Source organism: Xylanibacter sp., assembly GCF_057607445.1.
The window spans coordinates 1-57,671 of the sequence record NZ_DBLZAX010000003.1; the positions used below are offsets into that span (position 1 = coordinate 1).

General features: G+C 49.9%; 37 protein-coding genes and 2 pseudogenes. 24 read left to right on the forward strand and 15 right to left on the reverse strand.

The features are described 5' to 3' along the window. From ACZMIG_RS03505 to ACZMIG_RS03530, 6 genes and pseudogenes are all read right to left on the reverse strand, one after another. Positions 1 to 443, reverse strand: a pseudogene (locus tag ACZMIG_RS03505) (hypothetical protein); the annotation flags it as partial. Positions 444 to 727: 284 nt separating this feature from the next. Continuing rightward, positions 728 to 2,614 (reverse strand): helix-turn-helix domain-containing protein, encoded by a 1,887-nt coding sequence (locus tag ACZMIG_RS03510; protein WP_487889053.1) that lies wholly within the window; start codon positions 2,612 to 2,614, stop codon positions 728 to 730. Between the two features lie 465 nt (positions 2,615 to 3,079). Next, the gene (locus ACZMIG_RS03515) at positions 3,080 to 3,505 is read right to left on the reverse strand and encodes an Hsp20/alpha crystallin family protein (protein ID WP_021855781.1); all 426 of its coding nucleotides are present in this window, start codon (positions 3,503 to 3,505) and stop codon (positions 3,080 to 3,082) included. A gap of 714 nt (positions 3,506 to 4,219) precedes the next feature. Beyond that, positions 4,220 to 4,972: a succinate dehydrogenase/fumarate reductase iron-sulfur subunit gene (locus ACZMIG_RS03520; protein WP_021855782.1), complete on the reverse strand. Its 753-nt coding sequence runs from the start codon at positions 4,970 to 4,972 to the stop codon at positions 4,220 to 4,222. Positions 4,973 to 4,976: 4 nt separating this feature from the next. Then, positions 4,977 to 6,959, reverse strand: a complete 1,983-nt coding sequence (locus ACZMIG_RS03525; protein WP_021855783.1) for a fumarate reductase/succinate dehydrogenase flavoprotein subunit — start codon at positions 6,957 to 6,959, stop codon at positions 4,977 to 4,979. A 52-nt stretch (positions 6,960 to 7,011) separates the two neighbouring features. Further along, positions 7,012 to 7,689: a fumarate reductase gene (locus ACZMIG_RS03530; protein ID WP_053397838.1), complete on the reverse strand. Its 678-nt coding sequence runs from the start codon at positions 7,687 to 7,689 to the stop codon at positions 7,012 to 7,014. Positions 7,690 to 7,928: 239 nt separating this feature from the next. Between ACZMIG_RS03530 and mnmG the strand changes: the two genes are divergently transcribed. From mnmG to ACZMIG_RS03570, 8 genes are all read left to right on the forward strand, one after another. Next, positions 7,929 to 9,800, forward strand: a complete 1,872-nt coding sequence (gene mnmG / locus ACZMIG_RS03535; protein ID WP_487889054.1) for a tRNA uridine-5-carboxymethylaminomethyl(34) synthesis enzyme MnmG — start codon at positions 7,929 to 7,931, stop codon at positions 9,798 to 9,800. Positions 9,801 to 10,520: 720 nt separating this feature from the next. Next, on the forward strand, positions 10,521 to 11,051 hold the full coding sequence (locus tag ACZMIG_RS03540; RefSeq protein WP_487889055.1) for an adenine phosphoribosyltransferase: 531 nt from the start codon (positions 10,521 to 10,523) through the stop codon (positions 11,049 to 11,051). 415 nt (positions 11,052 to 11,466) lie between these two features. Beyond that, positions 11,467 to 13,293 carry an excinuclease ABC subunit UvrC gene (gene uvrC / locus ACZMIG_RS03545; protein ID WP_125105637.1) on the forward strand — a complete coding sequence of 609 codons (1,827 nt, stop codon included), beginning with the start codon at positions 11,467 to 11,469 and terminating at the stop codon, positions 13,291 to 13,293. Positions 13,294 to 13,436: 143 nt separating this feature from the next. Next, positions 13,437 to 14,219: a hypothetical protein gene (locus ACZMIG_RS03550; RefSeq protein WP_302330329.1), complete on the forward strand. Its 783-nt coding sequence runs from the start codon at positions 13,437 to 13,439 to the stop codon at positions 14,217 to 14,219. A 28-nt stretch (positions 14,220 to 14,247) separates the two neighbouring features. Further along, positions 14,248 to 14,700, forward strand: a complete 453-nt coding sequence (gene dtd / locus ACZMIG_RS03555) for a D-aminoacyl-tRNA deacylase (RefSeq protein WP_021855790.1) — start codon at positions 14,248 to 14,250, stop codon at positions 14,698 to 14,700. A gap of 166 nt (positions 14,701 to 14,866) precedes the next feature. Next, positions 14,867 to 15,199, forward strand: coding sequence for a nucleotide pyrophosphohydrolase (locus tag ACZMIG_RS03560; protein WP_125105643.1), 333 nt, complete (start codon positions 14,867 to 14,869; stop codon positions 15,197 to 15,199). A 13-nt stretch (positions 15,200 to 15,212) separates the two neighbouring features. Then, the gene (gene deoC / locus ACZMIG_RS03565; RefSeq protein WP_053397842.1) at positions 15,213 to 16,166 is read left to right on the forward strand and encodes a deoxyribose-phosphate aldolase; all 954 of its coding nucleotides are present in this window, start codon (positions 15,213 to 15,215) and stop codon (positions 16,164 to 16,166) included. Positions 16,167 to 16,665: 499 nt separating this feature from the next. Next, a complete protein-coding gene (locus ACZMIG_RS03570; RefSeq protein ID WP_418874227.1) occupies positions 16,666 to 16,896 on the forward strand; it encodes a four helix bundle suffix domain-containing protein in 231 nt (76 codons plus the stop codon). Between the two features lie 177 nt (positions 16,897 to 17,073). Here ACZMIG_RS03570 and ACZMIG_RS03575 read toward each other — a convergent pair whose 3' ends face one another. Next, on the reverse strand, positions 17,074 to 18,051 hold the full coding sequence (locus ACZMIG_RS03575; RefSeq protein WP_021855794.1) for a polyprenyl synthetase family protein: 978 nt from the start codon (positions 18,049 to 18,051) through the stop codon (positions 17,074 to 17,076). 87 nt (positions 18,052 to 18,138) lie between these two features. Between ACZMIG_RS03575 and polA the strand changes: the two genes are divergently transcribed. The 3 genes and pseudogenes from polA to ACZMIG_RS03590 all read left to right on the forward strand — a co-directional run bounded on the left by polA (position 18,139) and on the right by ACZMIG_RS03590 (position 22,246). Beyond that, positions 18,139 to 20,904 (forward strand): DNA polymerase I, encoded by a 2,766-nt coding sequence (gene polA, locus ACZMIG_RS03580; RefSeq protein ID WP_418874228.1) that lies wholly within the window; start codon positions 18,139 to 18,141, stop codon positions 20,902 to 20,904. 364 nt (positions 20,905 to 21,268) lie between these two features. Further along, a pseudogene (locus ACZMIG_RS03585) lies at positions 21,269 to 21,769 on the forward strand (plasmid pRiA4b ORF-3 family protein); the annotation flags it as partial. A 96-nt stretch (positions 21,770 to 21,865) separates the two neighbouring features. Then, positions 21,866 to 22,246 carry a PAS domain-containing protein gene (locus ACZMIG_RS03590; RefSeq protein ID WP_053397859.1) on the forward strand — a complete coding sequence of 127 codons (381 nt, stop codon included), beginning with the start codon at positions 21,866 to 21,868 and terminating at the stop codon, positions 22,244 to 22,246. Positions 22,247 to 22,554: 308 nt separating this feature from the next. Here the strand turns inward: ACZMIG_RS03590 and ACZMIG_RS03595 are convergent, their stop codons facing one another. Beyond that, positions 22,555 to 24,303 carry a polysaccharide lyase gene (locus tag ACZMIG_RS03595; RefSeq protein ID WP_125105641.1) on the reverse strand — a complete coding sequence of 583 codons (1,749 nt, stop codon included), beginning with the start codon at positions 24,301 to 24,303 and terminating at the stop codon, positions 22,555 to 22,557. A 1,479-nt stretch (positions 24,304 to 25,782) separates the two neighbouring features. Between ACZMIG_RS03595 and ACZMIG_RS03600 the strand changes: the two genes are divergently transcribed. From ACZMIG_RS03600 to ACZMIG_RS03615, 4 genes are all read left to right on the forward strand, one after another. Then, entirely contained in the window at positions 25,783 to 27,312 is a 1,530-nt protein-coding gene (locus ACZMIG_RS03600) for a hypothetical protein (RefSeq protein ID WP_487889056.1), read from the forward strand. A gap of 201 nt (positions 27,313 to 27,513) precedes the next feature. After that, complete coding sequence (locus tag ACZMIG_RS03605; protein ID WP_487889057.1) at positions 27,514 to 29,448, forward strand: Omp28-related outer membrane protein; 1,935 nt, start codon at positions 27,514 to 27,516, stop codon at positions 29,446 to 29,448. A gap of 597 nt (positions 29,449 to 30,045) precedes the next feature. Continuing rightward, complete coding sequence (locus ACZMIG_RS03610) at positions 30,046 to 31,572, forward strand: hypothetical protein (RefSeq protein WP_302023673.1); 1,527 nt, start codon at positions 30,046 to 30,048, stop codon at positions 31,570 to 31,572. Positions 31,573 to 31,846: 274 nt separating this feature from the next. After that, positions 31,847 to 34,195, forward strand: a complete 2,349-nt coding sequence (locus ACZMIG_RS03615; protein ID WP_487889058.1) for a T9SS type A sorting domain-containing protein — start codon at positions 31,847 to 31,849, stop codon at positions 34,193 to 34,195. A 405-nt stretch (positions 34,196 to 34,600) separates the two neighbouring features. Here ACZMIG_RS03615 and ACZMIG_RS03620 read toward each other — a convergent pair whose 3' ends face one another. After that, positions 34,601 to 36,364 carry a tetratricopeptide repeat protein gene (locus ACZMIG_RS03620; protein WP_487889059.1) on the reverse strand — a complete coding sequence of 588 codons (1,764 nt, stop codon included), beginning with the start codon at positions 36,362 to 36,364 and terminating at the stop codon, positions 34,601 to 34,603. A 578-nt stretch (positions 36,365 to 36,942) separates the two neighbouring features. Between ACZMIG_RS03620 and ychF the strand changes: the two genes are divergently transcribed. The 3 genes from ychF (at position 36,943) to lgt (ACZMIG_RS03635) (ending at position 40,046) form a co-directional block, all read left to right on the forward strand. Further along, positions 36,943 to 38,043: a redox-regulated ATPase YchF gene (ychF, locus tag ACZMIG_RS03625; RefSeq protein ID WP_021962971.1), complete on the forward strand. Its 1,101-nt coding sequence runs from the start codon at positions 36,943 to 36,945 to the stop codon at positions 38,041 to 38,043. Between the two features lie 227 nt (positions 38,044 to 38,270). Next, positions 38,271 to 39,149, forward strand: coding sequence for a prolipoprotein diacylglyceryl transferase (gene lgt, locus ACZMIG_RS03630; RefSeq protein WP_487889060.1), 879 nt, complete (start codon positions 38,271 to 38,273; stop codon positions 39,147 to 39,149). A 48-nt stretch (positions 39,150 to 39,197) separates the two neighbouring features. After that, positions 39,198 to 40,046 carry a prolipoprotein diacylglyceryl transferase gene (gene lgt / locus ACZMIG_RS03635; protein WP_487889061.1) on the forward strand — a complete coding sequence of 283 codons (849 nt, stop codon included), beginning with the start codon at positions 39,198 to 39,200 and terminating at the stop codon, positions 40,044 to 40,046. A 329-nt stretch (positions 40,047 to 40,375) separates the two neighbouring features. Here the strand turns inward: lgt (ACZMIG_RS03635) and ACZMIG_RS03640 are convergent, their stop codons facing one another. The 5 genes from ACZMIG_RS03640 to ACZMIG_RS03660 all read right to left on the reverse strand — a co-directional run bounded on the left by ACZMIG_RS03640 (position 40,376) and on the right by ACZMIG_RS03660 (position 48,849). Then, the gene (locus tag ACZMIG_RS03640) at positions 40,376 to 40,861 is read right to left on the reverse strand and encodes a GNAT family N-acetyltransferase (protein WP_021855807.1); all 486 of its coding nucleotides are present in this window, start codon (positions 40,859 to 40,861) and stop codon (positions 40,376 to 40,378) included. A 186-nt stretch (positions 40,862 to 41,047) separates the two neighbouring features. Continuing rightward, positions 41,048 to 42,910 carry a leucine-rich repeat domain-containing protein gene (locus ACZMIG_RS03645; protein ID WP_487889062.1) on the reverse strand — a complete coding sequence of 621 codons (1,863 nt, stop codon included), beginning with the start codon at positions 42,908 to 42,910 and terminating at the stop codon, positions 41,048 to 41,050. Positions 42,911 to 43,348: 438 nt separating this feature from the next. Beyond that, entirely contained in the window at positions 43,349 to 44,686 is a 1,338-nt protein-coding gene (locus ACZMIG_RS03650) for a DUF6198 family protein (RefSeq protein ID WP_487889063.1), read from the reverse strand. 503 nt (positions 44,687 to 45,189) lie between these two features. After that, positions 45,190 to 47,817, reverse strand: a complete 2,628-nt coding sequence (gene mutS, locus ACZMIG_RS03655) for a DNA mismatch repair protein MutS (RefSeq protein ID WP_053398917.1) — start codon at positions 47,815 to 47,817, stop codon at positions 45,190 to 45,192. Positions 47,818 to 48,033: 216 nt separating this feature from the next. Then, positions 48,034 to 48,849, reverse strand: coding sequence for a hypothetical protein (locus tag ACZMIG_RS03660; RefSeq protein WP_147630860.1), 816 nt, complete (start codon positions 48,847 to 48,849; stop codon positions 48,034 to 48,036). Positions 48,850 to 49,257: 408 nt separating this feature from the next. On the opposite strand from ACZMIG_RS03660, the gene ACZMIG_RS03665 reads away from it, so the two are divergent. Continuing rightward, a complete protein-coding gene (locus ACZMIG_RS03665) occupies positions 49,258 to 49,683 on the forward strand; it encodes a hypothetical protein (protein ID WP_053398915.1) in 426 nt (141 codons plus the stop codon). A 61-nt stretch (positions 49,684 to 49,744) separates the two neighbouring features. Next, positions 49,745 to 50,194, forward strand: coding sequence for a D-Ala-D-Ala carboxypeptidase family metallohydrolase (locus ACZMIG_RS03670; RefSeq protein ID WP_125105044.1), 450 nt, complete (start codon positions 49,745 to 49,747; stop codon positions 50,192 to 50,194). Positions 50,195 to 50,665: 471 nt separating this feature from the next. Here ACZMIG_RS03670 and ACZMIG_RS03675 read toward each other — a convergent pair whose 3' ends face one another. Then, a complete protein-coding gene (locus tag ACZMIG_RS03675; protein ID WP_487889064.1) occupies positions 50,666 to 51,448 on the reverse strand; it encodes a phosphatase PAP2 family protein in 783 nt (260 codons plus the stop codon). 573 nt (positions 51,449 to 52,021) lie between these two features. Between ACZMIG_RS03675 and ACZMIG_RS03680 the strand changes: the two genes are divergently transcribed. From ACZMIG_RS03680 to leuS, 4 genes are all read left to right on the forward strand, one after another. After that, positions 52,022 to 52,468, forward strand: coding sequence for an HU family DNA-binding protein (locus ACZMIG_RS03680; RefSeq protein WP_487889065.1), 447 nt, complete (start codon positions 52,022 to 52,024; stop codon positions 52,466 to 52,468). Positions 52,469 to 52,741: 273 nt separating this feature from the next. Further along, entirely contained in the window at positions 52,742 to 52,843 is a 102-nt protein-coding gene (locus tag ACZMIG_RS03685; protein WP_021855817.1) for a smalltalk protein, read from the forward strand. A gap of 262 nt (positions 52,844 to 53,105) precedes the next feature. After that, on the forward strand, positions 53,106 to 54,224 hold the full coding sequence (locus ACZMIG_RS03690; protein ID WP_418874240.1) for a hypothetical protein: 1,119 nt from the start codon (positions 53,106 to 53,108) through the stop codon (positions 54,222 to 54,224). A gap of 466 nt (positions 54,225 to 54,690) precedes the next feature. Further along, on the forward strand, positions 54,691 to 57,546 hold the full coding sequence (gene leuS / locus ACZMIG_RS03695) for a leucine--tRNA ligase (protein ID WP_487889066.1): 2,856 nt from the start codon (positions 54,691 to 54,693) through the stop codon (positions 57,544 to 57,546). The last annotated feature ends 125 nt before the right edge of the window (positions 57,547 to 57,671 follow it).

Sequence of the window (57,671 nt, forward strand, 5' to 3'; positions counted from 1 at the left end):
CTGAAGGCGCCTTCGGCAGAACTTGAAATGGTGGAAATGTCAAAGTCGCCATATTCTAATAAAGTGCGTTTTCCGTTTTCCCATATAGCGGCAGAAATCGGGTTCTCCTCAGAAGCCAGCTTAATGTCTGTGTTGATGGCGTCTCCGCAAATAATACCATTGTTGCTTACGGCTTTAAATCTGCCACACTTTGTGAAGTCGCTCGGGTCAGCCTCTGTGATCCATGAAAGCGTTCCGTCTTTTGTGTTATAAATGAAGCTTTCCATGTCCATTCCGTTTATGGAATGCTCAGTGGCTAATGACGTTCCGACAAAGTACTGGCCGTTGGGTGATATTCCACATCCGCTGATGTTTTCGCCAAGGATCTTGAATCCTTTCTCTGCGTTGGCATTATTCGGTAATGCCGTAAAAGCAGCCATTAGAAAAATGAAGATCTTTTTCATAAGCAAAAAGGTTTAAAGTTTTTAAAACAATTATTTCACACAAATATTCATCGTCCGATTTACGTCTGCCAGAAAACAGAACAAATATCTTCAAGAAAGCATTATGTCCGGCAGACTTTTCTCACTTGCAAATGTATGCATTGCTTTAAACAAATGCAAACCGAAGATATCCAACTTTCTGAAAATCGGTGATAATAAATAATAAAAAGTCTGATTATATTTACAATCAGACTTCAATTTTCAGGAAATAATCTTAAATGGCATAAAAACCTTACACGCAAGTATCAAACAGACTCTTTCAGTTTGTCTCTATACATGGAAGGTGTTATTCCAACAATCTTGCGAAAAAGTTCAACAAATGTTGTGTACGACTTAAACCCTACACTCTCCGCTATGGCGTTCAACGTATAAGAACCATAGCCTGCTGTGTCGGACATACGCAGACAAGCAAGATGGATGCGGTAATCGTTAACATAATTCTTGAAACTTTTATGGAACGTGTCGTGTATTACAAGCGAAACATACTTGTTGTTAGAGCCCACTAAAACGGCAAGGCGAGCAAGAGAAAAATCGGGACGGCAAAATTCCGTTGTGTTCTCCATTATATCAATCACTGAATCGAGCAGCTTTCTGCGCATGTCATCATTGATGCCACCCGACTTGGCTTTATGTGCCATATCGTCAGACTGCTCTGAGACACCGGCATCCTTGACTACATCATCGGCATCATAGGCTGCCAGCCTACCCCGAAGCTGTTCGGCCTCGGCCTCCGACTCTTTAAGACGGCTTACCGCATCGTTCAGGCGCTGCCTCATTATCTCCTGATTATTGACAAAGTTGCGGTTGACGACAAACAGATTGTTGTAGCTCTTGTCTATACGCTTTTTCTGTCTATATACAACAAGCAAGAGCAGCCCTACGACAAGCGTTACCACAGACACGGCGGCTATGGTGTATCTTTGCGCCGAGATTGTGAGCACACGCTCCTTCTCGCGCTCGTTGAGCGAGGCTATGTATTTGTCATACTTGTCCATCTCATAAAGCGTCTGCTCGTTTTTGACTCTATCGAAATCATGTATATTGTAAACCGAGTCTCTGTCTTTCTGATAACGGGCACGGTATCTGCTTGCCGACTTGTAGTCGCCTTGGGCATCAAAATAGTCGGCATGGTCCAAAAGAACATCAAGATAGAAATAATGAATGCCGTGCTTCACAGCAGTGTTTTCACACAGCTTGAGATATTTAAGCGTAGAGTCGCGCTCGCCAAGCTCCATATAGCTTTTATATAGCTTTTTATAAGCTGAACAAATAAATCTCGGCTCCATGCCGACATCAAAGCTATATGACAACAAACTCTTGAAATTACTGACGGCCTGGGCGAAATTCTTCTCTGCTATAAGTATCAAGCCATAATTAAAGCGCCCCATAAAATTGTCAGCCTTGCTGTTCTTGTCCTTCAACTTTTCAGACAAATTAAAACATTTACGGGCCTCGCGTGTCTTTCCTAACTGTACATTCAATATGGTAAGGTTCGTTAATATTTTATACTCATTTTGATGGTCACGGTATTTACTACAGCACTTGTATCCCGTCTCATAATACGTATAAGCCTTCTCCAACTCATTGAACGCACAGTAAACATTTGCTATATTATTATAAAACCGTCCTATTCCTTTCTGGTCTTCACAAGTCTTTATTATCCGCAAGCCGCTGAAATAGGCCTTAAGGGCATCTGCAAATCCTCCTTTCATGTAATAAATGTTGCCTTTCTTCAGGAACGCCATGGCGCAATGATATTTGTCTTCGTCGGACAGCTTGTCGTCCATACGGTTACATACAACCATGTAATACACCAGCGCCGTGTCCTGATGACCTGCCTCAAGATAGCGGTCGGCCTGCCTCATCACACTCTTTATCGACGACTTTGACGTCTTTTTGACCAATGTCATATAGTCTTTGGCCAGCACGCGGGCACCGGCGCATGAGGGCAGGAGCATCAGCAGCACAAGCAGAAGCGTGCGCAACGCCATGAAGCAAGAATTTAAAACTGTACGAAGGGCACCGGCCTTATCGTGTGCAGGTTCTGCCGTAGAGAGCTGCGAACCAAGGCACCGAGATATCTGTGATGCCGGATTATAGGATGAATTTATAATGCTTATGATGATTTTCATTATCCGTAATGATTTCTACGTTTATATTCAAGGCCTGTAGAGAAAGCCAAAATATCAGCAAAGATAGTGAAAGGTGAGAGCAATACAAAATGAAAAAATACTTTTTTTTATTTTTATTGCCGAACCGACGACTATCTTATTCAAAAAAATATGGATAAACTTAGCCTGTACGAGTTTACAGCATGGTGCTCACCAATACTCTTCCATGCACGGCAGACACGCAATATTTAATGCTCACAAGACTGCCGTCCGTCACCTTGGCGCCACTACAACAGGGAAATAAGCCGTGGGCGGCAACGCAGGATGCGGATGCAGATGGGTGCTTAGACTGTGAACTATTGAATACCATGACTAAGGCAAACAAGCTAAATAAGGCACAAAAAAAGGGCGCGGCTCTTACGGACCGCGCCCTTGGGCTATGATATATTCATCTTAAAGTTGCCGCAAGCGGCGCTAAACGGGATGTTATTTCACCTCTATCTGACGTGCTGCAGGACATTCGGGCTTAGCCATCTTAGGCAGCGTTACGGTGAGCACGCCGTCGTTTACTCTGGCTGCGATAGCCTCCTTCTCAACGTCGTCGGGCAGCAGCAGCGTCTGTTCAAACTTGCTGTAGGCAAACTCGCGGCGCAGATAGTGGCTCTTCTTGTCCTCCTCTTTCTTCTCGGTGTGAGCCTCCATGTGTATGTGCAGGTTGCCGTCCTTGTCGATGTTCACGTTGAAGTCGTCCTTGGTCATTCCCGGGGCAGCCACTTCCACGGTGTAATCTTTCTCGGTTTCCTTGACGTTGATGGCCGGTGCCGTAGCCTTAGTTCTTGTCATGAAGTCTGTGTCAAAGAAGTCGTTGAAAACTTCGGGCATCCAATTGTTTCTGCTAATTACTGGTAACATAATAAATCCTCCTTATAATTTTTTTAATCCTTTCATTTTTCTGCCGCCCTGCCCGCCGGTATCCCGGTCGCGCCTTGCGGCTGCCTGAGGCTCCTGAGCCAAAGGCTTTCGCTTACATAAGTGCAACATGCGTGCCACTTACAGATTTAGACAAATTGGCATTATTCATTGACAATATGTCAGAAAAGATTAATTTTTTTAAACTTTCGAGCCGAAAACACTAGCATTTTGTCAGAATATGATAGCCTGCCCCACCCTTCGCAGCACCAAAACATGCACTATCGTTATGCCGTAGCCCTAAATTACGGCACAGACTTGGCATCATGCAGGCAAAAGCCGCGCAAGCTCCCAATTTCTAAGAGGATGCCTTTTGCATCATAAAAGAATATCTTTTACACGCCAAAAGGGCAACTTTCGCAGGCTGAAACACGGCATTTTGCAACCGAACGCCCATAAAACGAATAACCATCTGATTATCAATATATTACACAACATGCAAATATTATAACGGAGACAACCGCATGAATTTTACTAAAAATGCCGGCATGGCAGGCTGGATGGCGTTAAACGCAAGCATGGAGAACCCACGGGAATGAAACAGACAAAAGCCGCTAATGGCACAAACGAAAGGCAGGGGCACAAAAAAAGGCAGGGCGCACAACGGCGCCCCGCCCATGGAGACTATGAAAAAATAAATTTATAGCGTTCTTTCCATTAGTCGTTCAACTTAGCCTTGATGAACTCGCGGTTCAGACGGGCTATGTTGGCGATGGTCTCGTTCTTCGGGCACTCAGCCTCGCAGGCGCGGGTGTTGGTGCAGTTACCGAATCCGAGCTCTTCCATCTTCATTATCATTGCCTTGGCACGCTTGGCAGCCTCGGGACGACCCTGGGGCAGAAGAGCCAGCTGGCTTACCTTAGAGCTTACGAAAAGCATGGCAGAACCGTTCTTGCAGGCAGCAACACAAGCGCCGCAGCCGATACAAGTAGCGCAGTCCATAGCCTCGTCGGCAGCCTCTTTAGGTATAAGAATGGCGTTAGCGTCCTGGGGCTGTCCGGTGCGTACGGTGATATATCCGCCTGCCTGTATGATCTTGTCGAATGCTCCGCGGTCAACCATGCAGTCCTTGATAACAGGGAATGCAGCCGAACGCCACGGCTCAACGGTGATGACGTCGCCGTCCTTGAACTTACGCATATACAGCTGGCATGTTGTAGCTCCGGTGTTAGGGCCGTGAGGATGTCCGTTGATGTAGAGCGAGCACATGCCGCAGATGCCCTCGCGGCAGTCGTGGTCGAACACGAACGGCTCCTTGCCTTCCTCAATGAGCTGCTCGTTCAGAATGTCGAGCATCTCGAGGAAAGATGTATCATCGGGGATGTCCTTCATCTCGCGTGTGTCAAAATGGCCCTCGGCTTTCGGTCCGTTCTGACGCCAGAATTTCAGTGTGAATGAAATGTTTGCCATATTTTTAGTTCTTATAATTTCTGGTTTGTACTTTTATTGCTTCATAGTGCAGAGGCTCCTTGATAAGCTCGGGCGCCTTCTCGTCGCTGCCCTGGTACTCCCAGCAGCCTACATAGAAGAAGTTTTCGTCGTCGCGCTTAGCCTCGCCTTCCTCAGTCTGGTACTCCTCACGGAAGTGACCGCCGCATGACTCGTTACGAGAGAGAGCGTCGTAAGCCACGAGCTCGCCCATTGTGATGAAGTCGCGCAGGTGTATAGCCTTGTCAAGCTCGGTGTTAAGACCCTCTTTTGAGCCCGGGATAAACAGGTTGGTCTCAAACTCCTTGCGTATTTTCTTGATCTTCTCGAGACCTGTCTTCAGGCCCTCGGCTGTACGGCCCATGCCCACATACTCCCACATTACGTGGCCAAGTTCCTTGTGGATAGAGTCGACAGAGCGCTTGCCCTTGATGTTCATCAGGCGGTCGATTTCAGCCTGAACGGCCTTTTCAGCCTCCTCAAACTCGGGCAGGTCGGTAGAGATGCGAGGCCAGATAGACTGGTCGGCCAGATAGTTCTGTATGGTGTAAGGCAGAACGAAGTAGCCGTCGGCCAGACCCTGCATAAGAGCTGACGCACCCAGACGGTTGGCACCGTGGTCAGAGAAGTTGCACTCGCCGATGGCGAACAGACCTGTGATGCTTGTCATGAGCTCATAGTCAACCCAGATACCGCCCATTGTATAGTGGATGGCAGGATAGATCATCATCGGGTTGTAATACTTCACGCCGTTAATCTCGTTAGCAAGCTCGCCCGGATTGACGTCTGTGATTTCCTCATACATGTCGAAGAGGTTGCCGTAGCGCTGGCGTACAACGTCGATGCCGAGGCGCTCGATGCTCTCAGAGAAGTCGAGGAACACGGCCAGACCTGTGTTGTTAACACCGAAGCCCTTGTCGCAGCGCTCCTTGGCAGCACGCGAAGCAACGTCGCGGGGAACGAGGTTACCGAATGCCGGATAGCGGCGCTCCAGATAGTAGTCGCGGTCTTCCTCAGGAATGTCGCTTCCCTTCTTTGTTCCGGCCTGCAGAGCCTTGGCGTCCTCAAGCTTCTTGGGCACCCAGATACGTCCGTCGTTACGCAGAGACTCAGACATAAGCGTAAGCTTCGACTGGTTGTCTCCGTGTACAGGGATACATGTCGGGTGGATCTGAACGTAAGAAGGATTGGCGAAGTAAGCGCCCTTGCGGTAGCAAGACATGGCAGCTGTACAGTTACAGCCCATGGCGTTGGTTGAAAGGAAGTATGTGTTACCGTATCCGCCGGTAGCTATAACCACTGCGTTGGCAGAGAAGCGCTCCAGCTTTCCGGTTACGAGATTCTTGGCAATGATACCACGTGCACGGCCGTCAACGAGCACAACGTCTTCCATTTCGTAGCGTGTGTAGAGCTTAACGCGGCCTGCGTGTATCTGGCAGCTGAGTGCAGAGTAGGCACCGAGCAGCAGCTGCTGGCCTGTCTGACCCTTAGCGTAGAATGTACGTGACACCTGAGCACCGCCGAACGAACGGTTGGCAAGCATGCCGCCGTATTCGCGTGCGAAAGGAACACCCTGTGCAACACACTGGTCGATGATGTTGTTAGACACCTCAGCCAGACGGTAAACGTTAGCCTCGCGTGCACGGTAGTCACCACCCTTCACTGTGTCGTAGAACAGACGGTAAACAGAGTCGCCGTCGTTCTGATAGTTCTTGGCAGCGTTGATACCGCCCTGAGCAGCGATAGAGTGAGCGCGGCGCGGAGAGTCCTGTATGCAGAAGTTCAACACGTTGAAGCCCATCTCGCCCAGGCTGGCTGCTGCACTGGCACCTGCCAGACCCGTACCTACGACGATAACGTCGAGCTTCAGCTTGTTCTTAGGGTTAACCAGGCGCTGATGTGCCTTATAGTTGGTCCATTTTTCAGCTATCGGACCTTCAGGTATTCTGGAATCTATTTGTTTTGCCATAATATTCTTTCTAAATAATTATGAATTTTGAGTTACGCATTTTGAACTACAATTACAACAGGCTCGGTGCGCATCCGAAAGCGAAAGCAAGCACTACAACGAGGAAGCCCAGCATGAGGAGAGTTGTGTAAACCAGGCCGATGACCTTCCAGCGCTGGAACCAAACCTTGCCGCTCCATCCGAAAGTCTGCATTGCGCTCCAGAATCCGTGTGAGAGGTGGAACCAGATAGCAGCAAGCCAGATGATGTAAAGCACAACGTAAACCGGGCAAGAGAATGTGTCTACGATGTAGGCAAATCCGTCAGCCGGATGATGAGGAACGCTGATGCCTGTCAGTTCGGCAAACATCATGTTGTACCAGAAGTTGAACAAGTGAAGCAGAAGACCGAGCAGAACGATGATGCCGAGCACCAGCATGTTCTGAGAAGCCCACTCCACCTTAGAGGGACGTGTTGTCACAGCGTAGCGCTCGTTTCCGCGTGCACGGCGGTTCTGCATTGTCAGCAGGAACGCATATACGATGTGAATCACCGCAAGAGCCGCAAGAGCCAGAGTTGCAACAAGTGCATACCAGTTGGCTCCGAGGAACTCACAAACCATGTTGTAAGCATCTCCTGAGAAAAGAGCTACTACGTTCATTGACATGTGGAACGTCAAGAACAGGATAAGCGCAATACCTGTTACGGACATCACGACTTTCCTTCCAATAGATGAATTACATAACCACATAAATGATTGAAATTTAAGTATTTAACTGTATTAATTAATAATGTTTCTCTACATTTAAGTGTACTGCATAACCCAAGGTCAGCCCCGCCGCAATACCTTCTTTTAGGTATTTTAGCGTTTATTATGAGGATGCAAATATACTCTATTTTAGCGATAAATCAAACTATTTCATCAAAAATTCAATTTAATTTCTTACTTTTGCGCCAAATTGATATTGCTCTAAAAATTATAAGGATAATATGCTTCTTAAATATGACGTCATCGTGATAGGCGGCGGACACGCCGGCTGCGAGGCTGCCACGGCCTCGGCCAACATGGGCGCAAGCACCTGCCTTGTGACGATGGACATGAACAAAATTGCGCAGATGAGCTGCAACCCGGCCATCGGCGGAATAGCAAAGGGACAGATTGTCAGGGAAATCGACGCGCTGGGCGGACAGACGGCAATAGTGACCGACGCCACAGCCATACAGTTCAGGATGCTCAACCGCTCAAAAGGCCCGGCCGTGTGGAGCCCGAGGGCACAATGCGACAGAGGCAAGTTTATATGGAAATGGCGCGAGGTGCTCGACACGACGCCCAACCTCGACATCTGGCAGGACGAGGCCTGCGAGCTCATAATAGAGAACGGCGAGGCCGCGGGAGTGAAGACCGTGTGGGGAGTTGAGCTGAGAGCCAAGAGCGTGGTGATAACGGCGGGAACCTTCCTGAACGGACTGCTGCACATAGGACGCAAGCAGCTGCCCGGCGGACGCATAGCCGAGCCGGCCGTGAAAGACCTGACCGAAAGCATAACACGCCACGGAATAAGAAGCGCAAGGATGAAGACCGGCACGCCGGTGCGCATAGACATGAGGTCGGTGCACTTTGAGGACATGGAGATACAGGAGGGCGAAAACGACTTCCACCAGTTCAGCTTCATGGCTCCCCACCGACAGCTCAGGCAGCTGCCGTGCTGGACATGCTACACAAACAAGGAGGTGCACGACACGCTGAGAAGCGGACTGGCCGACTCGCCGCTCTACAACGGACAGATACAGAGCATAGGGCCGCGCTACTGCCCCTCGATAGAAACAAAGCTGGTAACCTTCCCCGACAAGGAGCAACACCCGCTCTTCCTTGAGCCTGAAGGCGAAACCACCAACGAGATGTATCTCAACGGATTCTCGTCGAGCATGCCGATGGAGGTGCAGATTGCAGCACTGAGAAAAATTCCGGCGCTGCGCGACGCCAAGGTCTACCGTCCGGGCTACGCCATCGAGTATGACTTCTTCGACCCTACCCAGCTCGACCACTCGCTCGAGTCTAAGATAATAAAAGGTCTGTTCCTTGCCGGACAGGTGAACGGAACCACAGGATACGAGGAGGCAGGCGGCCAGGGAACCATTGCCGGAATAAATGCGGCGATAAGATGCGGCGGCGGCGAACCGTTCATCCTTCACCGCGACGAGGCATACATCGGTGTGCTCATTGACGACCTCGTGACGAAAGGCGTCGACGAACCTTACCGAATGTTCACAAGCCGCGCCGAATACAGAATACTGCTCCGACAGGACGACGCCGACGCCCGACTGACCGAGAAGGCCTACAACCTCGGATTGGCAAAGCGCGACAGATACGACTGGTGGATGCAGAAGAAGGAAGCGATGGAAAGCATCATAAACTTCTGCGCCACCACTCACGTCAAGCCGAAGGACATCAACGCGGCGCTCGAGTCGCTCGGCACCACCCCGCTGCGCGAAGGATGCAAGCTGATCGACCTCGTGGCCCGTCCGCAGATTAACCTGCAGAATCTTTCCGAACTTGTACCCGAACTGAAGCAGCTCATAGCCTCGCTGCCCAACCGCAACGATGAAACGGCAGAGGCTGCTGAGATAAAAATGAAATACAAGGGTTACATCGAACGCGAGCGAATTGTGGCCGACAAAATGCACCGCCTGGAGAACATCAAAATAAAGGGCCATTTCAACTATCTCGAGATGGAACAGCTCTCGACCGAGGCCCGTCAAAAGCTTGCAAAAATCAACCCCGACACGCTGGCTCAGGCAAGCCGAATTCCGGGTGTCTCGCCGAGCGACATCAACATCATGCTGGTGCTGATGAAAAGGTAAAACAGCCGTATGTTTCACGTGAAACAAAATGAGCATTTTTTGTTAAGCGAAAACGTTGGAACCGACTGAAAGATAGTAAGATACAAAATCGGGACACAAATTTACTTTAAGGCAAAATTTGATGTTCCTCACGATAAAAAGGAGCAATATTTCAGAACGTCTGACTCCTCTTATTATGCCCTTAGGGTGCCCCTGCCGAGGCACGGCTCTGCCCTGCCCCGACGGCTGCCGTGAGGCGATGCCCGAGGCGCCGAAAAGCCACTTTCTAAAAGGTGGCCTTTCAGCGTGCAAAAGGTATCCTTTCGGGCTGCAAAAGACCACCTTTTGCGAGCCAAAAGACGACCTTTTGGAAAGCCACGAAAAACAGCCCTTTGCAACGGCAGCAGTCTGCCGTCGAAGAATGCGGCCACGATTTCGGCAGAAATATCTGACGACAAAAAAGCAGAAACAGCACAAGCCGCGGCAGCATCTGCCCGCAGCGACAAAACACAACACAGCGGGCGAAAAAGGCGGAAGCACGGACGAAAAAGCCCCACGGCAAGAATATGCGCCGAAAAGGCCGCAAAACGCCGCAAGCGGAAAAACCATGCGGCAGCGCAGCCGGAAAACAAGACATCCGCAACGCCATGCCGCACACATAATATATATATAGCGCACAATGCGCCGAAAACAGCGAACAAGAGATAATATTAGTATAAAGTACGTAACTAAAAAGAAAAGATGAACAACAAAACACTATTGGAGAATCTGAGATGTATTCCTGATTTTCCGCAGAAAGGAGTAAATTTCAGAGACGTAACAACACTGTTTAAGAATCCGAAATGTCTCCAGATAATGGAAGACGAGCTTTACGAGATGTACAAAGACAAGGGCGTAACCAAGATTGTGGGCATAGAGAGCCGCGGCTTCGTCATGGCCTCTGCACTGGCCATAAAGCTCAACGCCGGCGTTGTTTTGTGCCGTAAGCCCGGCAAGCTGCCCGGCGAAACCGTACAGGAGAGCTACTCGAAGGAGTATGGCACCGACACTATCGAGATTCATAAGGACGCCATCACCGAGGACGACATCGTGCTGCTGCACGACGACCTGCTGGCTACAGGCGGCACCATGAAGGCTGCGTACGACCTTGTGAAGAAGTTTAACCCGAAGAAAGTATACGTAAACTTCCTCATCGAACTTATACACGAAGACCTCAACGGCCGCAGCAACTTCGAAGAAGACACAGACATAACAAGCCTGCTGCAGGTATAAATTTTTAGGAGTTAAAGAAGTTAGAGTAGTTATCGCCCACTGCGCGGGCTAAGGAGTTAAAGCCATTAGCCCGCGCTTTATTACAAAACTTCTTATGTTGCAAGAGCAAAATAACGGGCATTATTTATATCTTTAAAAGAGTATTCAGAGATATAAGACTGATACCTTATAGAAGCTACCATTACGTATGCCGACACATTATATCATTCCGAAACGCTACAGACATAATGCTATAATGTTCATCAAGCCAAAGCTCACTACATACAGAATAAGGACACATAGGCAAGGCGTATTCAACCGGCAAGGCAAATGGCTTTAACTACTCTAACTACCATAACTCCTTTAACTCCTCTATTTAAAGTTTCACGTGAAACAAAATTTTTCAAAACCATTTTAAATAAGGCACTTACGCGGCATGACTAAAGAAGAAAACGAGAAGAGGCTGGCACGGCTGAAGGCCATTGTGAGCAACCTGCCCGACAAGCCGGGCAGCTATCAATACTATGACGAAAGCGGCACCATAATATATGTTGGCAAGGCCAAGAACCTGAAGAACCGCGTGTCGTCCTACTTTCATAAGGAAGTGGACAGATACAAGACCAAGGTGCTTGTAAGCAAGATTCACGACATAACATATACCGTGGTGAACAGCGAAGAAGACGCGCTGCTGCTCGAGAACAGTCTGATAAAGAAATATCAGCCCAAATACAACATTTTGCTCAAAGACGGCAAGACTTACCCCTCTATCTGCGTAACTAAAGAATATCTGCCGCGCATATTCAAGACGCGTACAATAAACAAGAAATGGGGCTCTTATTACGGTCCTTACAGCCATCTGCCTTCTATGTATGCCGTGCTCGACCTGATAAAAAAGCTGTATAAGCCGCGCACCTGCCGCTTTCCGATAACGCGCGAAGGCATCGAACAGGGAAAATATAAGCCCTGCCTGGAGTATCACATCAAGAACTGCGGCGCGCCGTGCATAGGCAAGCAGAGCTACGAGGAGTATCAGGAGAGCATCGCCCAGGCGCGCGAAATACTGAAAGGAAACACGCGCGAGCTGTCGAAAATGCTCTTCGCGCAGATGCAGAAACTGGCCGAAGAACTGCGTTTTGAGGAGGCAGAAGCCATAAAACAGAAGTATCTGCTGCTCGAAAACTTCTGTTCAAAGAGCGAAGTGGTGAGCCACACGATCAATAATGTAGACGTTTTCTCGGTAACAGACGACGAAAAAACGGCCTATGTGAACTATATCCACGTGATGAACGGCAGCATAAACCAGGCCTTCACGTTCGAGATGAAGAAGAAGCTGAACGAGAGCGAAGACGAGATTCTGCAGCTCGGAATACTGCAAATACGCGAGAAAGTGGGCAGTACGTCGCGCGAAATAATAGTGCCCTTTATCCCCGACATGACGCTCGAAGGCGTTACGTTCACCGTGCCGCAGCGAGGCGACAAGAAGACGCTGCTCGACCTGTCGGTGATGAACGGAAAACAGTATCGTTTCGACCGCCTCAAACAGGCCGAAAAGCTCAATCCGGAGCAGAAATCAGTGCGCCTTATGAAGGAAATTCAGAACGCCCTGAAGCTGCCCAAGATGCCTTATCAGATAGAGATGTTCGACAACTCTAACATCAGCGGAACCGACGCCGTGGCGGCCTGCGTGGTGTTCAAGAAGATGAAACCGAGCAAGAAAGACTACCGGAAATACATAATAAAGACGGTTACAGGCCCCGACGACTATGCCTCGATGCAGGAGGTTGTAAGGCGCCGCTACACCCGTCTGCGCGACGAAGGACAGCCCCTGCCCGACCTCATAATAACCGACGGCGGACAAGGACAGATGAGCGTCGTGAGAGAGGTTGTAGAGGGCGAACTTCACCTCGACATTCCTATAGCCGGACTGGCCAAAGACGACCGCCACCGCACCAACGAACTGCTCTACGGATGGCCGCCCGTAGTGGTCGGAATGAAGACCGACAGCGAGCTTTTCCACCTGCTTACGCACATGCAGGACGAGGTGCACCGCTTTGCCATAACCTTCCACCGCGACAAGCGCAGCAAGCATGCGCTGCACTCGGAACTGGACGACATTAAGGGCATCGGACCCAAGACAAAAGACCTGCTGCTGAAGGAACTGAAGACCGTGAAGCGCATAAAGGAGGCAAGCATTGAAGAAATAGCAGCGATTATAGGGCCTTCTAAGGCAAAAATAATTGCTGAACACTTTGAAAACACATAAAAATAAGGACCGAATATCATACAAAGAACAACATAATGCGTATAAAAGCCTATACACATTGACATTCTTTAACTATATAATACGATGATATTCGCACTCAAAAAAGTATATTTGTGATTTAGAATGCAACAAAACAAAGCCTTATGATAAAGAACAAAATAATAACAATCTGCGCTGTCCTACTGTCACTAATCCAACCATTGCCGTCCGCGTCAAACGGCATAACAGCCAACAACATTTCATCATCAAAAAGCACGACAATACAAAGCCCTGAAAAAGGTGCAAACAGTAAAGAACACAATACAGCCTACGATGACGAAAGCGATGTCCTGGACATCAAAAAGACATCAATAATGTACAAAAAATTTCTCAATGCATCAACAGACAGCACCGGCAGCTATGACAGCCAACTAATCATATTACCGCAGTACAGCTACGACGAAAAAACAATGCACACAGTGTTGACACTGAACCTCTCAAGCAACGACGGAAGCGAATCAAACAACGACGTACTGCAAAAGATGAAGAGCTTATCACAAAAGCATGAATCCAAATACGACATGATAGGCTATGCTACTATAATGTTCGATGATGAAGAAGAGTTTACATGCCTTATGATGTACGCTTACAAGGAAGATGCAAAAATTCCTTACCACGCCATCTACCTCATCTTAAGTCAAACACAAGAAAGCAACCGAATCGACGAGATAAACGATGGCACATGGAATATCTGGAGTAAGCTGAAATATGTCAACTCACGTCTTACAAAAAAGAATATCAGCTTTATAACTTTAAGCGACATAAACAAGAACTATATCGGATATATCGGTCTTGACTCATCGACAAAAGAATGCATGTACAGCATCCTTCACAAATTAGGCGACAATCTCGGTTCACACGAAATATACAAATATAACTGGGAATAACCTGGAACAAAAAAAAGAAAGAAGAGATATGAAGATAGTAATACAGCGCGTAAGCCGCGCGTCGGTAACGATTGACGGACAGGTAAAGTCGGCCATCGGCAAGGGCTACATGATACTGCTCGGAGTGGCAGAAGGAGACACGTCGGAAGACGTCGACTGGCTGGTAAAGAAGGTGGCATCGCTGCGCGTCTTCGACGACGAGCAGGGCGTGATGAACATACCTATAACAGCCATCAACGGCGAGATACTCGTCATCAGCCAGTTCACCCTGCTGGCATCCTACAAGAAAGGCAACCGCCCATCATGGATTCATGCCGCCAAGCATGAAGTTTCTATTCCGCTATACAACGAGTTCTGCGACAAGCTGAGCCGCGAAATAGGCCGCCAGGTAGGCACGGGAGAGTTTGGAGCCGACATGAAGGTTGAGCTGGTGAACGATGGTCCCGTAACCATCTGCATGGACACCAGACATAAGGAATAGCAGCCACGCCCCATGCATCAGGCAGACCAAGACGGCAGCAGAAAGCACAACAAACCGCATTTAAGGCCCTCTGAGGCTATAAAACAGCACCGACGGCATAGTTATAGGCAAAAGGAGAGAAAACGCCTTACAGGCAAAATAAACGCATAAATATATGGACAACGACATAACAATACGCGAGGCACAGCAGCTCGTAGACCAATGGATAAGGCAGTACGGCGTGCGCTACTTCAGCGAACTGACCAACATGGCATGCCTCACCGAGGAGGTGGGCGAGCTGGCGCGCATCATGGCACGCAAGTATGGCGACCAGAGCTTCAAGCAGGGCGAAGAACAAGACCCGGCAGACGAGATGGCCGACGTGCTGTGGGTGCTGATGTGCCTGGCAAACCAGACGGGAGTTGACCTCACGGAGGCACTCAGAAAGAACCTCGAAAAGAAGACCAGCCGCGACAAGACGAGGCATATAAACAATGAAAAATTAAAAAGTAAAAATTAAAAATTATATCATTATGGCAACAGAAAACGACAACAAGAAGCACGAATGCTCACACGAGCACAAGCACGAGACAGAGTTTCCGAAAATGAGCAAATACGACGAGGCTCTGAGCAAATATAACACCGAGATCGACGATGCAGAAGTGCGCGAGGCAGTAAAGAAGATTATAGCCGAGAAGGTGCACGAGAACGACACGCCGGAGATAAAGAAATTCCTCTTCGGAAGCATCGAACTGACATCGCTCAAGACCACCGACTCGGAGGAAAGCATACTGGCTTTCACGGAGAAGGTTAACGAGTTTGACGCCACCTACCCCGACCTGCCCCACGTGGCAACAATCTGCGTATATCCATGCTTTGCCAAGACGGTGAGCGAGTCGCTCGAAATCGACGGCGTTGAGATAGCCTGTGTGTCAGGCAGTTTCCCGTCTTCACAGGCCGTTATCGAGGTCAAGGTTGCCGAGACAGCGCTTGCCGTTAAGGACGGTGCAACGGAGATTGACATCGTTATGCCCGTGGGCAAGTTCCTCAGCGGCGACTATGAGGGCGTGGCCGACGACATCAACGAACTGAAACAGGCATGCGGCGAAGCACCGATGAAGGTTATCCTCGAGACAGGATGCCTCAAGACAGCCTCTAACATAAAGAAGGCTTCGATAATAGCAATGTATGCCGGTGCCGACTATATCAAGACTTCTACGGGCAAGCTTGAGCCTGCCGCTACGCCGGAGGCTGCTTACGTGATGTGCCAGGCCATCAAGGAATACTACGACGAGACAGGCATACAGATTGGTTTTAAGCCCGCAGGAGGCATCAATTCGGTGATGGACGCACTTATCTACTACACCATCGTTAAAGAGGTTCTGGGCGAAAAATGGCTCACCAACAAGTGGTTCCGCCTCGGCACAAGCCGTCTGGCCAACATGCTGCTAAGCGAACTGCTCGGCGAAGAGACAAAATTCTTCTAAAAGAAGGATTATGAGGGCCCGGAGATGATGGGACCTATAAGACTTATGGGGCTGATACGACATGAGCATAATAGGCTAACTGACAGCTGATTAGCCATGTTTTACAGCCTCATAAGTCATTTTTACCTTTAACAACAAGCCGCAAAACGCGGCATTTAACCTGCAACAAAAACACATGGAAAACAACTGTATTCAGCAGCACGGACACTAAAGATAACTTATTGTTTATCAGAAGGCTGAATGCATTTATGACATCACTTTTTATTTTGCGCATAAATATCTCGACAAGGCCGACCGAACAATTGACCAGATGATTCTGGCTGCACGCTCGGGCAAGTAGAATATTGCCGAAGGAAGCGCAGCAAGCAGCACCTGGAGAGAGACCGAACTGAAGCTTACAAACGTTGCGAAAGCCAGTCTGAAGGAACTTTTAATTGATTATAAGGACTATCTGAGAGTAAGAAATCTTGAACAATGGAGCGTCAACAGCACTAAGGCCATGCAGACAAGAATGGCATGCAAGAAGCATACTGACAGCACCTATTTCCGCAAGGCAATAACGGTAAGGCCGGACGAGACAATAGCCAACATAGCGATAACCCTTAATCATCAGACCGACTCGTCGCCGAGAAAGCTCATAGATCATCTTAAAACCGAATTCTTCACACACGGAGGAATAAAAGAAGAGATGTATGCCGCACGCAAAGAATGGCGCAGACAGAACCAATAATAAGCACATAAAAAAACGCAGAACCTGCCCTTTCAGCAAGCTCTGCGCCCTATCTGATATCTCTGATTTTCAACAAATTACAAGTCACATAAGTCCCATTACTCCCGTCAGAGGCATCATCACCCCAATGATAGGACATCATCCCCAAAAAATCTCTCTATCGCTCTCTACCCTACTTTACTTTGTCCTCTCAATGACAAAGCTCAGATAGGCCTCGAGACTGCGGCGAAGCGCGTCGTCAGTAACCTCAGTTTCGATAAACTCCATTGCCTCGCGGCGCATTTCCTCCATGCGTTTCTCGGCATATTCAATGCCCCCGTGCTCCTTGGTATAGTCCACCAAGATGGCTATTTCGTCCTGAGTTATCGTGCGCTCCTTCACCTTGTAAGCCAGCTTGCGTATGCTGTCTGGCGCCGAGTTGTTCACGGCATAAATGGCAGGCAGCGTCAGCTTGCCCTCAGCCATGTCGTTGCCCGTAGGCTTGCCTATTTCCGACGAGTCGTAATAGTCGAAGATGTCGTCTCTTATCTGGAAGATTATGCCCAGCGTCTGACCGAATTTCATGGCCTTGCCAATCTCGCTTTCTGGCATTCCGGCAGATATCGCACCCATTGCGCAGCATGCCTCAAAGAGCGCGGCGGTCTTCTGGCGTATCACATTATAGTAGATTTCTTCTGAAATCTGCTCGTTGGATATGCTCGTAAGCTGCAGTATCTCGCCGTTAGACAGCGTCCTACCCAGTTCAGCCAAATACTTGATTATCAGTTCGTTGTGCGTCTCAGCCACATGCAGCAGCGCCGTAGAAAGGATATAGTCGCCAATGAGCACTGCCACCTTGTTGTCATACAGGGCGTTGACCGATGCCTGGCCGCGCCTCTCGGTGCTCTCGTCAACCACGTCGTCGTGCACCAAGCTGGCCGTATGCAGCAACTCCAGGCCCACTGCGGCGTGCAGTGTGGCGCTGCTCACCGAACCATAGTTCTTGGCCATGAGCAGTATTAGCATGGGGCGCATGCGCTTTCCGGCGCGCTGGCGTATACGCCTGAAGATTTCTTCCTGCAGGTTGTCCGTATGTGTGAGCGACTTGTTGAACAGACTGATGAAGTCATCGAGTTCTGCTTTTATGGGCTCCTTAATAAGAGATAAATAATCCATCATGCTGCAATTTTAATACAAAAGTAATTATTTTATCGGATTAATGCTAAAAAATTAGTAATTTTACACGTAAAAAACTCATATTACATGGATAAGCTGTTCCTTTTTGACGCCTACGCGCTGATATACCGCTCGTATTACGCATTTATAAAGAACCCCCGTATCAACTCTAAAGGGCTCAACACGTCGGCCGTGATGGGCTTCTGCAACACGCTGCACGAAGTGCTCACGAAAGAAAAACCCACGTATCTGGGAGTGGCCTTCGACCCCCACGGCCCTACCTTCCGCACCGAGGCCTACGCCGAATATAAGGCGCAGAGAGAGGAGACGCCCGAGGACATACGCCGCGCTGTGCCCATCATTAAAAGCCTGCTCAAGGCCATGCGCATACCGGTGCTCGAAGCCGACGGATACGAGGCCGACGACGTGATAGGCACGCTGGCGCTCAAGGCCGGGGCTGAAGGCGTGATGACATATATGCTTACGCCCGACAAGGACTACGGACAGCTGGTAAGAGAGAACGTCATGATGTACCGCCCGCGCCACGGCGGAGGCTACGAAACGCTCGACGCCGAGAAGGTGTGCGCCAAGTATGGCATTGCAAACACAAGTCAGGTGATCGACCTCCTTGGACTGATGGGCGACTCGGCCGACAACATTCCGGGATGTCCGGGCGTCGGTGAGAAGACTGCCGTGAAACTTATCAACGAGTTTGGCAGCGTGGAGCAGCTGCTCGAGCAGACCGACAAGCTGAAGGGTGCACTGAAGAAAAAAGTTGAAGAGAATGCCGAGCAGATAAAATTCTCGAAATTCCTCGCGACGATAAAAACCGACGTGCCGGTTGAGCTCAACCTCGACGAACTGAAGGTGAGCGAGCCCGACGCCGACGAACTGCGCAAAATCTTCACCGAACTGGAGTTTAAGACGCTCGCAGACAAGTTTCTTAACAAAGCTGAAAATAATAAAAAAAGCGTTCAAATTCAACTCGATTTATTCGCAGAAAATCCGACCGACGGCCAAGTTTTTTCAAAAAACGCTAGTCTGAGAGCGTTAAACGAACTGCCTCACACATACAAACTCATTGATAATGAGGAAGAAATGAAGAAAATCTGTGATTTTTTCATGACAAAAAAAATTCTCAGTCTAGACACAGAAACCACTTCAACGAGCGCAATCGATGCCGAATTGGTCGGTTTGAGCTTCTCTGTGAAGGAATTTGAGGCCTTCTACGTGCCCGTTCCTGCCAATCGTGAAGAAGCGCAAAAGATAGTTAACATATTTAAACCGCTATACGAAAACCCCGAAATCGTCAAAGTAGGACAAAACATCAAGTACGACATGGAGGTGCTGGCAAGCTACGGCGTGTGCGTGGCAGGTCAACTGTTCGACACGATGATAGCCCACTACCTCATCCAACCCGAGCTTCGCCACAACATGGACTACATGGCAGAGACGTGTCTCGGATATCAGACCATACACATAGAGGAGCTTATCGGACCGAAGGGCAAAAAGCAGAAGTCGATGAGAGACCTGCCGCCCGAGCAGATTGTCGACTATGCTGCCGAGGACGCCGACGTCACGCTGCGACTGAAAAACTATCTTGAACCGAAACTCGAGGAGGTGGGCATAACCCAACTCTTCTACGAAATAGAGATGCCGCTGGTGCGAGTGCTCGCCGAGATGGAGCTAAACGGAGTGAGGATAGACACGGCGGCGCTGGCCGAAACGTCGGAGATTCTGACCAAGAGGCTCAGCGACATAGAGAAGCGCATATACGAGCTGGCGGGCGAAGAGTTTAACATAGCATCGCCCAAGCAGGTTGGCGAAATATTGTTCGGAAAGCTGAAGATTGTGGAGAAGCCAAAGAAGACAAAGACGGGACAATATGTTACATCGGAGGAGGTGCTGCAACAGCTCAGCGGAAAGCACGAGATTGTGGGTAAGATACTGGAACACAGAGGATTAAAGAAGCTGTTAGGCACATACGTCGACGCGCTGCCGAAGCTGATAAACCCGCGGACCGGACACATACACACATCGTTCAACCAGACCGCCACTGCCACCGGCCGACTCTCTTCGTCTGACCCTAACCTGCAGAACATACCCGTGCGCGGCGAGGACGGCAAGGAGATACGCAAGGCGTTCATACCCGAGGAGGGCTGCCTGTTCTTCTCGGCCGACTACAGTCAGATTGAGCTGCGCGTGATGGCTCATCTGAGCGGCGACGAGAACATGATAGAGGCCTTCCGTTCTGGCCACGACATACACGCCGCAACGGCCGCAAAGATATACAAAGAGGATATTGCCGACGTAACGCGCGACCAGCGCACCAAGGCCAAGCGCGCCAACTTCGGCATAATATACGGCATCACGGTGTTCGGTCTGGCAGAGCGTCTGGACATCAGCCGGCAGGAGGCATCGCAGCTGATAGACGGCTACTTCATCACCTTCCCGAAGGTGCACGAATACATGGAGAAGGCCAAGCAGACGGCGCGCGAACAGGGCTACGTAGAGACATTCTTCCGTCGCCGCCGCTATCTGCCCGACATCAATTCGCACAACGGCACGGTGCGCGGCTTTGCCGAGCGCAACGCCATCAACGCCCCTATACAAGGCTCTGCAGCCGACATAATTAAGGTGGCCATGGTGCGCATCTACAAGCGCTTCAAGGACGAAAATCTGCGCTCCAAGATGATTCTTCAGGTGCACGACGAACTCAACTTCAGCGTTGTGCCTGAGGAGAAAGAGACCGTTGAACGCATAGTTTTGGAAGAGATGCAGGGCGCATACAAGCTCAACGTACCATTAGTTGCCGACTGCGGCTGGGGCTCCAACTGGCTTGAAGCACACTAAATTTAAGTGAAAATGACATTACGAAATATTCAGGTATGCCAATAAACAAGACAAGTGCAACGGTCAATTCCGACTGTTGCACTTTTAAATTATATCAGAAAGACATCAAAACTTGCCCTAAGACCAAAACCTGACGACAACCTGAAACGCAATGGGCTGAACCGCTCAACATATTGTCAATCAGAATATTATACAGCAACATTATGCAGACATAAACAGACATGACAAAACTATATCAAAAGCACATAAGCGTGCAACAAGAAAAAAGCAGAGAAAATTAGCTAAAACTAAACACCTCAACACTTAATTATTCGCCAAAAAACACTATATTTGCCATACAATAATACCTAATTTCATCTAACCTATGGCATACCAATTTAAGATTAAACTGCTGAACGTGAAGAAACCGCCTGTATGGCGAAGAGTCATCATACCAGAGAACTGCACTTTTGAAGAATTTCACCACACAATACAGATAAGCTTCGGATGGAACAACGAACATCTGCACAAATTCAGCGATAAGCCCTACGGAGGCTGCTTTGAGATAAGCTCAAGATGCTACGATGACGACATGTTAAGCAACGTAGACAGCAATATGTACAGAAAAAGCCTTGATGAGCAGGAAACTAAGCTTTGCGACGTGTTCGGCACAGACCGCCAAAAACTGCTGTATGTCTACGACTTCGGCGACGACTGGGTGCATGAGATAGTGCTCGAGGACATTCTGACCGTGATTTATCCTCACCCTGTATGCACCGCCGGAAAGGGCTGCTGCCCGCCCGAAAACTGCGGCGGACCTATGGGCTATGAGATGCTGAAAGAAACGCTCGAGAAGAAGCCTAATAGCGCGGAAGCGCGCCGCATAAGGGCTGAACTGGGGCTGAAAAAGGGTGAGCGCATTGAAGACTACAAACTTGATCTTGACGTAATTAACATAGAACTTAAAAATCTGAAATTTATAATGGAAGAAGAAATTGACGACGAGAGCCTCGACCTCTTTGAGCCGTTCTACGACGACGAATGGGCCGAGCAGATGCACTGTGCCGTAACAGTGTGCGACACAGAGGGAAAAATACTGTATATGAACGAGAAATCGCGCGCCACGTTTGCCAGCCACGGCGACCTGATTGGGCACAACATGTTCGAATGTCACAGCCCGCAGTCGCAGGCCAAGATACGCGAACTGATGGCCACAGACGGCACTAACTCGTACACGATACAGAAGAACGGAGTGAAGAAAATGATATATCAGACAACGTGGAAACGCGACGGCAAAGTGGCCGGCCTGGTAGAGATTTCGATGGTGATACCGGAGGAGATGCCGCACTATGTAAGGAGTTAAAGGAGTTAGAGTAGTTAAAGTAGTTAAAGCCAAATGCCTTTCTTCGTAGGAGTTAAAGGAATTAAAGCCAAATGCACTAAAAGGAAAGCGCCGATTAAAAATATCAAATAAATTGAATAGAAAATAAGATATACAACAAAGATTTATCTTAGTTCTTATGATTATGCAAGAAGCATTGTCATAAACAAAAATTAGAGGAGCTAACGTAGCTAAAAGTCTTTAAATAAAGCCTTGACGACATCGTAAACAGCCGCAAGACATTTGACTTTAACTACTTTAACTCCTCTAACTTCTTTAACTACTTTTTATTAGAACAGCTTTGTCTTTCCGGCCAGAGTGTCGTGGTTGTTCTTCAGGTCAGTCCAGTCAACCTTAACCTTGGTGCTGATGCCGTTGATATACTTCTCGATGTTGGTATATCCGTCGCCTGTGCAGTCGCCGTTGGCGTCGCTCGGGTCGTTGGGGTTAAGACCGTTGGCAATCTCCCACTCGTCGGGCATACCGTCGCCGTCGGTGTCAACGCGGGGCTCACCCTTATATTCGGGATATCCGCCCATCTGAGCCGGGTCTGTAATGATGCCGTACTTGTAAGAGTCTTTGTCCAGACGGCGATACTTGAAGAAGCCGTCCTCGTTCTTCGACTTGTCGCTCAGTCCCCACATGTCGCCATAAGGATTCTCCTTCGGCAGTTTCTTCACATAGTAAGCCTTGCCTGTGCGAACCTCCTCGATGATGCGCTGGTCAACGATGTCGCGTATAGGCAGCGTTGCACCTACGTTCTCGAGCACGTAGTCGAATGTCTTTTCAGACGGAATGATGGTCATGTGAGCCATAGGGAACGGCTCGTTAGACTTCATCAGGGCCAGTACGTCCTCAGGCACGCCGCCCTCGCCCTTCAGGTCCTTGTCGGCAATCTGTATACCGCCGTCCCAGTTGTCTTTTGTAACAGCCTCGTTGCCTTCCATGATGTTGCCGATGGCATACACGCGGCCAAACTGCTGATACGGGAAGAGGTTCTTGCTGCGGCTCTCTGCCTTGACGATACGGTAGCCTATAGGCGAATCTTTCGGAGTGAGAGGTCCGGGCTTATAGTAGTTGTTGATGAAGTTGCTCATTGTAGAGAACTCGCCTCCGTCGGCAGTACGGTGAACCCAGTTGTAGACGATGTTGTTCACGAAGTTGAACACACCGCCCCATCCTATTGACGGGTTACGGCCCGTGTTATCGGCCCAGAGGTTACGCATGAATGTGGTGTTCTCGCCGCCGATGGTAGAGCCGAAGGCGTGGTTGTATGTGTCGAGCGCCTTAGCCGAGATAGTGTTCTGTATTGTAACGTTCACTGTAGGTTCCTTGCGCGAAGGCTTGCCGTCGCCCATGTCGAACATGTGACGGTAGAAAGAGATGTTCTCGTCAAGTCCCCACTCGCAAGAGCAGTGGTCTATCATGATGTTTCCTACGGGGTTGCCGCCGAAAGAGTCTTCACGGTTCCACACGTGTGTGTTGCCGCGGCGGAAGCGCATATGGCGCACGATAACGTCGTGAGTGTTCACCTGGAACGACTCGCCTGCAATGCACACACCGTCGCCGGGAGCTGTCTGTCCTGCTATGGTAACGTAAGGAGCGCGCAGAATGATAGGAGTCTTCAGGTTGATGATACCGCACACGTTGAACACGATGATGCGCGCACCGCCCTGCTCGCAAGCCCAGCGGAATGAGCCGGGACCGTCATCGTTGAGGTTGGTTACGACGAGCACCTTGCCGCCGCGTCCGCCGGCAGTGTACATACCGCCACCCTCAGCACCGGGGAATGCAGGTATCTTGGCCTGCTTCAGGTCGTAAGGACGCCATGCCCATGGCACATAGGGGCGACCTTCCATGGCCTCTTTCTTTACGATGGGGAACGCTACCTGCCAAGCAGAGTCTGAATGAGCCTCCCACTCGGCACGCTGAGCCTCAAACTTAGCCTTTGCTTCGGGCGTAATCTGAGGATACTGAGCCATAGCCTGCTGTGCGCACAGTCCTGTCACAGCGGCCATAATTGCCAATGATTTTTTCATATATAACGTGTTTAAACCTAATTAAATTTTCAAGTATTTCCGATATTAGACGGAGAATAAGTGTAAAAGTAACATACAATTAACATACTTTATTTTTTAAAGTTAAAGAATTTAAATCAAAAAGAGTAAAAACAAGATAACGTATATCGAGAAATTAAAGGAGTTAAAGCCAACAAATTGACCGGAAACAACAAGAGTATTGTTCTGTCGGATATGTTATCCGACAGCATAGAATATAAGAACCGAAGGTCAGCGCAGCTAATTTGTGATCCGAAAAGCATTCCGATTTTTTCCATAATCAGCCTACACCGAGATCCGAAATACATTCATATTTTTTTCTACAAATTAATCTACATCATGCTATCGTTGAATAGAAAAAGGAAGACAGCGGATTGAAAATCCTGATATTTATTTCCGGCGGAGCGCAGATCCGCCGGCACATTTGCATTGTAGATTTATATCGTTGGTTGCTATAGGTGTAGACATTGGATGGCTGAGAATTTAAATCAAAAAGAGTAAAAACAAGATGACATATATCGAGTAGCTAAAGGAGTTAAAGCCAACAAGGTGACCGGAAACAACAAGGCTATTGTTCTGTCGGATATGCTATCCGACAGCATAAAATATCAGGATCTGTGATCCGAAAAGCATTCCGATTTTTTTCCATAATCAGCCTGCACCGAGATCCGAAAAACATTCAGATTTGTTTTCTACACATCAATCTGCATCATGCTATCGTTGAATAATAAAAAGGAAGACAGCGGATTGAAAATCCTGATACTTATTTCCGGCGGAGCGCAGATCCGCCGGCACATTTGCATTGTAGATTTATATCGTTAGTTGAATGAGAACAACAAGACTAATGTTTTATCTTTGCTACTCAACACATTCCTTCTTAATTCAAACTATTAACCTGCTGTTTGCCGATAAAAAACGGGCCACTTTCGATGCAAAAGTGGGCCGTTTACGACTCGAAAACGATAGGTTAACAGTCTGAAAGCAGCAGACATGGTTTTGCTTACGGTTTATGTCGCACGACGGCATACCGAGACTGCACGTTAAGCAAAGCAGGGCGTTTTGCTTACAGATTTTTGACATTAATCCGTCCCGCAGCTTTTCCATGCCGGCATCAACCGGCAAAAAGCGCACGCGTAACAGCTGGCGCTGCCAATTAAAACATCAGCGCGACAATATGAATTTTATCACCCACATCATGCATGATTCAGGCTAAGAACATGATTTTAGACATAAAAACAGACATAAATCAAGGAAAATAAGGGGTTGTCAGGGATTTGTCCGGGTAAAAAAGTTTGGCGGCGATGCATGATTAAGATAAATTTGCGATGTGAACCACATCTGTTTCTTAACAAAACCGAAGTGAAAACACAATAAAGCGTGCCTTTACAAAACTTACCATAATCCGGATATGGGATAAGCATTATTAAACTAACTCAACATGAACCTTAAAAAACAACGATTATGAAAAAATTACTATTACTTGTAGTGACACTGCTGAGTGCGAGTTTCATGTCTGCCCAGACAATGAAGGAAATTCCTGTACAAAAGAGATTTCATACAATGAGCGAAAACGGTAAGTATATGATTACAAACGACCAAGCTTATGTAGGAATATACAATACTGAAACAGATGAATTTGACGAATATTATGATGGTATGAAAACCAACTACCAAATTGGAATGGGCAATATAGTCACAAACGATGGCTTCCTGGTAGGAGCAGTAGACGGAATGCCATCAATATTAGACATAGAAAACAAGAAATGGATACCGCTGGGACTGAAGGAAGGCGACCTGCAATATTCTATGGCAAACGGCATAACGCCTTCACGCAAATATATAGTAGGAATAGTTGGTTTGAAAGGAATACCTTACGGAAAACTTAAATACAAGCCTGTGTTATGGACCCTCAATGACGACGGCACCTATGGCGAATATGAAGAGCTGCCCTACCCCGAAAAAGACTTCTCAGGGGTTACGCCGATGTATATCCTCGCAAACTGCATATCTGAAGACGGCACCGTGATAGCCGGACAGCTGATGCGCCAGGACAACGAGTGCCTGCCTATCATATATCACAAATCTCAAGACGGAACATGGACCTACGAGGTGTACGACGAGGGCCTGTGCGAGCCCGGACTCGAGTTCCCCGAGTTTCCTGTAGAGCCCATTGCCCCCGACCTCTATGAGTTTATGACAGAAGAAGAGATTGCGGCATATAAAGAAGACTCAACGGCATACGCCGACTCGCTGCGCCAGTATAACAACCATGAAATAGACAAGAAGCCTGAATATAAGCCCGAAAAGAGCTATTATGCATCTGACGAGGAGAACAATCTGTTCAAAGAGGCGTGGGACAAATATCTTGAAGACAACAATGCCTTCTCCGACCAGCTTAAAGTGTTCAGGACTTTCTATTATGAACACGTTACGCCTAATTTCTATGCCCAAAACTCTGTAAATCTCTCAGCCAACGGAAAATATTATTCAACGACATGCAGCAAAAACTACAAATCGGGCGATGCCGCCCTGTTCACCGTTGACAACGGATTCGAGCTACACGACTTTGAAGACGGCAACTGGGCTTACACTGTAACCAACGACGGCGATCTCTTCGTGTCAGACAAGAACAGTCCGTTTGTCTATCCAGCAGGCAGCTCTGAATGCATCAGCCTGGCAGACTGGCTCAAATCTAAAGGCGAGAACGAAGCTGCCGAATGGCTGGGCACCGTTGACACACGAATAGCAATATGCAACAGCAACGGACGCGTTATATCAGGATTTTCAGGTATGGGAAGCTACCGCAGCTGGATTATCAAGCTCGACGAGACGCCTACAGGCATAACAGACATTGAGCAAAGCGGCAACAGCCACGTTAAGGCATACGACCTGCAGGGACGCATCGTGGCAGAAGGCGAATACAACGAGGTAAGAAACAATCTGAAAAGGGGTATATATATTATCAACGGCCGAAAGGTTGTAGTAAAATGAGAGTAGAAGAGCATGCACCGCGGCAAAATCATAGCTGCGGTGCATGTCTGTAAACATCTGATTATCAGGGGATAAACATTATTTAACACCATTGTCCACCTTTTTATCCCCTATTTTATGCACCATAAATCAATAAAGAATGCTATCTTTGGAAGTCTGAAACGGCAAATTATCAAAATCATTAACCATAATCATCACGTTATGAGAAAAACATTTTTTACACTGATTGCACTGCTGCTGTCGCTCACGACAGTCAACGCACAGATGCTCACACCAGACGGAAGCATCACAGTAACAAGACAACACACAGCCGTAATTAACAAGCACATGGCTCCGGCAATGGGTCCCAACCGCATAGCGATGGACGCAGACGAGAGAATAATGGGCTTCTACGACTCTGACGCAATAGGCGAAAACCCTCTGGGACTGAACACCAGCGGCCAGTTTAAGGCCGGTGTAGAGTTCACCAAGGCACAGATAGGCCACTTCGTAGGCGGACAGATAACCAAAGTGCGCTTCGCCCTCGGCGAACTCATCGGAGCATCTAAAGTAAGCGTCTACAAGGTTGCGCTCGAAAGCGGTGAACTGACACTCATGTCGGAAGAGGCCGTAGCCAACACACAGAAGGGATGGAACGACGTTACGCTCGCAACACCCGTAACCATAGAAGACGGCGTTGACTATCTCATCTGCTACGACTTCACATCAGTTCCTGGAAAATATCCTCTGGCAACCGACCTGGGCGCAAACCCCACCGGCGGCGTTGACGGCGGATGCCTCATGTACGGAAACCTGGGACAGAGCGGCACAGGATGGTACAACTTCGGCACACAGTACGGCAACTTCTGCATACAGGCCGTTGTTAAAGGCGGCAGCTTCCCCGACGAAGACATCACCATAAGCTCATTCACATCAGCTAAATTCGTACAGGCAGGACAGAACATAGCCTACAGCTACACAATAAAGAACAACGGAAACAACATCCCGTCTGCATACACCATCGACGTGATGCTTGACAACAACGTGATAGCTACAGCCGAAACACCCATTGCGCTGACCAACAGCCCGCAGACCGTGAACGGCAACGCCACCATACCTGCAGACGCTGCATCAGGCAAGCACACACTGGCCGTTAAGGTGACAAAGATAAACGGACAAGCTCCTACAGAGTACACCGAGGACGACATTGCCGGCATGGACGTCAGCGTATATGCCGAAAGCATGCTGAGACAGAAGAACCTCGTTGAGGAGTTCACTTCAACAAAATGCCCGAACTGTCCGCTGGCATGGCCTGTGCTCGAAGCTCTGACAGAACTGCGCAACGATATCGTAATAATGGCTCACCACGACAACATACCTACTTCTGGCGACCCGATGGTGTGCGACGAATCACTGGCATTATCAAATACATACAATCAAACCGGTGATCCATGTGCAATGTTCAACAGATATTATGAGACAAACACCGAGCTGAACAGCGCCCAGACAATCACACTCGGAATCGGATACTACCCACAATATGTAAATCAGGCTGCCGAGATGCTTAATCAGGTAATAGAAAACTCTAACACTATGCCTTCATTTGCAAGCATCAACATAAAGAGCGAATACAACGAAAGCACAAGAGAGCTTAACGTTGAGGTTTACGGCAACGGCGCAAATGGCTTTAACGAAATTATGGGTGAAGACGCAGTGTTGTCAGTGTTCCTTACTGAAGACGGCATACAGTCTGCACAGTCAGGAGGAGACAGAGACGCCATACACAACCACGTTACACGCAAGGCACTAAGCGACGCCTTCGGAGGCGCCATCAACTGGAACGGCAACACATACAGCAACAAGTATACTATCACTCTCGACAGCTCATGGAAGCCCGAGAACATGCACGTAGTGGCATTCATCAACAGACCTGTTGGCAATGAAACAAGCATAGACGACGTGTATGTAAACAACGCCGAGACATGTAAGCTTGGCGAAAGCATCACAGCCGGCATCGAAGCCCCGATAACAGACAAGGGCACTGGCGTAGAGGTTGAGCGCTACACAGTAGACGGCCGCAAGATAAGCAAGCCTGTGAAGGGCCTGAACATCGTAAAGATGTCTGACGGCAGAACAATAAAAGTTATCGTGAAGTAATTTTCTTCAAAAGCACATCAGGCAGCTGACGGGACAAAAGCCTCAGGCAGCTGCCGCCATAACAAAGCAAAGCCCCCTATGCGCACAACGCGGCGCATAGGGGCTTTGTCATATAATAGCGTCAGCAGAGCCGTCAGGCTGCATAAGGCAGGCATCAGATCATGAGTCTTGCCACAGCACGCAGACTGCCTTCAGCAGCTACAGGAGGCGCCCATAACACGCCATATATCAGGAAAAGAACGGCACGACACCGGCAAAGCCAAAATATCGCGCCTTAAACAAGGCAGAAAATACATTTCAGGACAAGAGAGCGGCAAAGATACTCAAAAATTATAAAAACACATATTTTTCTGCTAAAAAGCCACATTTAGGCATAAAAACAGCCTAAAATAAGGGAATTTCGAAGGTTGTCAGGGTTTTGTCAGGGTAGAAAAACTTGACTTTAAGATATGATTTTAATAATTTTGCGATGTAAATCATGATTGCGCAAGCAAAAAACATGAAGATACATAAAAGAAATTGCATAAAGTTCCCATAATCCGGATATGGGTACATATAGCAGAAAAAAATCCTACACAACCTTAAAAAAGAACGATTATGAAAAAGTTATTATTACTTGTAGTGACGTTGCTGAGCACAAGTTTAATGTCAGCACAGACGATGAAGGAACTCCCCGGACTGCGTTTCCACGCCATGAGCGAAAACGGAAAATGGATGTTAACCGTTGAACAGGGATGGATAGGAATACTTAACACTGAGACTGACGACTTTCAGCAATATGGCGGAGGCGACATAGGATATGACCTCGGCATGGGCAACATGGTTACTAACGACGGATTCCTTGTAGGCTGTATAGATGGCAAACCTGCGATACTGAATATAGAAAAACAGGAATGGCAGGAGCTCCCCGTAAGAAAAGGAGACACATTTTATTCAGCAGCAAACGCCATAACTAACTCGCGCAAATACATAGCAGGATATATAGGCACAGACAAAGGATTCGGAAATACAAAAATAAAGCCAGTAATATGGACAATGAACAGCGACGGAACTTATGGAGAATATGAAGACCTGCCTTATCCGGAAAAAGACTTCACTGGCGTTGCTCCTAATTATATACTCCCAAACTGTATATCAGAAGACGGTACGGTGATAGCAGCTCAGCTCATGAGACAAGACAACGAATGTCTGCCGATGGTATACAGAAAAGCAGAAGACGGCACATGGACTTATGAGGTTTATGACAAAGGACTATGCGAAGAAGGGTTGGAATTTCCTGAGTTCCCGACAGAAGAACCTGTAGAGCCAAGTTATTACGACTATATGACACCAGAACAAATAGATGCGTACAGGCAAGACTCTACCGAATATGAAGACTCTTGCTGGGCATACAACATTGGTGAGTCTACCGAATGGCCAGTATATTATCCCGACCCGAAAAATTATATGACAGAAGAAAATCTGAATCTCTATAATGAGACATGGGAAGAGTATGTGGCAATAAGTGACGAATACTCAAAACAACTAATGAACTTCAGAAACTTCTATTATGAGCATGTAACACCTAACTTCTACGCACAAAATGGTGTGTGGCTGTCTACTAATGGAAAATATTATGCTACAACGTGTGAAAAGAATTATGCTGTAGGCGATGCAGCATTATTCACCATAGACGAAACACTCAAACCGCACGACTATCAAGACGGACTCTACGGCTACTGCGTAACCGACGACGGTGACTTCTTTGTGTCAAACCTCAGCACAGCTTATGTATATCCTGCAAACAGCACAGAAAAGGTAACTCTTATCGACTGGCTCAAGTCTAAAGGCGAAACAGAAGCAGCCGAGTGGCTGTCGGACAGAGAAACAGGAACAGCTATCTGCAGCGGTGACGGACGCGTGATATCAGGATTCTATGGAGCACCCGGAAACTACACCAGCTGGATTATCAAGCTCGACGAGACGCCTACAGGCATAACAGACATTGAGCAGGACGGCAACAGCCACGTTAAGGCATACGACCTGCAGGGACGCATCGTGGCTGAAGGCGAATACAACGAGGTAAGAAATAATCTGAAAAGAGGTATATATATTATCAACGGCCGCAAAATTGTGGTAAAATAAAAGTAACGTTTTTCTAAAAGCCGGCACATCCTGTCATGTGCCGGCAAATAATAAAACGATCTTGACATATAAAAAAGAGCTGCAATAAAGACAAAAAGAAAGGAGACGAAAAAAGAAAGAAAAAATAAAAAACAAGCATATTAACCTCTATATTAAACCCAAACCGTGCATAATGCAAGATTGGGATTAAACATAAAAAATATTTAGAAGATAAATCTAAATACATCACTCGCCTTATCAGACCTAAGTATTAACCCCTTAATAATTACGAACTATGAAAAAGCAAGTACTTTTCGCTGCAGTTGCAACATTATTAGCTTCTGCCCCGTCTTCTGCTCAGATTAAAATGCAGAAAGACAATTTTATTCCGTTAAGCATCTCTAACGACGGAACTGTTTGCGGAACCTATGGACAGGCTACACCATATTTCTTATGGTCGTCGCAGGACGGAAACATGACAGATATAGGCGGATCGTCAAACGGTCCGGGGTCGGCAGGCAACGGAGTGATATCAGCCGACGGCAAATATATTTCGGGTGTTGCACATACGATACTAAAGCCAGATACCGAGCTGAAACGCAAGTCTTATATAGAGAAATACACATTCAATGATATCGTTAACGTAAACAAAGGATACATAGCAGTAGGCAAGACCGAAGACAATAAGGGTATTGTCATCAGAAACACAGGATTCAATACAAGATGGAATCCTACTAATATGGATTCACCTATAAATACTGTATGTTTCCTTAACAACTATGTTGGAATAATTGCAGGTGACAATGCTTTTTATCAAGTTACCACTAGCTCTGGCTCATGGTGGACTGATGAATATGAGCATCCGGGCAAGGACGACGATGTAGACAAGTTTGTGGATGTAGACTTCAGCGGCGAATTCTACGGTGCTGCAGCAGCAGTTCTGGCTGACGGCAGCGGCGCGCTTTACTATTCGGAGAACGGTGCAGAGACATGGAGCGCAGCTACAGGCTGGGAAGGCCATCCCGCAGCTATATGCCATGCATCAGACAAGAAGTTCTACATGGTTACAGAAGAAGGACGCATATACACATCTGAAGGCGCAGGCGAATGGACACAGTGCGGCGACCTTGGCAAGGCGCTAAAGGCTGTAAGCTTCGCTGACACGGAGAAAGGAATAGTAGTAGGCGACAACATCATAGCCGTAACCACAGACGGCGGAACCACATGGACAGAAATTGAAGCCTATGCAAGCGGCACATGGCTCTCTGCCGTATGGAACGGCGACGATGTTTACGTGGCAGGCAAGGGCGAGGCCATAATATATTCAGCCGACAACGGCAAGACATGGGAGCAGATAAACACTGACCTGGCCGACACAGAAGGAACAGTAAACAGCATTGTATACAACGGAGCCGAGTTCTACACATGCGGAACTTCAAGCACATTCTATTTCCGTCAGTTTGAGTCTGCCGAGACCGAGATATGCCAGATGGCACGCTATGACAGAAGCGCTGACGAATGGACTCCTCTGGGCTACTTCGCAACCATGGGTACAAGTGCCAGCGGAGGCTACTGTGTGTCGGGCGACGGCAAGACCGTAGGCGGCAACTCTTATGCAATGCGCAACGGCGACTCATTCAATTCGAAAAGCGTGGCCGTGGCTGCAATATGGACCGAAGAAGACGGAAAACTGACTGAACTGCCCGGACTGTATCAGGAAAGAAACACTATAGCTCGCGTTGACGCACTGAACGCCGACGGCACAGTAGCTGCGGGATATCAGGACATTGACGGCATGTGGGTGTCATCTGTATGGAAGAAGGAAAACGGTGTATGGGGCGACGGCGTCATTCTGTTCAAGGACAATGAAGTAGGCCTTGCTGACTACAAGAACGTAATGCAGGAGTGCTCATGCGTTTCTCCCAACGGCAAATGGGTTGGAGGACTCGGATTATACATACCTACAGGACCGCTTGCCTATGCAGCAGACGGCACAGCCGACGAACACTTGATGAACGAGCCTTATATATGGAACGAGGAAACAGGCGTGATACAGTTAGGCATGCTCGAGAACGCACCTGCCAAGGATGGTTATTATGGTCTTGTAAACGGAGTGTCTGACGACGGCTCACTGGCCTTCGGTACATTCCAGACCACAATGCCCGGCATAGAGATATGGGGTGTGCCGTTCATTTGGACTAAGGAAGACGGCATGCGCGACCTCAACGACTGGATAGCAGAGAAATACAACGCCGATTTAGACGGATACAGGGTTTACACAATATCTGACGTGTCTGACAACGGACAATATCTGGTATGCTCAATCCGCAAGGGCAGCGAGTCAGGCGCTTGTGTCATCGACCTTAATGCTGAAGGCACAGGCATCAGCCTCGGCGAGACAGCAGCCGACAACAGCGTGAGGATATATCCTAACCCGGTATCAGACATGATACACATCGACCTCAACTCGGCAGAAAACGTGAAGATTAGCCTCTACGGACTGACGGGCAACGTGGTCAAGACAGCTGCAGAGAGCGGCACAACAGCCACAATGAACGTAACCGACGTGCCCGAGGGCATGTATATCCTCGTGGTGGATAACGGAAAGAACAAGACAGTAAGAAAAATGCACATCACTCGCTGATTAGTGTGCCGTGCTTAATCTGAATCACGTATGGGCACGGCATTATTGAATGGGGTGCCGGCATGACATAACTGTTGTGAAACATTAAGGCCGGCGCCCCGTCTTTTTATGACACGGCTTCATAGCATAAAAAATATTATCTTAACAGCCGTCACCGCCACAAAGATGCACAGCCTGCAGGCAGCTATCCCGGCAAGGCATTTACCCCTGAATGTTTAACCCCATACGCCACACCGGGAATATATTTGCCGGACACTTCTGCCATACCTACAGTCACACATAAAGACACCGGCAGCCGGCAGCATGCGCATCGGAGTGACGCGTGGCGGCTGTTGATATGATGATGCCGGGGTTGGGTAAAGAATAAGGATAAATATATATCAGGCGGCCTATTGCCCATATATATCATGACGCGCTGTCCTGCCCGTCGTCAATTATCGACTGCAGATATCCGCGTATCGACACGTCGCTGCCGAGGCTGATCTTCTTACGGAGCCTGTTGCGGCTCTTCTCTACCGACTCAACCTCGCGGAACGTTATCTGCGATATCTCCTTCGAGGTCAGTCCCATGTATATGTAGGCACACAGGCGGCAGTCGTTCTGCGTAAGGTTAGGGTGAGCCTCCTTGAGCTTGGCGTCGAAGAGTGGCGACACCTCGTTGAAGTATGTCTTGAAACCCTCGTTGAGCCTATTGGCGGTCTGCTGGCGCAGCTTAAGCGAAATGGCGTTGACGCGCTTGCGCGTGTCTTCCTCGGCTATGTCCTTGCTCAGCTCGGCCAGCTCCTCGCAGATGTTCTTGTGCAGATTGTCTATCGACGAAAGGTCTATCGAGAATGTCGTCAGCTCGCGGCTCTTCTTTCCTATTTCGCTCTCCATTCTCTTTTTCTCCCATTCGTGCTCTTTCTGCTCAAGCATCCTCAGCTTCTTTTCCTGCTCGAGTATTATAGCGCTCTGCCTCTGCTCGTTCTTGCGTTTCTTTATGCTGACAACCACGAGCACCGACAGCAGCACGGCCACGAGTATGGTGGCCACAACTATTATCATACTGTTGCGCAGCTTGATGTTGGCAAAATCATACTTCATCTTCAGCTCCATATTGTCGTTGCGCAGCTGTGCTATGTCATACCATGTCATCATCTGAAAGAGCTGCCTCTTCTGGTTGTCAAAGTTGAGCGAGTCGTTGAGTTTCATGCTCTCCTGCAGGCATCTCGACGCCCTTTCGTAATAGTTGAGCTTCATGTAGAGAGTGGCTATCTCCTTGAGATACTTGCCCTTTATAGCGTCCGACTGTTTCGGTATCACCTTCTCCTCGATATACCCAATCTCGCTGAGAGCCTTATGCTTCTGCCCCATGGCTATGTAAAGCTGCACGAAGTTGAGCCTTATCATCAGCTCTGACACCGTAAACTTTTCGCTCGGCAGCGTCTTCTCGGCCATCACAAGAGCACTCTCTGCCTCTTTATATTTGCCCATCTCGGTGAGCAGTCCGCCCTTGTTGATATAAACGCGCGACAGCACATCCCTGTTGCCGGCGGCACACTGTATCGCACTGTCGAGGCAGGCAATGGCCTTGGGCATGTCCTTCTGTCCGCAGTAGACCAGCGCCATGTTGTTATACAGTATGCTGCTTGCCCCTGCCAGGCTCTTCAGACTTATCAGCATTCTCAGCGCCTTGGCATAGTCATGCGTGTCATAGTAGAGCTGTGCCTGATTGGTGTATATCTGCGACAGCACCTTCCTGAAGCCGTGCTTGCGGGCTATGGCCGCTGCCCTGTCGAACATCTTGCGGCCTTCCTCATGAAATCCGAGCATAGTGTAGCCTATTCCGGCCGAGTTGGCATACTTTGCCATTATCAGGAAGTCGGTCTTCGTAGCGGCTGTCTTCTTCAGTTCGTTGAACACCATCCTGGCAAAGAGCACCTCAGACAGGAAGTCGCCCTTCTCGGTGAACATCTTGCACATGGGATAATAGCTTGCTGCCAGCTGCGCAGGCTTCAGCGAGTCGGCATTGCTGCGGTTAATCTTGTTGATCTCGTTCATATAAAATTTGCTGGATGGAGTATTCTGCACATACTCTTTCAGATATGCCGTCCACCGCTCCTTCAGCGCATTCTTTTCTGCCCTGCCTGCCACCGCAGGACACACACACGACAACAGCAATGCTGCCACGGCGGCGCGTAGAGCCACGCAACGCACACCGCGGCATGCCGCAGAGCAACATTCAATGACACAGGCTAAAAGGAAAGGCAGACATAAGGCAGGTCTGCCGTATTGGGTATACATCAAGCGCATAACAGATAAAATTAATTTCAGCGGCAAAACATCACTCAGAAATACCGCCCATGTCAGCATCACGCTGCATGACGGCAGGCCATGGCGTAAGACTTGTATGCATAGAGAGCCGCAATACTCAAAACATAATATCAGACAAGGCCGGTCTCAAAGGTACGAATTATTAATCAAAACTGGCCACTTTATCCGCTATTTTTGTCTTTTTGCCGTAAATTAAGCCCTATCCTGCCGCCTTAACAAGGCCTTAACGACGTATGACATTGCGCTGTACGGCGTATGCTTTCTCAGCCTGTGCGGCGGGCCATGACTGAGATAATGCAGACAGAACGGCGACGACATTAAGCCGGAGACAGACAGCCACGCAACAAATCATAACATTAATTATGCCGCCACAATGACAGTTATATCACTTTTTTGTTATAACTTTGCGCCCGGAATATAAACGTTTATAAGACATGTCATTAAAATGTGGTATAGTAGGACTGCCTAATGTGGGCAAGTCTACGATTTTCAACTGCCTGTCGAGCGCGAAGGCACAGGCAGCCAACTTTCCTTTTTGCACCATCGAACCTAACGTCGGCGTGATAACCGTGCCCGACGAACGCCTGACAAAGCTCGCCGAGATTGTTCATCCGGGACGCATCGTGCCCGCAACCTGCGAGATTGTGGACATTGCCGGACTCGTAAAGGGTGCCAGCAAGGGCGAAGGTCTGGGCAACAAGTTCCTCGGAAACATACGCGAAACCGACGCCATCATACACGTGCTGCGCTGCTTCGACGACGACAACATCACTCACGTTGACGGCAGCATAGACCCTATACGCGACAAGGAAATCATCGACACCGAGCTGCAGCTGAAGGACCTCGAGACCATAGAGGGACGCCTGAGCAGGCAGCAGAAGGTGGCAGCCGCCGGAAACAAGGAGGCAAAAATAGAAGTAGGGGTGCTCGAGGCATACAAGGAAGTGCTCGAACAGGGCAAGAACGCACGCGTGGTTGAGTTTGACAGCAAGGAAGAGCAGGACGCCGCACGCAACCTGTTCCTGCTGACGGCTAAGCCCGTGCTGTATGTGTGCAACGTCGACGAGGCATCTGCCAAGACCGGCAACGACTACAGCCGCCGCGTTGAGGAAGTGGCAAAGGCCGAAGGCGCCGAGGTGCTCGTGATAGCAGGCAAGACAGAGGAAGACATAGCAAGCCTTGAGACATACGAAGACAAGCAGATGTTCCTCGACGAGCTGGGCCTTGAAGAGAGCGGCGTAAACCGTCTGATAAAGAAAGCCTATGCCCTGCTTAACCTCGAGACATTCATCACCGCAGGCGAGATGGAGGTTAAGGCATGGACATATCACAAGGGCTGGAAGGCTCCTCAGTGTGCCGGTGTAATCCACACCGACTTCGAGAAGGGCTTTATCCGCGCCGAGGTGATAAAGTATGACGACTACATCAAATACGGCTCTGAGGCTGCAGTGCGCGAAGCCGGCAAACTGGGCATCGAGGGCAAAGACTATGTTGTGCAGGACGGCGACATCATGCACTTCAGGTTTAATGTATAAATTTTAAGAGCAAAAGAGGCTTGAAAGAGTAGTTAAAGGAGTCAAAGCAGTTACCGCTCCCTATGGTCGCTCAGGAGTTAAAGTCAAATGCCTTTAAACCTGCGTACCATAAAAACGTTAACTGCACAGGCTCTGCTCAACAGGCAAGGCTAATGACTTTAACTACCAGCAGGCCCAAGCCTGCGATAACTCCTTTAACTACTCTAACTACATAAATATTACCTATCATGATTTCCGAATTACTATACATCCTGTGGAACCCCAACCTGGTGGCATTTCATCTCGGGCCGATGTCCATACGCTGGTATTCGCTGTGCTGGCTCCTGGGCCTTGCGTCGGCATATTTCATCGTGAAGAGGCTCTACAAGGAGCAGAAGATAAAGCCGGAGCTGTTCGATCCGCTGTTCATCTACTGCTTCGTGGGCATACTGATAGGCGCCCGTCTGGGCCACTGCCTGTTCTATGAGCCCGACTATTTTCTGTCGAGCGGCAAGCATATAGTGGAGATGATACTGCCAATACACTTCATGGCCGACGGCTCGTGGAAGTTCACCGGATATGAAGGACTGGCAAGCCACGGCGGAACCATCGGACTTATCATCGCCCTATGGCTTTACGTCCGCCGCACAAAGGTCAACATCTGGCGAGTGCTCGACAACGTGGCGATAGCAACGCCCGTAACGGCATGCTTTATCCGACTGGGCAACCTCATGAACTCTGAAATCATAGGCAAGGCAACCGACGTGCCCTGGGCGTTCATCTTCGAGCGCGTCGACATGACTCCGCGCCATCCGGGACAGCTCTACGAGGCCATAGCCTACGCCATATTCTTCGTCATAGGCTGGTATCTATACCGCAAGAAGCCGCAGCGCGTTGGTACAGGATTCTTCTTCGGACTCTGTATAACGCTCATCTTCACGGCACGATTCTTCATCGAGTTCACAAAGGACATACAGGAAGAGTTTGAGGCATCAATGCTGCTCAACATGGGACAGCTGCTCAGCATACCGTTCGTTATAGTCGGCTTACTTTGCATATTCAACCGAAAGTTAATGGAACGACTCGGAACTGAAAAACAAATAAGCAAAGACAAGAAGAGCGAATAAGGGTGAATAAGCCAATAAAGAATAAGCATTGACATTATTACCTACAAGATGAACAACCTACTCTACATACTATGGAATCCTGACCTGGTGGCCTTTAACATAGGACCAATATCTGTATTTTGGTACTCATTGTGCTGGCTCATAGGACTCGCGTCAGCGTATTTCATTGTGAAGAGGCTCTACAAGGAACAGAAAATAAAGCCGGAGCTGTTCGACCCACTGTTCATCTACTGTTTCGTGGGTATACTAATAGGCATGAGATTGGGCCACTGTCTGTTATATGATCCTGACTATTTCCTGTCGAGCGGCAAGCATATAGTGGAGATGATCTTACCTATACACTTCATGGAGGACGGATCGTGGAAGTTCATAGGATATAAAGGACTGGCAAGCCACGGCGGAACCATCGGACTTATCATCGCCCTCTGGCTCTATGTCCGCCGAACAAAGATAAATATCTGGCGCGTGCTCGACAACGTGGCGATAGCAACTCCCGTAACGGCATGCTTTATCCGACTGGGCAACCTCATGAACTCTGAAATCATAGGCAAGGCAACCGACGTGCCCTGGGCATTCATCTTCGAGCGCGTTGACATGACTCCACGCCATCCGGGACAGCTCTACGAGGCCATAGCCTACGCCATATTCTTCTTCGTAGGATGGTATTTCTACCGCAAAAAACCGCAGCGAGTGGGCACGGGATTCTTCTTCGGACTATGCATAACGCTCATCTTCACGGCACGATTCTTCATCGAGTTCACAAAGGGCATACAGAAAGACTTCGAGGCTTCAATGCTGCTCAACATGGGACAGCTGCTCAGCATACCGTTTGTAATCGTCGGACTGCTCTGCATGAAGGGCGGAAAATGGATGCAGAAACTGGGCATAGAGAAATAGACCGGTATCCTGCGGCTTAACGGCCGGAATAGGGAAATACAGAGGAAAACAAGGGAAATTAGGGGAAATTTTCGGAAAATTTCCCCTAATTTCTTTTTATTGCCCATTACGTTCAAGCCAAGAAACATAACAAAAGGGATTTTCTGCCGGACATAAAATCCGTTCTGACGCGTTTTCTTGTGTTCGGCGTGAAGATGTAAGGCTACGAATGAGAAAACGGCTCACACGGGCTTAAAATGCCGTTATAAAAGAATGTCAGCATGACTTCATGATGCTTACGCGCAACAATGATGCCATGCTGACATATAGAGCATATAATCTGACAAGGATTAGTCAAGCTTCAACTCAAAATCCACCACGTCGAGCCAGCGCCCGAGCTTGTAGCCTACATCGTGAAAATGCGACGCCTGACTGAAGCCCAGCTTGCGGTGAAGCTCTATGCTCGCCTCGTTGCAGCCCGTTATGCAGGCTATCAGCACCTTGTATCCGCGCCGGCGGCACTCGTCTATCAGGCGGTGCATCAGGGCGGTGCCGAGGCCGCGGCGGGTGAAGTCGGGCGAGAGATATATCGTCGTCTCGTAAGTGTTGCAGTAGGCGGCGCGCTCCTTCCACGGATGGGCATAGCATATTCCTGCCACGCGGCCGTCTTCCTCAGCCACGAGATAAGGGCAGCTTGCCGATATGTGCCCCACCCTTTCAGCCATCTGCTCTTCGGTGAGCGTCTCGGTCTCAAATGTCTCAACGCCCTCTACGATGTATCTGTTGTAGAGCGCGGTTATCTCCTGAATGTCTTTTTCCTCAACGTAACGTATCATTTCTGTATAATTTATGTTTGCTTTATCTATTTTTCCTCTACGTGCCGCGGCCTGCCATGCGCTGACAGATGCCGCAGGCGCCCTTGCATACATGCAACACAATCGAAGCCTGACGCCTGACATGCGCCTGACCTCGATTGCAGTATGAATAATCCGAGACCCGGCCGTGCCAGGCCCGGCGTGGCTTTACAGTCTGTTCACGCTGATCTTAATGCTGCGGTCGGCTATCTTCACCAGCACGACGCCGTCCGTGCGGCCTGCGCTGAGCGTTATGCTGCCTGCCGACGCCTTGCCTGCCGAGAGCATCATGCCGCCCACGCTGTAGAGCGCAACCTGCTCGCCGTCGGCAAGTCCGCTTACGGTGATGCTGCCGTCATGCGAGCTTACCACTACGCCGCGGCGCTCGTCAAGGTTTATTCCGGAAGTGTTCAGCGTCGCGTCGATGAAGCACAGCACGGCCTTTGCCTCCTCGCTGTTAAGATAGCCGTGTGCCGATGCATACACGGTTATGTCGTATGCCGCGCCGAGAGCCACCTTGCCGTCGGCCGAGTAGGCTCCTTCAACGGCGTCAGACGCGCTTATCGTGTAGTGATATTCTGCCCCTTCGGTGGCGCATCCGAACGTCAGCGAGTTGTCGGCATAGGCTATTGTCGGCGTGGCGCACCTAACGGGGTCAACCACCTGTCCGTCTTCCTCTATGATAAACTTAAACCCGCTCCACGGCTCCTTGACCTTATAGAGCGCCGTGGTGCCTGTAGGCACGTGCAGGCGGCACTCTGTGTATATGTCGCCGAACACGAAATTGCTCGTGCTCACCTCGTCAGGGTCGTCCCACTGGCAGGTTACGTCGGCAAGATAAGTGCAGTCCGAGAAGCTGCCGCTGCCCAGCGTCTCTACGCTCCTTGGCAGCAGTATCGAGGTCAGTCCGCTGCAATTGTGGAAGCATCCGGCGCCAATGTTCTTCAGTCCGGCAGGCAGAGCTATTCCGCTGAGCGAGGTGCAGTTGCTGAAGCAGTCATCATACAGCTTCTCGATACTCTCCGGCAGGGTTACCGAAGCCAGCTTTGAGCAGTAGCTGAAACATTCTTCGTAGAGCCTCGTTACGCCGCTCGGCACGACTATCGACTCTAAGGCTGAGCAGCTCTCGAAGCATCTGCTCTCTATGTTGTCTATGCTGTTGGGCAATGTTATGGCCTGAAGAGCGGTGCAGCCTGAGAAGCAACTGCTCCTTAAGTCGGTGATGCCGTCGGGCAGACTGACCGACGTGAGCGAAGTGCAGCCCGAGAAACACTCCTCGCCAAGCTCCCTCACACCCTGCGGGATGTCTATCGACTCGAGCGAAGTGCAATGATAGAAGCATCTCTTCTTCAGCTCCGTCAGGCTTCCCTCAAACTTCACCGATCCAAGCGACGAACAGCCGTGGAAACAGCTCTCGCCCATAGTGGTCAGACTTGCCGGCAGAGTTACCGACGTGAGGCTCTTGCAGGCGTAGAAGCACTGATAGCCAAGCTCCGTGATGCCCTTGGGCAGACTGATTGCCTTAAGCCTGTCGCAGCCTGAGAAGCATGCGCTGCCCAGCGATGTAACTCCTGCCGGCAGCTCAATCGCCTCAAGCATGTTGCAGCTCTCAAAGCACATATCGCCGAGCGATACGAGATTTTCGGGCAGGTCTACCGACTTAAGAGAGTAACAGAAAGAGAAGCTGTTGCCACCCAGCGAAGTTATGTTGTCGGGCAGATCTGCCGATACAAGCTTAGAACACGACGAGAAGCACGACGAGCCCATCACGGTAACAGTGTTGGGAAGAACAACTCCCGTAATGTCGTTTCCGCTGAAGGCATTGTTCTGCACGGTGGTAACCGTATAGTCATCTCCGCCGTATCTCACGGTCTCAGGTATCACGATGTCGCCCGTAAGTCCCTTCTGCTGCATAACAGACGCCTTGTCGCCGTCAAGCAGATAAGTTATTCCATCGATTGTAGCCGTCTCCTGTGCGCTGCCTGCCAGGGTCATCGCCGCCGCCAGACATGTAAGGATAATTTTCTTCATAAATAGTTTTTTTAATGTTCAAGAAATGTATGTGTTCACTTGTTTTATTTGTAAAAATAGCCGATTGTTTCTCCGTGCAAAAATAAGAAAAAAACAACAAACCGAAAGGCCCTGCCCGAAAAAACAGCATTTTGTGTCGACCAACGCCTTGCATGGCATCAACCCACCCTTAATGCCGGCGGCAGGTTTTGGGGATATTTTGCGGAAATAAGACACCTGCAACGAACCGCCCAAAAACGATATGTGCCCTTTCGCACGGCAAAAGCATATCTTCTGCACGGCAAAAGAGCACATATCAGAGGCCGAAAGACGGCCTTTTATAATACGCTGAAATTCAACACGTTATACAATATAGGGCGACGCACGCCAGCGTCGGCGGCAGACTGATGCATACCATGCCGCCGTAGGGCACGCCATAGGGTATGAGCCACGGCAGCGTCAGGCCTCAGTACGGCCGGCCACGGCAGCCTTCATGCTTGCCTTGGCGTTGGCATACATGCGCACGATGATGTCGCACGCCTGGTCTAACGTCATCGAGCCTGTGTTTATCATCAGGTCGTAGTTGCGCGGATCGTCCCAGCGCTGACCTGTGTAATATTCATAGTGAGTGCCGCGGGCCTTGTTGAGCCTCTTTATCTCGGCCTCCGCCTTAACCTTGTCCAGGCCGTATTCAGACGTGCATCGGTCGATGGCCGTGTCACGGTCGCAATAGCAGAACACGCGCACCACGCCCGGACGTCCCTTCAGCACAAAGTCGGCGCAGCGCCCCACGATGACGCACGGCTCCTTGTCGGCCAGCTGCTGCACTATCTTGCTCTCTGCAAGGAAGAGCACGTCGTCGTCCGACAGTCCCCTGCCCGCCTGCGTGCCGTAGCCCTGCGACAGTATGCACTTCAGCCAGAACGACGGTATGGTCTGCTCGTTGCGCCTTATGTAGTCTTCGTTGATGCCGCTGCTCTTTGCCGCCATCTTTATAAATTCGCGGTCGTAGAGCCTTACGCCGAGTCTCGAGGCAAGCATCTCGCCCAGCATGTGGCCGCCGCTGCCAAACTCGCGGGCTATGGTTACCACCACGTCGGCAGGCGCTGCGGCAGCCTTGCCTTCGGTCTGCTTAGAGTAGCCCAGCACGCCGTTGAGCACACGGCAGAACGGTGTGAGGAAGTGAACTATCGGCCCCACGAGCAGCGCCGCAGCCACCGTGCCCTCGCGCACGCCGTGTATGCCGCCTATGAAGAGCATCGAGAACACGCAGGCAAGGATGACGTTGCCCACGTCGAAGCCCAGTTTAACGTAGCCGAAGTCGCCGCCTATGCGCCTTGCCAGCACCCTGACGAAGAACTCGCCCGCCACCATTGCCACGTCGGCCTTAACCTCGAGCGTTATGCCGCACGCCAGAATGACGCATCCGGCGAGCATGCTTAGCAGCTGCATGGGATATGCCTCGGGCTGAAGCCACGACAGCGACGACATGGATATGTCGATAAACGTGCCGAAACAGAGCGTAACGGGTATCTGTATGAGATACATGCGGAGGTCGGCGCGCAGCTGTGAGCGGCTCATCATGAGCGGCTCTGTGGCCACGAAAAGAAGGTTTACGATAATGGTCCACTGGCCCATGGTAAGGGGCGTGAACATACTAAGCACGTAGTTGACGCTCGTTATGGGCGACGTGCCCAGCAGAGCCTTTGTGATGAAGGCAATGCCGTAGGCGTTGATAAACACCGAAATGATAAAAAGGATGTAACGCCTTGTTAGAAATATTGTCTTTTTCTGCATAATATTTTGACTTGAAAACAAATCTGTTCTAATGGAGAATTGAGAATGGAGAATGGATAATTATGATTTGACTTGAGGGGTATTGGGATGCCGGATGTTGAGCGTGCTGCCGGTGTATTTTGGCTTTTACGGATGTTGTGATATCCCCTGCAACTATTCTGTTCTCCTTTCTGATTATGCTATCCTTTCTTTTGTCTTTATTCTCCACGGAGAAATGTTCTCCTTTGTATTGTATTCTGATTTAAATCACGGCGCAGAACTTATTATCAGTGTGCGTATATGTTGATGACTTACGACATTCATTCATGCCGACAGTCACAGACTTAAAATGTCTGATGGGCTGCCATGCGGCGCCTTGACCTTAACCCAAATCGGCTATTATGATTCGGTATGAAAGCCTTAATGCACAAAAGTGATAAAACCATGTGCTGTATGATGACCTGTTGGGGGTTGGTTTTCTGCCGCCACTACAGCTCGCGCCACGGCAGCAGCCCTGCCCTGCCCTATTTGCCTGTAACTATGCGCTTTATGTCGTTCAGTTTGTTGAGCGCCTCCACGGGCGTCAGGTTGTTGATGTCAAGCCCCAGTATCTCGTCGCGCACCTGGCACAGCACTGGGTCGTCGAGCTGGAAGAAGCTGAGCTGCATGCCCTGCCGGCTCATGTTTATCTTCTCTGCCGACGGCTTGCCCACTCCGCCCACCTGGGCGTTGTCGGCTTCAAGCTCCTTCAGTATGGTCTCTGCCCTCTTCACGATGCTCTTTGGCATGCCGGCTATCTGCGCCACGTGTATACCGAAAGAGTGCTCAGAGCCGCCCGGCTCGAGCTTTCTCAGGAAGATAACCTTGCCGCCCGACTCTCTTACGCTTACGTTGAAGTTCTTTATGCGGGCAAAGTTTTTCTCCATCTCGTTGAGTTCGTGATAGTGAGTGGCAAAGAGCGTGCGCGCCTGAGCCTTGGGATGCTCGTGGAGATACTCCACAATGGCCCACGCTATGCTTATTCCGTCGTATGTAGACGTGCCTCGGCCGAGCTCGTCGAAGAGCACAAGCGAGCGCGGAGTAACGTTGTTGAGGATGTTGGCAGCCTCGGTCATCTCCACCATGAAGGTCGACTCGCCCAGCGATATGTTGTCCGACGCCCCCACACGTGTGAATATCTTGTCCACCAGACCTATCCTCGCGCTCTCTGCCGGCACGAAGCATCCTATCTGGGCCAGCAGCACTATCAGTGCCGTCTGTCGCAGCAGAGCCGACTTTCCGGCCATGTTCGGACCTGTGATTATTATTATCTGCTGCTTCTTGTCGTCGAGATATATGTCGTTGGGCACGTAGCTCTCGCCCACGGGCAGCTGCGTCTCTATCACCGGGTGGCGTCCCTGATGTATGTCGAGCACAATGTTGTCGGCATCAATGGCAGGACGGATGTAGCCGTGCTCGGCGGCAGTCTTGGCGAAAGACAGCAGACAGTCGATACGGGCTATGAGCGAGGCGTCGGTCTGTATGGCGGGGATATACTCCTGCATCGACAGCACCAGCTCGGAGAACAGCTTGCTCTCGAGCTGCAATATCTTGTCTTCGGCGCCCAGAATCTTCTCCTCATATTCCTTCAGCTCCTGCGTTATGTATCGCTCGGCGTTGGCAAGCGTCTGCTTTCTCACCCACTCCTCCGGCACCTTGTCCTTGTAGATGTTGCGCACCTCGAGGTAATAGCCGAACACGTTGTTGTAGCCTATCTTCAGCGACGATATGCCCGTAAGCTCGGTTTCGCGCTCCTGTATCTTCAGCAGATAGTCTTTGCCGCTGTAGGCAATGTTGCGCAGTTCGTCGAGCTCGCTGCTTACGCCGTTCTTTATCACGCCTCCCTTGCTCACGAGCTGCGGCGAATCTTCGTTTACCTCGCGCTCAATGCGGTCGCGCAGGCCCTCGCACAGCGCCATCTGGTCGCCTATGCGGCGCAGCACGGCGTTGTCTGCCTCGAGACATGCACGCCTTACGGGCACCAGGGCCTGCAGGGCTGTCTTGAGCTGCACCACCTCACGCGGCGACACACGGCCCACGGCAACCTTTGATATGATGCGCTCAAGGTCGCCAATGCGGTGGAGCTGACTGTCGAGAAGGTCTTTAAATTCGGGATGGCGGAAGAAATATTCAACCACGTCGAGCCTGTCTTCTATCACGCGGGCATCTCTCAGGGGGAACACCACCCAGCGCTTCAGCATGCGGGCGCCCATGGGCGACACGGTGCGGTCTATCACGTCGAGCAGCGACGAGCCGTCGTCCTGCATGGGGTGCAGCAGCTCCAGCGAGCGTATGGTGAACTTGTCGAGCCTTACGTAGCGCTCTTCTTCAATGCGCGATAGCGACGTTATGTGGCCAATGTGCGTGTGCTGCGTCATCTCGAGATACTGAAGTATGGCTCCGCTCGCCACCACTCCACTCCTGAGATGCTCCACACCGAAGCCCTTGAGCGACTTTACGTCGAAGTGGCTCAGCAGCTTCTGGTTGGCCGACTGCTCGGTGAAAACCCAGTCGTCGAGCTCGAAGGTGAAGAACTTGTTGCCGAACCAGCGCTCAAACTCTGCCCTGCGGCCGCGCTCAAAGAGCACTTCCTTGGGCGAGAAGTTTACGAGCAGCTTCTCTACATAGTCGTAGGAGCCTTCGCCCGTGAGGAATTCGCCGGTAGATATGTCGAGAAACGCCACTCCGCAGGCCGTCTTGCCGAAGTTGACGGCGGCCAGAAAGTTGTTTTCCTTGTAGTTAAGCACGTTGTCGGTCATGGCCACTCCGGGCGTAACCAGTTCGGTTATGCCTCGCTTAACGAGCTTCTTGGTGAGCTTGGGGTCCTCCAGCTGGTCGCAGATGGCCACTCTCCTGCCCGCCCTTACGAGCTTTGGCAGATATGTGTCGAGCGCATGATGCGGAAATCCGGCCATCTCCGTAGGGTCTTTCGAGCCTCCGTTGTTGCGCCTGGTGAGCGTTATGCCCAGTATCTTGCTGGCGTCTACGGCGTCCTGAAGGTATGTCTCATAAAAGTCTCCGCAACGAAACAGCAGCAGCGCGTCGGGGTGCTTTGCCTTCAGCGACATAAACTGCTTCATCATCGGGGTTAGTTCGTTGTCTTTCTTTGCCATGATCTGTTGTGGATAGCCTGCCTGTTCTGGTCTGTAAGTCAGGCACTATGGGTTATTTTCAAGCTGCAAACTTACTAATTTTTTTCCAATTTCTGACTGACAGAAAAGGAAAAACAGCTGAAAACTGAGAATTGAAAGACAATTAAGCGGCTGTTCTTAATCTCTTCCAATTCCCAGTTTTCAAATCCCAATTTTCTATTTCTTATAAGTTTGTTGTCATCTTTTTCCGCTGAAGCCCTTTGTCGGAGTGGTTTTCTGCGTTGTTGTCGATGGCTTGCTTCCTGTGCTTCTTACGGGCTTTGTACCGCTGAACGAGCCTGAAGGCTTTACAGTTGTGCTGCCCGATGTGCCCGTACCTCTCGACGGACGGCTCGTAGCGGGCTTGCCGGCTGAGGTTGTAGGCTTCTTGTTAGTAGTGGGACGGCCGTGCGACGCGGTGCCCGTAGAAGGCTTGGGAGCCGTAACCGTGTGGCCCTGATTTGTCGGTTTAGAGGGCTTCGGGGTTGTCGTCACGCTGTGGCCCGAGTGGTTTGTGGTGCCCGTCCTTACCGGCGTCAGCTTGTGAGCGCTGCTGTATGTGCGGCCCTTATACCAGCTCTTGCCGCCGTTGCTGCGCCAGCTGTGGCCTCCGCGGTAGGTGGTGTAGACACTGGGGCGGCTGTAATAATAGTAAGAGCGGTCGGTGTAGCGCGTGTAGATGCTGTATCTGAAGCCCGAACTCCAGTAGACCGGACGGTAGAAATATGTCCTTGACATATACAGGTTATACTGTGCCGCGGTGAGCACATAGCTCAGGTCGAGGTTGCGGCGCGTCCAGCACGTAGAGTAAAGGTCGTCCTGATAGTTGAGCGCCATTAGATAGTCGAGGTTTATTTCATACACGGCGTCATACTGGCTCTCATAGAGTCCCAGTTCGTATGCCATCTTGTCCGTCAGAAACAGGGCCTCCTCACGGGCCTGCGTATATGTCATTGCCTGCAACGTAACCGTGGTTATCATCATTATGATGAAGGATGTAAGTAATCGTTTCATAACCGTCAATTTTTAAAATGTTAGACAATCAGCAGTATCAAACAAATGTTCTGAGAGCAAAGATAGTGAAATTTGGGCTAAAGTGCAAGCTGTTTACCCTACAACAGCATCGGATTTTCCCTACAATTGAGCGGGATTTGCCCCCGCACACGGCACAGACGGGCACGACTGCCGGGCGTGAAGGGCAGGGCAGAGGGGGCAGGAAATAAAACTTTTTTTAATGTTTTTATATCGCATTGCGAACATATATTGCACAAAAGCGGCATAATTTTGCCCCCGGAACAGGACCTTAGCCCGACAAGGAGAGATTGTTTCATGAGATAACACGGGCCCGGCGCCGCCACGCAAGCTACCGCGGGGCAGGGCAGAGGGCAAATATACAACAGACCTTTAAAACTGATTTTAGAAATGATTGTAAGTATTAACCTGAACGAAGAGAGACAGAAAGACTTTGCCGACATGCTGAGCAAGGAACAGCGCGACAGCGCAAGGCGCATAATGGCGCAGCAACTGGGCCAGCTGCTGACACGCAACCCGGCCGAAAACCTGTACTGGACGGAGAGCAAGACCGACCTGATGGAGCTGGTCTACGACGTCTACATGGCCGAAAGCCCCGTTGACAGGCTGGGCCGCCCCTACAGCTTCAGCGAGATGGCGCGCAGGGCATGCACCGTGCTGCACGTGCCCATGCCGAAGAATCCCTACGCCATGGTGTATAACGCAAGGGAGAGGAAGGGCGTGAAGCAGAAGTCGTTCTTCAGCCGCTACTGCTGGCTGATGTACTGCAGGCACTCGCGCAACCCGCTCTACGCCATGATAAGATGCATGCGCTGAACAGACAACGCAACGGCAAGGTAACCATGAAAAACATTAACAGACCATAAAACACAAGACAATGGACAAGAACACACAGACAAGACTGTCGGAACACTTCACGCTGGAGGAGATGTGCCGCTCGGGCGCGGCAGTAAGACACCGCATAGACAACACGCCCGACAGAGAACAGACCGAACGCCTCAGGCAGCTCTGCCTGAACGTGCTGGAACCGCTGCGCAGGCGATTCGGCGTGATACGCATAACGAGCGGATTCCGCTCCGAACGGCTCAACGCCATAGTGGGCGGGGCTAACACCTCGCAGCACATGAGGGGCGAGGCTGCCGACATACACATATCGGGCATGGAGACGGGGCGCAAGATGTATGCCTACATAACCGCCAACCTCGACTTCGACCAGCTGCTCTTTGAGCACTCCATGAGCAACGGGGCATGCTGGCTGCACGTATCCTACAAGGCCGGCAAGGGCCAAAACCGCCGCCAGGCCATACCTTTCTACAAGGCGGCATAAGGCCACGCAACGCGCTGACACCCAACACATTGCAAAAGGCAGCCTTTCGTGCTGCAAAAAGTTATCTTTCACCCTGCAAAAGGCCGTCTTCCGCACTCCGAAAGGCGGCCTTTCTGTTATGCACGGCATAGCGTATATTTATAAAAGATTTGGTGGATACCGACACTTTACACTGAAAAAATTTGGTAGATACCGACACTTTGCACTGAAAAAATTTGGTGGATATCGACATTTCGCGCAGAAAATATTTGGTGGAAGGCGGAATTATGGGCATCTATGTGTGAAACACACCAAGGATTACCGCCGGGAAAACGGCATCAACTATCTGCCTGTATACATGACCATGTTATTATAATCAACATACGCATACGAGGCAAATATATGCCGCAAAACGAACATGGCAAACACGGGAAACAGAAAGGAAAAACACCGTAAATGCCATGAACGTAATGCGGCCGGATAGGTATGAAACTAAAACGTCATGTTCATGCTCACGCCAATGCTGCGGCCGTCGTAGTAGGGCAGGGCGGCAAGAGCCGTGGAGCGGCGGCAGGACGACTTGCGGAACAGCAGGGGATAGAGCCTGTAGGCCAGTTTGGTGCTTACGATGCCTATGCACGCACCCGCCACAACGTCGTTTATCCAGTGGCGGTCGTTGTAGACGCGCAGATAGGCCGTGAGCGGAGCCACCACAAAGCCCGACCAGGCTATAAGGGGCGACACCGACTTGTATTCTTCATAAAGAAACTGCGCGCCCATGAAGGCCGTGGCTGTATGTCCCGACGGAAAAGAGTTGCGCGTGCTTACGTCGGGGCGGCGCTCGCTTATGGACAGCTTCATGGTGTTGACGATGATGCCCATCGTGGCATACGACATGGCAAGCATGATGGTGCGGTCCTTGAACGAGTGGCGGCCGCGCACGCCGGCAAGGTTGAGCCCGTAGACAGCCACCACGGGCGAATACTGCACATAGTCGTCAGCATGCATCTTGCGCCTGTCCTTCGGCACGAGGGCGTATCTCACGGCGCGCTTCTGCCTGACCATCCATCCGTTCTCGATATACAGCGCCGACACGCCAACGAGGGCGGCAGGCACCACTATGTCGACAGCCCTGAGCCTGTGGCCGTCGTCGAAGGTGCAACGCCGCTGCACATCGCAGCTAAGGCTGTCGGCAGCACTGACGCCTGAAGCAGCACAGAGCAGCAGCATAATGAGGATGATCCTGAAGTTGAACGTTTCTTTACTTTTCATCATTTCGTTAATTTTCCGGTGTGTCAAGCAATGTCATGGCCGATGGCATAAACCGGCAAAGATATCACACGGAAATGCAGAAAACCACCTATCGGGAAACTGTTTTTTTAATGTATTTTTTAATATACGCATATCCCGAAAACTTATTTTAACCAAACAGCAAGCATCAATACAAGCTGTAGCGCAAAGCACGGCCTACGACGGCAGTCAGCCAAGGCGCAAACAGCCCGGCGAGCCGAAGCCATCATAAGCACGGCAAAAAGCCTTGCGGGCGTAAACACCTGACAGTCAGCATAAAACGAGACATCGGAACTGATCATGAAAACATACTAACAACAGTTGAGCATACAGTCTATCGTGGTAAAACTTGACATCGCTGATCAGAAAGTGTATCTTTGCAAACGTGAACGACATGAAGCCGCAGGCACCTCAAAAGACAGCATGGACAGCCGGCAACCATCAGCCGCCGAAGCGGCGCCGGGCAGCATGAAAGACACAACTGACACAAAGAAGCTTCTGAATGCAGAGAGAAACACACAGATTATTAACCATTAAAAAAAGAAAGGAAAAAAGATTATGGCAGTTTTTTATAAGTTGTATCAGGAAAACAGAGAAGGTTCGACAAACAAGGGCAAGTGGTATGCACGCGCCGTGCACACGGGCACAGTTACAATAGACGACCTGGCAGACGAGATGCAGGCCAACTGTACGGTGAAGAGAGCCGACATCGTGGCCGTACTGAGCGAGCTGGTGGAGACGATGCAGAAGCATCTGCAGATGTCGCACCGCGTGAAGCTCGACCGCCTCGGCACATTCAAGATCGGCATGCACACCAGTCCGGCCGACACCGTGAAGGACTTTACGGCAAGCGGCAACGTCAAGTCGGTGCACGTGCTGTTTCAGCCCGAGACCAAGATTGACAAGAACAAGACACGCACCCGCGCACTGCTTACGGGCTGCAAGGTGCAGGAGCTGCCCAAGAACGCTGTCAGCGACGCCCTCGACGACGTGGAAGCCGTGTAGCAGCAGGGCATGAATGAATGCAGACGATGAACGTAACACACATAAATTAAACCCAAAACGGTCATTAGGATTCGGTCGGGATTTAGCTTTATATTGAGCAGATTTTCGTTAGATTTTTCTTGACATAGCCCGCTATGCCTGCGAAAAATCTGACAAAAAGACGCCAATAGAAACAAAAAGACAGACTGAAAGCATCAATGCACAAAATTGATAAGGTAATATGCGGTCTGATGACCGATTTGGATTAAAAAACTTACAAAGACAAAACAGACAATGGGAACAAAGGACAAGAACAACATTTCGATAATTCTGAAGGTGATAGTGGCAGTGGCAACAGCCATCCTAGGCGTGTTCGGAGTGAACGCGGCAATCTGAAAAGGATGCAGTTAATCAAAATCAACCAACCGGTCCGGCAGGCATTTCAGTCTGCCGGATTTTTATGTTTATTCAATATATATACAAAAAATGTGCATTTTTTTAATGTAAAAAATATAATTGTAAAAATAAATCGCTATATTTGGCAAATAAAACTCAAACATATAACACATAAACCTTGAAGCCTATGAGAAAATAATAGACACCAACATCTAAGAGATTAAAATCATTACACAAAATTAACCTGTTAAACTTATCGCTTATGAAGAAACTGATATTTATGCTCATGGCAGTAATCTGTTTCACGGCATGCTCAAACGACGACAACGACCCCCAAAAGCCTATTAATCCGGAACAGACCAGAACCGTGGAGCTGAACGATACCACCCTGACATTTGAACTGAATGCAGACACTGCAACTGTAAACATAGGCAGCAGCGAAGGCTGGTGGATAGAAGAGATTACGACAGAGGAAGACACACTGAAACCTACTGCCGAGGAGAAGCAGCTGATGGCAGGAGGCGGAGCGTATGAAGCACGATGCCAGTGGGTCAGCATGAAACGCAACGGCAGCAGCATCGAAGTGGCTGTAGACGATAACGTATATAAAGAACGCACATTCAAGATTGTCCTTGCCACAGCCAACAGCACGGCCACCATCACGGGCGTGCAGGAAGAAATGATTACAGGCCAGTGGGACGACATTATAGGCCTGTCGACCAAGACCGTAACGCTCAACGGGGCAGGAGACCCTGCTACTGTAACTACCGAAGGAAAACACTGGTTGATAACATCAATAGAGGTTGACGGAGAGACGCTGTATAATTTCTACTACGACAACACCGAGAACAGAAACATGTATCAGACGGGCAAGTTCAACCAAAAGTGCGACTGGCTCAACGTAAGCGTGGACGACTGGACGCTGAACATATCGGCAGACATGAACTACGGAGCAGGCAGAACCTTCAAGATTTATGTTCAGGCAGGCGACTACCACGACTGCATAGAAGGCACGCAGGAAGAACTGATGACGGGAGGAGCCTCAGACAAAATCGGCTTGTCGACCAAAGAAGTTACACTCGACTATACGGGCAGCGAAGTAAAGATTGACACTGAAGGAAAACACTGGTGGATAACAAGCATTGAAGTTGAAGGCGAAACGCTCTACAACTTCGGCTACGACAGAACCGAAAACAGAAATATGTATAACACGGGCAAGTTCAACCAAAAGTGCGACTGGCTCAACGTAAGAGTGGACGACTGGACTCTGTACATATCAGCAGACGATAACTTCAGAAAAGAAAGGACATTCAAAATAACGCTCGAATTAGGCAACTACTTCGACCATATCAGCGGAACGCAGAAAATCAAAGACAAGTAACACCTGTATAGCGCCATTGTATGGCTGCACACAGGCGGCATACGCAACACATAAACACATCCTAAAAAGAAGCCGGCTGCACGCGCCTATGCCCACATAAGCAGAGCGCGCATGCAGTCGGCATGAGTTTTCAGCGATAAACAACATTGCCGTTAAACCAAAATCAGTCATCATTATTAGGCTATAAGCATCAATGTATCTGTAGAATTAAACCATATGACTGATAACCTGTTAGGGGTAATCGTAACTGTAACATAACGGACAAAATACAATAAAAACAATTTTATTTCGTACAATCGAATTTTTGCATTATCTTTGCATATTATAATTATGTGTCATGCCTGACGAAAAAGCAAACCTCCGGCCTGACAATGACGGCCTTGAGCCTTTAACAGGGCTGGACGGGACGGGGCTGCAACAGAGCGGCATAAATAACACAAAGAATAAAAAACAACGATACGGAACAATGGAATACAATTTCAGAGAGATTGAGAAGAAATGGCAGAAACAGTGGGCCGAGATGAAGACCTACCAGGTTACTGAAGACAAGAGCAAAGAGAAATTCTATGTGCTCAACATGTTTCCTTATCCATCGGGAGCAGGACTGCACGTGGGACATCCGCTGGGATACATAGCCAGCGACATCTATGCCCGCTACAAGAGGCTGATGGGATATAACGTGCTCAACCCCATGGGATACGACGCCTACGGACTGCCCGCCGAGCAGTATGCCATACAGACAGGACAGCATCCGGCCATAACTACGGCCGAAAACATAAGCAGATACCGCAGCCAGCTGGACAAGATAGGATTCTCGTTCGACTGGAACCGCGAGGTGCGCACCTGCGAGCCTAAATATTACAAATGGACACAGTGGGCATTCCAGAAGATGTTCAACTCGTTCTACTGCAACACTTGCCAGAAGGCACAGCCCATAGAGAAGCTCATAGAGCACTTCAGCCAGAAGGGCACCGAGGGACTCGACGTGGCACAGAGCGAGGAGATGAACTTTACGGCAGCCGAATGGAACGCCATGAGCGAGAAGGAGCAGCAGCAAGTGCTGATGAACTACCGCATAGCCTATCTGGGCGAGACGATGGTTAACTGGTGTGCCGGACTGGGCACCGTGCTTGCCAACGACGAGGTGGTAGACGGCGTGAGCGTGCGCGGCGGATATCCCGTTGTTCAGAAGAAGATGATGCAGTGGTGTCTGCGCGTAAGCGCCTATGCACAGCGCCTGCTCGACGGACTCGACACTGTAGACTGGACTGAGTCGCTGAAGGAGACTCAGCGCAACTGGATCGGCCGTTCTGAAGGAACAGAGATGCAGTTTAAGGTGGCAGGACAGGACTGGGACTTCACCATCTTCACCACACGTGCCGACACAATATTCGGCGTAACGTTCATGGTGCTGGCACCTGAAAGCGAACTCGTAGAGAAACTTACCACACCTGAGCAGAAGGCTGAGGTGGACGCATATATAGAGCGCACAAAGAAGCGCACCGAGCGCGAGCGCATCAGCGACCGCTCTGTTACGGGCGTGTTCTCAGGCTCTTACGCCATCAATCCGTTCACGGGCGAGAACATTCCTATCTGGATTTCTGACTATGTGCTGGCTGGATACGGCACAGGAGCCATCATGGCTGTGCCTGCGCACGACTCGCGCGACTATGCCTTTGCCAAGCATTTCGGACTGGAGATACGTCCGCTCATAGAGGGATGCGACGTGAGCGAGGAGAGCTTCGACGCCAAGGAGGGCACCGTGTGCAACTCGCCTAAGAGCGGAGTGGAGACTCTCGACGGATTCTCGCTCAACGGCCTGAGCGTAAAGGAGGCTATAAAGAAGACCAAGGAGTTTGTAACTTCTCACAACATGGGCCGCGTGAAGGTGAACTACCGTCTGCGCGACGCCATCTTCTCACGCCAGCGCTACTGGGGCGAACCGTTCCCGGTTTACTATAAGGACGGCATGCCTTACATGATTTCAGAAGACAAGCTGCCGCTCGAGCTGCCCGAGATTGACCAGTATAAGCCTACAGAGACAGGCGAGCCGCCGCTCGGACACGCTAAGAAATGGGCTTGGGACACAGAGAAGAACGAGGTTGTGGACAAGAGTCTGATTGACAACAAGACAATATTCCCGCTCGAGCTCAACACCATGCCGGGCTTTGCAGGCTCATCAGCCTACTATCTGCGCTACATGGATCCGCACAACGACAACGCCCTCGTGGGCGAGGAAGCCGACCACTACTGGCAGAACGTTGATCTGTATGTGGGCGGAACAGAGCACGCCACGGGCCACCTGATATACTCACGCTTCTGGAACAAGTTCCTGTTCGACCTCGGTGTGTCGTGCCAGGAGGAGCCTTACAAGAAGCTCGTCAACCAGGGTATGATTCAGGGACGCTCTAACTTCGTTTACCGAGTAAACAGCGACGACCACTCTAAGAAGCCGCTCTTCGTTAGTCTCGGACTAAAAGACCAGTATGACGTAACGCCTATACACGTTGACGTAAACATCGTTCACGGCGACGTGCTCGACACAGAGGCATTCAAGGCATGGCGCCCCGAATACAACGACGCCGAATTCATCCTCGAAGACGGCAAGTATGTGTGCGGATGGGCTATAGAGAAGATGTCAAAGTCGATGTTCAACGTTGTCAACCCCGACATGATTGTAGACAAATACGGAGCCGACACGCTGCGTCTCTACGAGATGTTCCTCGGTCCGGTAGAGCAGAGCAAGCCTTGGGACACAAACGGAATAGACGGCTGCCACCGCTTCCTGAAGAAGTTCTGGGCACTGTTCTACGATCAGCGCACGGGCGAATTCCTGCCCGACCAGAGCGAGCCTACGCCGGAGCAGTATAAGTCTGTCCACAAGCTCATCAAGAAGGTTACGCAAGACATCGAGCAGTTCAGCTACAACACCAGCATATCTGCCTTCATGATTTGCGTCAACGAGCTGCATCAGCTCAAATGCCACAACCAGGCATTGCTGACCGATGTGGTAGGCCTGATAGCTCCGTTTGCTCCGCACATAGCCGAAGAGCTGTGGCACGCACTGGGCAACAGCGGCAGCATATTCGACGCATGCTGGCCCGAATACAACGAGAAATACCTCGTTGAGAGCACCGTTCAGATGGGTATAGCCTTCAACGGCAAGCGCCGCTTCGAGATGCAGTTTGCAGCCGACGCCGACAACGCAGCCATAGAGCAGGCTGTGATGGCCGACCAGAGAACGGCAAAATACATCGACGGCAAGCAGATAGTAAAGGTTATCATCGTGCCGAAGAGAATGGTCAACGTGGTTGTTAAATAACAGCCGCACCCATATCACTAAGGCAAACAGCAAAATAACAGGACACACACAGGCGGCAAAGGCCGGGCAACACAGCAGAGCCCGGCCACTGAGCCGGCCTGACTCACTCACAGGAGCCGACGCGC

Bases quoted from the DNA above. Each gene is read 5' to 3' on its own strand.
- ACZMIG_RS03510 (WP_487889053.1), bottom strand. From the start codon at position 2,614: ATGAAAATCATCATAAGCATTATAAATTCATCCTATAATCCGGCATCA.
- ACZMIG_RS03515 (WP_021855781.1), bottom strand. From the start codon at position 3,505: ATGTTACCAGTAATTAGCAGAAACAATTGGATGCCCGAAGTTTTCAAC.
- ACZMIG_RS03520 (WP_021855782.1), bottom strand. From the start codon at position 4,972: ATGGCAAACATTTCATTCACACTGAAATTCTGGCGTCAGAACGGACCG.
- ACZMIG_RS03525 (WP_021855783.1), bottom strand. From the start codon at position 6,959: ATGGCAAAACAAATAGATTCCAGAATACCTGAAGGTCCGATAGCTGAA.
- ACZMIG_RS03530 (WP_053397838.1), bottom strand. From the start codon at position 7,689: ATGTGGTTATGTAATTCATCTATTGGAAGGAAAGTCGTGATGTCCGTA.
- mnmG (WP_487889054.1), top strand. From the start codon at position 7,929: ATGCTTCTTAAATATGACGTCATCGTGATAGGCGGCGGACACGCCGGC.
- ACZMIG_RS03540 (WP_487889055.1), top strand. From the start codon at position 10,521: ATGAACAACAAAACACTATTGGAGAATCTGAGATGTATTCCTGATTTT.
- uvrC (WP_125105637.1), top strand. From the start codon at position 11,467: ATGACTAAAGAAGAAAACGAGAAGAGGCTGGCACGGCTGAAGGCCATT.
- ACZMIG_RS03550 (WP_302330329.1), top strand. From the start codon at position 13,437: ATGATAAAGAACAAAATAATAACAATCTGCGCTGTCCTACTGTCACTA.
- dtd (WP_021855790.1), top strand. From the start codon at position 14,248: ATGAAGATAGTAATACAGCGCGTAAGCCGCGCGTCGGTAACGATTGAC.
- deoC (WP_053397842.1), top strand. From the start codon at position 15,213: ATGGCAACAGAAAACGACAACAAGAAGCACGAATGCTCACACGAGCAC.
- ACZMIG_RS03570 (WP_418874227.1), top strand. From the start codon at position 16,666: ATGCAGACAAGAATGGCATGCAAGAAGCATACTGACAGCACCTATTTC.
- ACZMIG_RS03575 (WP_021855794.1), bottom strand. From the start codon at position 18,051: ATGGATTATTTATCTCTTATTAAGGAGCCCATAAAAGCAGAACTCGAT.
- polA (WP_418874228.1), top strand. From the start codon at position 18,139: ATGGATAAGCTGTTCCTTTTTGACGCCTACGCGCTGATATACCGCTCG.
- ACZMIG_RS03590 (WP_053397859.1), top strand. From the start codon at position 21,866: ATGGAAGAAGAAATTGACGACGAGAGCCTCGACCTCTTTGAGCCGTTC.
- ACZMIG_RS03595 (WP_125105641.1), bottom strand. From the start codon at position 24,303: ATGAAAAAATCATTGGCAATTATGGCCGCTGTGACAGGACTGTGCGCA.
- ACZMIG_RS03600 (WP_487889056.1), top strand. From the start codon at position 25,783: ATGAAAAAATTACTATTACTTGTAGTGACACTGCTGAGTGCGAGTTTC.
- ACZMIG_RS03605 (WP_487889057.1), top strand. From the start codon at position 27,514: ATGAGAAAAACATTTTTTACACTGATTGCACTGCTGCTGTCGCTCACG.
- ACZMIG_RS03610 (WP_302023673.1), top strand. From the start codon at position 30,046: ATGAAAAAGTTATTATTACTTGTAGTGACGTTGCTGAGCACAAGTTTA.
- ACZMIG_RS03615 (WP_487889058.1), top strand. From the start codon at position 31,847: ATGAAAAAGCAAGTACTTTTCGCTGCAGTTGCAACATTATTAGCTTCT.
- ychF (WP_021962971.1), top strand. From the start codon at position 36,943: ATGTCATTAAAATGTGGTATAGTAGGACTGCCTAATGTGGGCAAGTCT.
- lgt (WP_487889060.1), top strand. From the start codon at position 38,271: ATGATTTCCGAATTACTATACATCCTGTGGAACCCCAACCTGGTGGCA.
- lgt (WP_487889061.1), top strand. From the start codon at position 39,198: ATGAACAACCTACTCTACATACTATGGAATCCTGACCTGGTGGCCTTT.
- ACZMIG_RS03640 (WP_021855807.1), bottom strand. From the start codon at position 40,861: ATGATACGTTACGTTGAGGAAAAAGACATTCAGGAGATAACCGCGCTC.
- ACZMIG_RS03645 (WP_487889062.1), bottom strand. From the start codon at position 42,910: ATGAAGAAAATTATCCTTACATGTCTGGCGGCGGCGATGACCCTGGCA.
- ACZMIG_RS03650 (WP_487889063.1), bottom strand. From the start codon at position 44,686: ATGCAGAAAAAGACAATATTTCTAACAAGGCGTTACATCCTTTTTATC.
- mutS (WP_053398917.1), bottom strand. From the start codon at position 47,817: ATGGCAAAGAAAGACAACGAACTAACCCCGATGATGAAGCAGTTTATG.
- ACZMIG_RS03660 (WP_147630860.1), bottom strand. From the start codon at position 48,849: ATGAAACGATTACTTACATCCTTCATCATAATGATGATAACCACGGTT.
- ACZMIG_RS03665 (WP_053398915.1), top strand. From the start codon at position 49,258: ATGATTGTAAGTATTAACCTGAACGAAGAGAGACAGAAAGACTTTGCC.
- ACZMIG_RS03670 (WP_125105044.1), top strand. From the start codon at position 49,745: ATGGACAAGAACACACAGACAAGACTGTCGGAACACTTCACGCTGGAG.
- ACZMIG_RS03675 (WP_487889064.1), bottom strand. From the start codon at position 51,448: ATGATGAAAAGTAAAGAAACGTTCAACTTCAGGATCATCCTCATTATG.
- ACZMIG_RS03680 (WP_487889065.1), top strand. From the start codon at position 52,022: ATGGCAGTTTTTTATAAGTTGTATCAGGAAAACAGAGAAGGTTCGACA.
- ACZMIG_RS03685 (WP_021855817.1), top strand. From the start codon at position 52,742: ATGGGAACAAAGGACAAGAACAACATTTCGATAATTCTGAAGGTGATA.
- ACZMIG_RS03690 (WP_418874240.1), top strand. From the start codon at position 53,106: ATGAAGAAACTGATATTTATGCTCATGGCAGTAATCTGTTTCACGGCA.
- leuS (WP_487889066.1), top strand. From the start codon at position 54,691: ATGGAATACAATTTCAGAGAGATTGAGAAGAAATGGCAGAAACAGTGG.